The organism is Polaromonas sp. CG_9.5 (assembly GCF_035984465.1).
Taxonomy (GTDB): domain Bacteria; phylum Pseudomonadota; class Gammaproteobacteria; order Burkholderiales; family Burkholderiaceae_C; genus Polaromonas.
On sequence record NZ_JAXCHR010000005.1, the window covers coordinates 115,344 to 171,924 of the forward strand.

50 protein-coding genes and 1 tRNA gene (2 of these 51 only partly in view) are annotated in these 56,581 nt (G+C 59.9%); 23 read left to right on the top strand and 28 right to left on the bottom strand.

Annotated elements, in window-relative coordinates:
- From RCH06_RS05555 to ppsA, 3 genes are all read right to left on the bottom strand, one after another.
- On the bottom strand, positions 1-491 hold the 5' portion of the coding sequence (locus RCH06_RS05555; protein WP_442799601.1) for a tetratricopeptide repeat protein. The gene continues 181 nt to the left of window position 1, outside the view; the window shows 491 of its 672 coding nt (coding positions 1-491); the start codon lies at positions 489-491; the stop codon falls past the left edge of the window.
- On the bottom strand, positions 482-778 hold the full coding sequence (locus RCH06_RS05560; protein ID WP_327080445.1) for a hypothetical protein: 297 nt from the start codon (positions 776-778) through the stop codon (positions 482-484). The genes RCH06_RS05555 and RCH06_RS05560 overlap by 10 nt, the downstream gene beginning before the upstream one ends.
- A gap of 115 nt (positions 779-893) precedes the next feature.
- Positions 894-3,293, bottom strand: a complete 2,400-nt coding sequence (ppsA, locus tag RCH06_RS05565; protein ID WP_327080446.1) for a phosphoenolpyruvate synthase — start codon at positions 3,291-3,293, stop codon at positions 894-896.
- Between the two features lie 180 nt (positions 3,294-3,473).
- Here ppsA and ppsR point away from each other — a divergent pair, with 180 nt between their 5' ends.
- From ppsR to ahpF, 3 genes are all read left to right on the top strand, one after another.
- Entirely contained in the window at positions 3,474-4,295 is an 822-nt protein-coding gene (gene ppsR, locus RCH06_RS05570; protein WP_327080447.1) for a posphoenolpyruvate synthetase regulatory kinase/phosphorylase PpsR, read from the top strand.
- Between the two features lie 247 nt (positions 4,296-4,542).
- Positions 4,543-5,106, top strand: coding sequence for an alkyl hydroperoxide reductase subunit C (ahpC, locus tag RCH06_RS05575; RefSeq protein ID WP_327080448.1), 564 nt, complete (start codon positions 4,543-4,545; stop codon positions 5,104-5,106).
- A gap of 82 nt (positions 5,107-5,188) precedes the next feature.
- Positions 5,189-6,808, top strand: coding sequence for an alkyl hydroperoxide reductase subunit F (ahpF, locus tag RCH06_RS05580; protein WP_327080449.1), 1,620 nt, complete (start codon positions 5,189-5,191; stop codon positions 6,806-6,808).
- 402 nt (positions 6,809-7,210) lie between these two features.
- Here the strand turns inward: ahpF and RCH06_RS05585 are convergent, their stop codons facing one another.
- Positions 7,211-7,924 (bottom strand): GntR family transcriptional regulator, encoded by a 714-nt coding sequence (locus tag RCH06_RS05585; RefSeq protein ID WP_327080450.1) that lies wholly within the window; start codon positions 7,922-7,924, stop codon positions 7,211-7,213.
- A gap of 107 nt (positions 7,925-8,031) precedes the next feature.
- Between RCH06_RS05585 and araD the strand changes: the two genes are divergently transcribed.
- From araD to RCH06_RS05600, 3 genes are all read left to right on the top strand, one after another.
- Positions 8,032-9,771 carry an L-arabinonate dehydratase gene (araD, locus tag RCH06_RS05590; protein WP_327080451.1) on the top strand — a complete coding sequence of 580 codons (1,740 nt, stop codon included), beginning with the start codon at positions 8,032-8,034 and terminating at the stop codon, positions 9,769-9,771.
- Between the two features lie 99 nt (positions 9,772-9,870).
- A complete protein-coding gene (locus RCH06_RS05595; RefSeq protein ID WP_327080452.1) occupies positions 9,871-10,587 on the top strand; it encodes a ribonuclease activity regulator RraA in 717 nt (238 codons plus the stop codon).
- A gap of 74 nt (positions 10,588-10,661) precedes the next feature.
- On the top strand, positions 10,662-11,642 hold the full coding sequence (locus RCH06_RS05600) for a Bug family tripartite tricarboxylate transporter substrate binding protein (protein ID WP_327080453.1): 981 nt from the start codon (positions 10,662-10,664) through the stop codon (positions 11,640-11,642).
- A 73-nt stretch (positions 11,643-11,715) separates the two neighbouring features.
- On the opposite strand, the gene glmM is transcribed toward RCH06_RS05600, so the two are convergent.
- The 4 genes from glmM to RCH06_RS05620 all read right to left on the bottom strand — a co-directional run bounded on the left by glmM (position 11,716) and on the right by RCH06_RS05620 (position 16,939).
- Positions 11,716-13,050, bottom strand: coding sequence for a phosphoglucosamine mutase (glmM, locus tag RCH06_RS05605; RefSeq protein ID WP_327080454.1), 1,335 nt, complete (start codon positions 13,048-13,050; stop codon positions 11,716-11,718).
- 116 nt (positions 13,051-13,166) lie between these two features.
- Positions 13,167-14,024, bottom strand: coding sequence for a dihydropteroate synthase (gene folP, locus RCH06_RS05610; protein WP_327080455.1), 858 nt, complete (start codon positions 14,022-14,024; stop codon positions 13,167-13,169).
- 103 nt (positions 14,025-14,127) lie between these two features.
- Positions 14,128-16,053 carry an ATP-dependent zinc metalloprotease FtsH gene (gene ftsH / locus RCH06_RS05615; protein ID WP_327080456.1) on the bottom strand — a complete coding sequence of 642 codons (1,926 nt, stop codon included), beginning with the start codon at positions 16,051-16,053 and terminating at the stop codon, positions 14,128-14,130.
- Between the two features lie 148 nt (positions 16,054-16,201).
- The gene (locus tag RCH06_RS05620; protein WP_327080457.1) at positions 16,202-16,939 is read right to left on the bottom strand and encodes an RlmE family RNA methyltransferase; all 738 of its coding nucleotides are present in this window, start codon (positions 16,937-16,939) and stop codon (positions 16,202-16,204) included.
- A gap of 41 nt (positions 16,940-16,980) precedes the next feature.
- On the opposite strand from RCH06_RS05620, the gene RCH06_RS05625 reads away from it, so the two are divergent.
- The 3 genes from RCH06_RS05625 (at position 16,981) to RCH06_RS05635 (ending at position 20,320) form a co-directional block, all read left to right on the top strand.
- Entirely contained in the window at positions 16,981-17,454 is a 474-nt protein-coding gene (locus RCH06_RS05625) for a YhbY family RNA-binding protein (RefSeq protein WP_327080458.1), read from the top strand.
- A gap of 101 nt (positions 17,455-17,555) precedes the next feature.
- Entirely contained in the window at positions 17,556-19,610 is a 2,055-nt protein-coding gene (locus RCH06_RS05630; RefSeq protein ID WP_327080459.1) for a M3 family metallopeptidase, read from the top strand.
- A 38-nt stretch (positions 19,611-19,648) separates the two neighbouring features.
- Entirely contained in the window at positions 19,649-20,320 is a 672-nt protein-coding gene (locus tag RCH06_RS05635) for a DUF4124 domain-containing protein (protein WP_327080460.1), read from the top strand.
- A gap of 25 nt (positions 20,321-20,345) precedes the next feature.
- Here the strand turns inward: RCH06_RS05635 and rpiA are convergent, their stop codons facing one another.
- A complete protein-coding gene (rpiA, locus tag RCH06_RS05640; protein ID WP_327080461.1) occupies positions 20,346-21,017 on the bottom strand; it encodes a ribose-5-phosphate isomerase RpiA in 672 nt (223 codons plus the stop codon).
- A gap of 136 nt (positions 21,018-21,153) precedes the next feature.
- On the opposite strand from rpiA, the gene RCH06_RS05645 reads away from it, so the two are divergent.
- Positions 21,154-22,206, top strand: a complete 1,053-nt coding sequence (locus RCH06_RS05645; RefSeq protein WP_327080462.1) for a quinone-dependent dihydroorotate dehydrogenase — start codon at positions 21,154-21,156, stop codon at positions 22,204-22,206.
- A 174-nt stretch (positions 22,207-22,380) separates the two neighbouring features.
- Here RCH06_RS05645 and RCH06_RS05650 read toward each other — a convergent pair whose 3' ends face one another.
- On the bottom strand, positions 22,381-22,638 hold the full coding sequence (locus tag RCH06_RS05650; protein WP_327080463.1) for a hypothetical protein: 258 nt from the start codon (positions 22,636-22,638) through the stop codon (positions 22,381-22,383).
- Positions 22,639-22,694: 56 nt separating this feature from the next.
- On the opposite strand from RCH06_RS05650, the gene RCH06_RS05655 reads away from it, so the two are divergent.
- The gene (locus RCH06_RS05655) at positions 22,695-23,297 is read left to right on the top strand and encodes a 3'-5' exonuclease (RefSeq protein ID WP_327080464.1); all 603 of its coding nucleotides are present in this window, start codon (positions 22,695-22,697) and stop codon (positions 23,295-23,297) included.
- A 56-nt stretch (positions 23,298-23,353) separates the two neighbouring features.
- Here the strand turns inward: RCH06_RS05655 and RCH06_RS05660 are convergent, their stop codons facing one another.
- Entirely contained in the window at positions 23,354-23,992 is a 639-nt protein-coding gene (locus tag RCH06_RS05660; protein ID WP_327080465.1) for a DUF6806 family protein, read from the bottom strand.
- Between the two features lie 336 nt (positions 23,993-24,328).
- Between RCH06_RS05660 and egtD the strand changes: the two genes are divergently transcribed.
- Positions 24,329-25,360, top strand: a complete 1,032-nt coding sequence (egtD, locus tag RCH06_RS05665) for an L-histidine N(alpha)-methyltransferase (RefSeq protein ID WP_442799602.1) — start codon at positions 24,329-24,331, stop codon at positions 25,358-25,360.
- Positions 25,361-25,462: 102 nt separating this feature from the next.
- Here egtD and alaS read toward each other — a convergent pair whose 3' ends face one another.
- Positions 25,463-28,087, bottom strand: a complete 2,625-nt coding sequence (alaS, locus tag RCH06_RS05670) for an alanine--tRNA ligase (protein ID WP_327080466.1) — start codon at positions 28,085-28,087, stop codon at positions 25,463-25,465.
- Between the two features lie 72 nt (positions 28,088-28,159).
- A complete protein-coding gene (locus RCH06_RS05675) occupies positions 28,160-29,551 on the bottom strand; it encodes an aminotransferase-like domain-containing protein (protein ID WP_327080467.1) in 1,392 nt (463 codons plus the stop codon).
- A gap of 180 nt (positions 29,552-29,731) precedes the next feature.
- Between RCH06_RS05675 and gabT the strand changes: the two genes are divergently transcribed.
- From gabT to RCH06_RS05710, 7 genes are all read left to right on the top strand, one after another.
- Complete coding sequence (gabT, locus tag RCH06_RS05680) at positions 29,732-31,024, top strand: 4-aminobutyrate--2-oxoglutarate transaminase (protein ID WP_327080468.1); 1,293 nt, start codon at positions 29,732-29,734, stop codon at positions 31,022-31,024.
- A 113-nt stretch (positions 31,025-31,137) separates the two neighbouring features.
- Positions 31,138-32,214 (top strand): ABC transporter ATP-binding protein, encoded by a 1,077-nt coding sequence (locus RCH06_RS05685; protein ID WP_327080469.1) that lies wholly within the window; start codon positions 31,138-31,140, stop codon positions 32,212-32,214.
- Positions 32,215-32,284: 70 nt separating this feature from the next.
- Positions 32,285-33,316 (top strand): ABC transporter substrate-binding protein, encoded by a 1,032-nt coding sequence (locus RCH06_RS05690; protein WP_327080470.1) that lies wholly within the window; start codon positions 32,285-32,287, stop codon positions 33,314-33,316.
- A gap of 24 nt (positions 33,317-33,340) precedes the next feature.
- The gene (locus RCH06_RS05695) at positions 33,341-34,612 is read left to right on the top strand and encodes an ABC transporter permease (protein WP_442799603.1); all 1,272 of its coding nucleotides are present in this window, start codon (positions 33,341-33,343) and stop codon (positions 34,610-34,612) included.
- A 6-nt stretch (positions 34,613-34,618) separates the two neighbouring features.
- A complete protein-coding gene (locus RCH06_RS05700) occupies positions 34,619-35,443 on the top strand; it encodes an ABC transporter permease (protein WP_327080471.1) in 825 nt (274 codons plus the stop codon).
- A 115-nt stretch (positions 35,444-35,558) separates the two neighbouring features.
- A complete protein-coding gene (locus RCH06_RS05705; protein ID WP_327080472.1) occupies positions 35,559-37,031 on the top strand; it encodes an NAD-dependent succinate-semialdehyde dehydrogenase in 1,473 nt (490 codons plus the stop codon).
- Positions 37,032-37,171: 140 nt separating this feature from the next.
- Entirely contained in the window at positions 37,172-38,692 is a 1,521-nt protein-coding gene (locus RCH06_RS05710) for a bifunctional aminoglycoside phosphotransferase/ATP-binding protein (protein ID WP_327080473.1), read from the top strand.
- A gap of 146 nt (positions 38,693-38,838) precedes the next feature.
- On the opposite strand, the gene RCH06_RS05715 is transcribed toward RCH06_RS05710, so the two are convergent.
- Positions 38,839-39,489 (bottom strand): SOS response-associated peptidase, encoded by a 651-nt coding sequence (locus RCH06_RS05715; RefSeq protein ID WP_327080474.1) that lies wholly within the window; start codon positions 39,487-39,489, stop codon positions 38,839-38,841.
- A gap of 105 nt (positions 39,490-39,594) precedes the next feature.
- Here RCH06_RS05715 and RCH06_RS05720 point away from each other — a divergent pair.
- Positions 39,595-39,668: transfer RNA gene (locus RCH06_RS05720), tRNA-Gly, on the top strand.
- 62 nt (positions 39,669-39,730) lie between these two features.
- On the opposite strand, the gene RCH06_RS05725 is transcribed toward RCH06_RS05720, so the two are convergent.
- Positions 39,731-40,369 carry a CoA transferase subunit B gene (locus RCH06_RS05725; RefSeq protein ID WP_327080475.1) on the bottom strand — a complete coding sequence of 213 codons (639 nt, stop codon included), beginning with the start codon at positions 40,367-40,369 and terminating at the stop codon, positions 39,731-39,733.
- 3 nt (positions 40,370-40,372) lie between these two features.
- Positions 40,373-41,188, bottom strand: coding sequence for a CoA transferase subunit A (locus RCH06_RS05730; protein ID WP_327080476.1), 816 nt, complete (start codon positions 41,186-41,188; stop codon positions 40,373-40,375).
- A 109-nt stretch (positions 41,189-41,297) separates the two neighbouring features.
- Here RCH06_RS05730 and RCH06_RS05735 point away from each other — a divergent pair, with 109 nt between their 5' ends.
- A complete protein-coding gene (locus RCH06_RS05735) occupies positions 41,298-41,852 on the top strand; it encodes a PAS and helix-turn-helix domain-containing protein (protein WP_327080477.1) in 555 nt (184 codons plus the stop codon).
- Positions 41,853-41,918: 66 nt separating this feature from the next.
- Here RCH06_RS05735 and RCH06_RS05740 read toward each other — a convergent pair whose 3' ends face one another.
- From RCH06_RS05740 to katG, 3 genes are all read right to left on the bottom strand, one after another.
- Positions 41,919-42,278, bottom strand: coding sequence for an HPF/RaiA family ribosome-associated protein (locus RCH06_RS05740; protein ID WP_327080478.1), 360 nt, complete (start codon positions 42,276-42,278; stop codon positions 41,919-41,921).
- Positions 42,279-42,570: 292 nt separating this feature from the next.
- Positions 42,571-42,903, bottom strand: a complete 333-nt coding sequence (locus RCH06_RS05745) for a carboxymuconolactone decarboxylase family protein (protein ID WP_327080550.1) — start codon at positions 42,901-42,903, stop codon at positions 42,571-42,573.
- 183 nt (positions 42,904-43,086) lie between these two features.
- On the bottom strand, positions 43,087-45,282 hold the full coding sequence (katG, locus tag RCH06_RS05750; RefSeq protein ID WP_327080551.1) for a catalase/peroxidase HPI: 2,196 nt from the start codon (positions 45,280-45,282) through the stop codon (positions 43,087-43,089).
- Positions 45,283-45,629: 347 nt separating this feature from the next.
- On the opposite strand from katG, the gene RCH06_RS05755 reads away from it, so the two are divergent.
- Positions 45,630-46,253 carry a peroxidase-related enzyme gene (locus RCH06_RS05755; RefSeq protein WP_327080479.1) on the top strand — a complete coding sequence of 208 codons (624 nt, stop codon included), beginning with the start codon at positions 45,630-45,632 and terminating at the stop codon, positions 46,251-46,253.
- A gap of 153 nt (positions 46,254-46,406) precedes the next feature.
- Here RCH06_RS05755 and RCH06_RS05760 read toward each other — a convergent pair whose 3' ends face one another.
- The 8 genes from RCH06_RS05760 to RCH06_RS05795 form a co-directional block, all read right to left on the bottom strand.
- Positions 46,407-47,756 carry an esterase/lipase family protein gene (locus tag RCH06_RS05760; RefSeq protein ID WP_327080480.1) on the bottom strand — a complete coding sequence of 450 codons (1,350 nt, stop codon included), beginning with the start codon at positions 47,754-47,756 and terminating at the stop codon, positions 46,407-46,409.
- Positions 47,757-47,921: 165 nt separating this feature from the next.
- On the bottom strand, positions 47,922-49,157 hold the full coding sequence (locus RCH06_RS05765; RefSeq protein ID WP_327080481.1) for a beta-ketoacyl-[acyl-carrier-protein] synthase family protein: 1,236 nt from the start codon (positions 49,155-49,157) through the stop codon (positions 47,922-47,924).
- Positions 49,154-49,474 (bottom strand): acyl carrier protein, encoded by a 321-nt coding sequence (locus RCH06_RS05770; RefSeq protein ID WP_327080482.1) that lies wholly within the window; start codon positions 49,472-49,474, stop codon positions 49,154-49,156. Before RCH06_RS05770 ends, RCH06_RS05765 begins: the two co-directional genes overlap by 4 nt.
- Before the next feature lie 22 nt (positions 49,475-49,496).
- A complete protein-coding gene (locus RCH06_RS05775) occupies positions 49,497-50,810 on the bottom strand; it encodes an NAD(P)/FAD-dependent oxidoreductase (protein ID WP_327080483.1) in 1,314 nt (437 codons plus the stop codon).
- Positions 50,807-51,574 carry a hypothetical protein gene (locus RCH06_RS05780; protein ID WP_327080484.1) on the bottom strand — a complete coding sequence of 256 codons (768 nt, stop codon included), beginning with the start codon at positions 51,572-51,574 and terminating at the stop codon, positions 50,807-50,809. Before RCH06_RS05780 ends, RCH06_RS05775 begins: the two co-directional genes overlap by 4 nt.
- A 31-nt stretch (positions 51,575-51,605) precedes the next feature.
- A complete protein-coding gene (locus RCH06_RS05785; RefSeq protein ID WP_327080485.1) occupies positions 51,606-52,667 on the bottom strand; it encodes a type III polyketide synthase in 1,062 nt (353 codons plus the stop codon).
- Positions 52,668-52,887: 220 nt separating this feature from the next.
- Positions 52,888-53,307 (bottom strand): acyl-CoA thioesterase, encoded by a 420-nt coding sequence (locus tag RCH06_RS05790; protein WP_327080486.1) that lies wholly within the window; start codon positions 53,305-53,307, stop codon positions 52,888-52,890.
- Positions 53,308-53,329: 22 nt separating this feature from the next.
- Positions 53,330-54,232: a DMT family transporter gene (locus RCH06_RS05795; RefSeq protein WP_327080487.1), complete on the bottom strand. Its 903-nt coding sequence runs from the start codon at positions 54,230-54,232 to the stop codon at positions 53,330-53,332.
- Between the two features lie 156 nt (positions 54,233-54,388).
- Between RCH06_RS05795 and RCH06_RS05800 the strand changes: the two genes are divergently transcribed.
- Entirely contained in the window at positions 54,389-56,074 is a 1,686-nt protein-coding gene (locus RCH06_RS05800; protein ID WP_327080488.1) for an electron transfer flavoprotein-ubiquinone oxidoreductase, read from the top strand.
- 38 nt (positions 56,075-56,112) lie between these two features.
- On the opposite strand, the gene otnI is transcribed toward RCH06_RS05800, so the two are convergent.
- On the bottom strand, positions 56,113-56,581 hold the 3' portion of the coding sequence (otnI, locus tag RCH06_RS05805) for a 2-oxo-tetronate isomerase (protein ID WP_327080489.1). Its footprint extends 332 nt past the window's final position; only the last 469 of its 801 coding nucleotides appear in the window; the start codon falls outside the window, past its right edge; its stop codon occupies positions 56,113-56,115.

Consider the following 56,581-nt stretch of genomic DNA (forward strand, 5'->3'; position numbering starts at 1 on the left):
GCCAGATTGACTTGCGCCAGCCGATACCAGCCGTGTGGACTCATCGGTTGCAGTGCCGTATTTTTTTTCAGCGCCTGCCGGGCTTCGTCAAATTGTTGTTGATGCATCAGCACCAAGGCCAGGCCATACCAGGCCCGATCCATGGCGGGATTAAATTCGGTAGCTTTTTCAAATGAAGGCCGGGCTTCATCGTAGCGGCCGGCCTGCTGCTGCAAATAACCCAGATTGAACCAGTCCACCGCCATCTGCGCCTCAGAGCCCGGAAGGCCGACGACCCGCTGCTGGCTGATGATGGACGCCTCAAGCCGGTTGAGCCCGGCCAGCACATGGGCACGGCTGGCCAACGTATAGCGGTCCAGCGGCCAGCTAGATACCATCCGGTCAAACCTGGCAAGCGCGGCCGCCGGGCGACCGAATGCCAGCAGGAGCATCGCTTGCACTTTCAGGAAAAAATATCGAAAACTGTCCCTGAACGAGCGGGTCATTTGCATAAATCCACACCCATCTGCAGACAGAGCATGACTTTGGCAAAACTTGCGGCCGCCCACATCAGCAGCAACAGAAAAAATGCCACCAGCGGCACGTGGCGATCCAGCACGACACGAGGCGAAAGCCACCGCGCCGCGCGAATCCACGGCCTGCCCAAAAGCTGCAGCAAGGTATAAAACGGATTGCCGTTGCGCGCGGAACCCGACATCAAGCCGGTCAGCCATTGACCCGCCAGCGCCAGCAACGCAATTTCGGCAATCAGTTTGAGGGTGGTAAAAAAGATCAGCATGGCGAGTGACAAGCATGGAAGCCGGAACCTCCGATTGTCATCGGAGGACTTTCCCATTGCTGACACTCACCGCGCAAGCTGCCGGGGGTTTTCCCTCGGTGAGGCACTGGAAAAATCAGTTGGCCAAGCGTTTCCAGGTCTCGATCACGGTATCGGGATTCAGGGAAATTGAACCAATGCCCTGCTCCTTGAGCCATAGCGCAAAGTCTGCGTGGTCGCTGGGGCCCTGACCGCAAATGCCGACATATTTACCCTGACGTTTGCAGGCCGAAATAGCCAGGCTGAGCAGCGCCTTGACCGCCGGATCACGTTCGTCAAAGTCTTTCGCCAGAATTTCCAGCCCCGAGTCGCGGTCCAGGCCCAGCGTCAGCTGCGTCAGGTCGTTGGAGCCGATAGAAAAACCGTCGAAGTACTCCAGGAACTGATCGGCCAATATGGCATTGCTGGGCACTTCGCACATCATGATGAGGCGCAAACCCTGCTCGCCGCGCTTGAGCCCATGCTCGGCCAGCAACTCCGTCACGGCCTTGGCCTGACTGAGTGTGCGCACAAACGGCACCATGACCTCCACGTTGGTCAAGCCCATGTCGTTGCGCACGCGCTTGAGCGCTTCGCATTCCATGGCAAAAGCTTCACGGAATTCGGCGCTGATGTAGCGTGCTGCACCGCGAAAGCCCAGCATTGGATTTTCTTCTTCAGGCTCATAGCGCGAGCCGCCAATCAGCTTGCGGTATTCGTTCGACTTGAAGTCCGAAAGCCGAACGATGACAGGCTTCGGCCAGAATGCAGCGCCAATGGTGGCAATGCCTTCAGCCACTTTATCGACATAAAAAGCACGTGGCGACGCATGGCCGCGCGCCACGCTTTCCACTGCCTTTTTCAGATCGGCAGCAACATTCGGGTAGTCCAGAATCGCCTTCGGATGGACGCCGATGTTGTTGTTGATAATGAACTCCAGCCGCGCCAAGCCGACACCCTGGTTGGGAATCTGGCAGAAATCAAAAGCCAGCTGCGGGTTGCCGACATTCATCATGATCTTGATGTCGATAGGCGGCATCTCGCCACGCAGCACTTCAGTCACTTCGGTTTCCAGCAAACCGTCATAAATATTACCCGTGTCCCCCTCGGCGCAGCTCACGGTCACCAGCATTCCGTCTTTCAACTGGTCGGTCGCGTCACCACAACCCACCACTGCCGGAATTCCCAGTTCACGCGCGATGATGGCGGCATGGCAGGTACGGCCGCCGCGGTTTGTCACGATGGCGCTGGCGCGCTTCATCACCGGCTCCCAGTTCGGGTCGGTCATGTCGGTCACCAGCACATCGCCGGGCTGGACCTGGTCCATCTCGCTGATGTCATGCACGATACGCACCGGCCCGGTGCCAATTTTCTGGCCAATCGCGCGGCCAGCCGTCAGCACCGTGCCGACACCTTTGAGCTTGTAGCGCTGCTCGGCCTTGCCTTTGGCCTGGCTTTTGACAGTTTCAGGGCGTGCCTGCAGGATGTACATTTCGCCGTCGATACCGTCCTTGCCCCATTCGATGTCCATCGGACGGCCGTAATGGTCTTCAATAATGACGGCATAACGTGCCAGCTGCTCGACATCCGCGTCGGTCAGTGAATAGCGGTTGCGCAACTCAATCGGCACATCGGTGGTTTTGACCAGCTTGCCGCCGACTTTTTTCTCTTCTGCGGTCGTGAACTCCATCTGCAGCAGCTTGGAGCCTAAATTGCGGCGGATCACCGCGCGGTTGCCGGCCTTGAGCATTGGCTTGTGCACATAGAACTCGTCCGGGTTCACAGCGCCCTGCACTACTGTTTCGCCCAAGCCATAGCTGGAAGTCACAAACACCACGTCTTCAAAACCACTTTCGGTGTCGATGGTGAACATGACGCCAGCTGCGCCCAGATCACTGCGCACCATGCGCTGCACGCCGGCCGACAAGGCGACGCCCGCATGGGCAAACCCCTTGTGAACGCGGTAGCTGATGGCGCGGTCGTTGTAGAGCGAAGCAAACACTTCTTTCATCTTGTGCAGCACATCGTCAATACCGACGACGTTCAGAAAGGTTTCCTGCTGGCCGGCAAACGAAGCGTCGGGCAAGTCTTCGGCAGTAGCCGATGAACGCACGGCAAAACTGGCCTGGCTGTTGTTGACGCTCAGGCGGGTAAAACTCTCGCGCACGGCTTGCTCGAACTCTGGCGGAAAAGGCTGGGCTTCCACCATGCTGCGAATTTGCGCGCCGGCTTTGGCCAGCGCGCGCACGTCCTCGGTATCGAGCGCATCGAGCACAGCATTGATCTTGTTGTCGAGCCCGGCATACGCCAGAAAGACGCGAAAAGCGTGGGCCGTGGTGGCAAAGCCGGTCGGTACCCGCACACCTTGCGGGCCGGTGGGCAGCTGCGAAATCATCTCGCCGAGGCTGGCGTTCTTGCCACCGACCGAGTCGACATCGGTCATTCTCAGGTTTTCAAACGGTACGACCAGGTCGGTCGACGCAAACAGGTTGGACATAAAAATACTCCGGAGGTTTAAAAATCGGCACCCAGTGTCCGGTGCGGCGCCCAGCCTTGTTGTTCTTTTTAGTTCGGTTGATGCAGCGCACGGAAACACAAACGGGATAATTGGCATGATTGTAGGGGGCTGCTGCCCGGCCCCGCCATTCCGGCTTTTCCATTGACTGAAGCAAGCACCATGTCCAATCGCACCGTATTTTTCATTTCTGACGGCACCGGTATCACCGCCGAAACCTTTGGCAACGCCATCCTGGCCCAGTTTGAAATCAACCCACGGCATGTCCGGCTGCCGTTTATTGACACCGTGGACAAGGCCTATCAGGCCATCCGTCATATCAACAACACCGGGGAAATCGAAGGCAAGCGGCCTATTGTTTTCACGACGCTGGTGAACATGGACATCCTGGCGGTCATCAAGTCGCAGTGCAACGGCATGCTGCTGGACATGTTTGGCACCTTTGTGGCGCCGCTGGAAAGCGAGCTGGGCATCAAGTCCAATCACCGCGTGGGCCGGTTTTCAGACGCTTCCAAAAGCAAGGCCTATGACGACCGGATCGAGGCGATCAATTTTTCACTGGCGCATGACGACGGCCAGAGCCACCGCGACCTGGCAGGCTCGGACGTGATTCTGGTCGGCGTCAGCCGCAGTGGCAAAACCCCCACCACGCTGTACTTGGCCATGCAGTACGGCCTGAAGGCATCGAATTACCCGCTGATTCCCGAAGACTTCGAGCGCCGGCAACTGCCGCCTGCACTGGTGCCACACCGTAAAAAAATCTTTGGCTTGACGATTGCCGCAGAGCGCCTGAGCGAGATCCGCAATGAGCGCCGACCCAACTCGGTCTATTCAAGCCTGGCCAACTGCCGCAATGAAATTCACGAGGCTGAAGCCATGATGCGGCGCGAAGGCATTCGCTGGTTATCGACCACCACCAAGTCGATCGAGGAAATCGCCACCACCATCCTGCAGGAAATCAAACCGGAACGGCTGGAATATTGATTGCAGGCCATGCGCTCATCAGCTTGCAGCTCGTATACAACTATGATTTTGATAGCTGGCAGCGCCCGTCCAGCCTGCGTAATCGCCTTGTTTGGCCAAATTAATTCAATCACCAGCCGTTTTTTGCGCCTCGCCAGATAGCCAGCAGCAATTCCATTAATAGCAAATGTCTATTTGATCAAACGCATCATGAGACATAAACTATCACCTTGTTCAGATTTTCAACCACCCCGTAAAGGAACCCACCATGTCCGTTATCAATACCGCGATCAAGCCTTTCCAGGCCAGCGCCTACAAAGCCGGCAAGTTCATTGAATTGTCTGAAAAAGACGTGCTGGGCAAGTGGGCCGTGTTCTTTTTCTACCCTGCCGATTTCACATTCGTCTGCCCGACCGAACTGGGCGACGTGGCTGACCATTACGCTGAATTCCAGAAAATGGGCGTAGAAATCTACTCGGTGTCGACCGACACGCACTTCACGCACAAAGCCTGGCACGACAGCTCGGACACCATCGGCAAGATCCAGTACGCCATGATTGGCGACCCGTCGGGCACCGTGACGCGCAACTTCGACACCATGCGCGAAGGCCAGGGCCTGGCTGACCGTGGCACGTTCATCGTTGACCCGCAAGGCATCATCCAGTCGGTAGAAGTGACCGCCGAAGGCATTGGCCGTAACGCCGCCGAATTGCTGCGCAAGGTCAAGGCCGCCCAGTACGTGGCCGCCCACCCCGGTGAAGTCTGCCCGGCCAAATGGGAAGAAGGCTCGGCGACCCTGAAGCCATCGTTCGACCTGGTCGGCAAGATCTAAGACGCTTTCACCGCGCCACAGCCCGGGCGCGCCTGCACCCGGGCTTTTTTATTCCTCCACGCATTTTGAAAGTGAGTCCGCCATGCTCGACGCCGCCACCCAGACCCAATTGAAAAGCTACCTCGACCGCGCCACGCAGCCGATCGAAATCGTTGCTTCGCTCGACGACAGCAAGGCGTCGGGCGAGTTGCAGTCGCTGCTGAAGGACGTTGCCAGCGCCTCAGCGCTGATCACTGTCAGCGAAAGCCGGGACGACGTTCACCGCAAGCCGTCGTTCTCCATCAACCGCCCCGGCGAAAACCACGGCCCGCGTTTTGCCGGTTTGCCAATGGGCCATGAATTCACCTCGCTGATTTTGGCGCTGCTGCAAATTGGCGGCTACCCGCCCAAGGTCGAAGAAGACGTGCTGCAGCAAATCCGCGCACTCGACGGCGATTTTGACTTTGAAGTCTATGTCTCGCTGTCGTGCCACACCTGCCCCGACGTGGTGCAGGCGCTCAACCTGATGGCAGTGCAAAACCCGCGCATCAAGACCACGATGATTGACGGCTCGCTGTTCCAGGAGGAGATCAAGGAACGCCAGGTCATGGCCGTGCCGACGGTCTACCTGAACGGCACCGAGTTCGCCCAGGGCCGCATGAGCCTGGAAGAAATCCTGGCCAAGATTGACACCAGCGGGGTTGAGCGCGAGGCCAAAAAAATCGCCTCCAAGGAAGCCTTTGACGTATTGATCGTCGGCGGTGGCCCGGCCGGTGCAGCGGCGGCGGTTTACGCTGCCCGCAAAGGCATTCGCACCGGCATTGCCTGCGAGCGCTTTGGCGGCCAGGTGCTGGACACGATGGGCATTGAAAACTTCATCTCGGTGAAGGAAACCACGGGCCCACAGTTTGCGCTGGCGCTGGAGCAGCATGTGCGCGCCTACGAGGTGGACATCATGAACCTGCAACGCGCCAAGGCCTTGATTCCGGCGTCTGCATCGGGTCAGGGCCTGATCGAAATCCAGCTTGAAAGCGGTGCCACGCTGAAAAGCAAGACCGTCATCTTGTCGACCGGCGCGCGCTGGCGCAACATCAACGTGCCCGGCGAGCACGAGTACAAGAACAAGGGCGTGGCGTACTGCCCGCACTGCGACGGCCCGCTGTTCAAGGGCAAGCGCGTGGCGGTGATTGGCGGCGGCAACTCGGGCGTTGAGGCCGCCATTGACCTGGCAGGCCTGGTCGGCCATGTCACGCTGATTGAGTTCGACACCGCGCTGCGGGCCGATGCCGTGCTGCAGCGCAAACTGCACAGCCTGGCCAACGTGACGGTGTTTACCAACGCGCAGACGACCGAGATCACCGGCGACGGCCAGAAGGTCAACGGCCTGGTTTACAAAGACCGGGCAACGAATGCGCTGCACAGCGTGGCGCTCGAAGGCGTGTTCATCCAGATTGGCCTGGTGCCCAACACCGACTGGCTCAAGGGCACGGTCGAGTTGTCCAAGCACGGCGAAATCGTGATTGACGCCAAAGGCCAGACCTCGGTGCCGGGCGTGTTTGCAGCGGGCGACGCCACCACGGTGCCGTTCAAGCAGATCGTGATTGCCGCTGGCGATGGCGCGAAGGCAGCACTGAGCGCTTTTGACCATTTGATCCGCACGCCAGTGCCTGCCCCGGTGGCGGCTACTGTGCCTGAACTGGAAACCGAGTTGACGGTCGCCTGAGGCCGGGGTCGGCATTGTCGGCATGGCGTATTGAGGTGAAGGTTTTCCGCCGCCACAAACCGCCATCCGGCTGAAAATCAAAAATCCCGCTGTTTTCTGGCAGCGGGATTTTTTTATGGGCGTGCGTCTTGTGCGGCTCTGCAACCGGCACGGATCGCCGCCCGCAGGCCTTTCTTTGAAACGGTGACGGAGAACCACGCCGTTTGAATACCGAAAAAAGCCGGGCTAGAAAGAAGCCCCTTCCACTTGCCACCAAAAAATGCGAAACATCCAGCATTTTGCTATGCTATTAATAGCTTGCAGCGCCCATTCAGCATGCGCAACAGGCCTTTTTATCTTAAAAACTCGTTTCCAGGCCGGAATAAACCAGCGCCAGTTCAACACCCGGCTTTTCAGAGCGGCTTACCCGTTCGCAACGATCCAGTCCGGAAAACGCTGCCTGATGTCATCGACAAAGGACAGCGTTCCAGCCAAGTGCTGACGCAGCGCGTTTTGCGCCGCCTGCGCGTCCTTGCGCGCAATGGCTTCTACGATGGCGCGGTGGTCGCGCACGATGGCCTGCGGCTTGCCTTCAACGGGCAGGTTCAGCCGGCGCAGCCGGTCGACATGCCCGCTTTGCTTGCGCACCAGCGCCCACAGCGGCCCCACGTTGGCGGCTGCGTACAGTTGTTCATGAAACGCTTGGTCAGCCAAGGCCAGCTTTGCAATATCCAGCGGATTGAGCGCGGCTTCCTGCTCGGCCATGCCCCCGTTCAACCGTCGCATCAGGGCACCGTGTTTCGCCTCCGGCAATACACACAAGGCCGTCAGAATTTCCAGCTCAATCGCCAGTCGCAGGAAATGCGCCTGCAAGGCCGCCGTCAAATCAATCCGGCTGACCACGGTGGCATGTTGCGGAAAAATATCGACCAGTTGCTCTTCACCCAGCCGCAGCAACGCATCACGAATCGGCGTCTGGCTGATGCCGAAGTGCTCCACCAATTCGGCGCGCTGCAACACCGTTCCGGGTTCCAGCTGGACGGAGACGATCAGCTCCCGCAAAACTTCAAACACTTGAGGGGCCGACTGGCGGGTGCGGTCCAGTTTGGGCGGCGCAATATTGGCGAGAACTGTCATGCGGTCTTTAGGGTTATCAATGTGGCCATCAGGGTAAATCATAGCATTGACACACTAATATATTAGTGCTTTAATTTTGTGAATATTTTGAACCCGAAGCCCTTTTCATGACAAAAAAGACTTACGAAGAATTGCGCAGCGCGCGCTGGTTCGCCCCCGACGACGTGCGCTCCTTCGGCCACCGCTCACGCGTGATGCAGCTGGGCTACGGCCCCGAAGACTGGGAAGGCAAGCCGGTCATCGCCATTTTGAACACCTGGAGCGACATCGGCACCTGCCACGGCCACTTCAAGCAGCGCGTCGAGGATGTCAAGCGCGGCGTGCTGCAGGCCGGCGGCTTTCCGCTGGAACTGCCGGCGCTGTCGCTGTCCGAAGCACTGGTCAAGCCGACCACCATGCTGTACCGCAACATGCTGGCCATGGACGTGGAGGAATTGCTGCGCAGCCACCCGATTGACGGCGCGGTGCTGATGGGCGGCTGCGACAAGACCACACCCGGCTTGGTGCTCGGGGCGCTCAGTGCCGGTGTGCCCTTCATCTACATGCCCGCCGGCCCGATGCTGCGCGGCAACGTCAAGGGCAAGATCCTCGGTTCAGGCTCGGACACCTGGAAATACTGGGACGAGCGGCGCGCCGGCAAGATCAACAAGGCGCAGTGGCTGGAAGTCGAAGGCGGCATTGCGCGCAGCCACGGCCACTGCATGACCATGGGCACGGCCAGCACCATGACCGGCATTGCCGAGGCGATGGGCTTGACGCTGCCCGGCGCGTCGTCGATTCCGGCAGTCGATTCCAACCACATCCGCATGGCGACCAAATGCGGCCGGCGCATCGTCGGCATGGTCTGGGAAGGCTTGAGCCCAGCCAAACTGCTGTCGCGCGCCTCGTTCGAGAACGCCATCACCGTCGCCATGGCGATGGGCTGCTCGACCAACGCCATCATTCACCTCGTCGCCATGTCGCGCCGCGCTGGTGAGCATTGCGCCGTTGGCCTGGACGACTTCGACGCGGCCAGCCGCAAGGTGCCGGTGATTGCCAACATCCGCCCCAGTGGCGACACGTATTTGATGGAAGACTTCTACTACGCCGGCGGCATGCTGGGCATGATGAGCGTGCTGAAAGACCACCTCCAACTCGATGCGCTGACCGTCACCGGCAAGCCGCTCGGCGACAACCTGGTCGGTGCCGAGGTCTACAACCACGACGTGATTCGGCCGCTCGACAACCCGATTTATGCCGAAGGCGCGCTGGCCGTGCTGCGCGGCAACCTCGCGCCCGACGGCTGCGTGATCAAGCCCAGCGCTTGCGCGCCGCACTACTTCCAGCACACCGGCCCGGCGCTGGTGTTTGACGACTACCCGTCGATGAAAGCCGCCGTCGAGGACGAAAACCTCGATGTGACGGCCGACCACATCCTGATCCTGCGCAACGCTGGCCCGCAGGGCGGCCCCGGCATGCCCGAATGGGGCATGCTGCCCATCCCGCTCAAGCTGGTCAAGCAGGGCGTGAAAGACATGCTGCGCATTTCGGACGCCCGCATGAGCGGCACCAGCTACGGTGCTTGCATCCTGCACGTCGCGCCAGAGGCCTACATCGGCGGCCCGCTGGCGTTGGTGAGAACTGGCGACTTGATCACTGTCGATGTGCCGGCCCGGCGCATCCACCTCGAAGTCAGCGACGACGAACTGGCCCAGCGCCGCGCCGCCTGGACGCCGCCCCCGAAGCGCTTCGAGCGCGGCTACGGCTGGATGAGCGCGCGCCACATCCAGCAGGCCGACACCGGCTGCGACTTTGATTTTCTTGAAACCTCGTTCGGCGCGCCCATTGGCGAGCCCGACATTTACTGAAGATGTCCAAAGAAACAACTCCCCGTTCGTCATTCCCGCCTTCGCGGGAATGACACGGATAAATCATCTTTGCCCTCACCCCAATAAAGAAAGTTCTTCATGTCCCTCAGTCCCGCCACCCGCGACAAGCTCAAGACCGTCAGCATCGCCACGCTGTGCACCGCCCTGTTCAAACGCGGCCTGCGCAACCAGTTCATCCAGGACGTGCATCCGGTCAACCGCAGCCTGCCGACCATGGTGGGTGAAGCCTTCACCCTGCGCTACATTCCGGCGCGTGAAGACCTGAACCCGATCAGCGTGTTCCAGGACCCCAAGCACCCGCAGCGCGTGGCCGTCGAGCAATGCCCGGAAGGCGCGGTGCTGGTCATCGACAGCCGCAAGGACGCCCGCGCTGCCTCAGCGGGCTCCATATTGATCTCGCGCCTGATGGTGCGCGGCGCTGCCGGCATCGTCACCGACGGCGGCTTTCGCGACTCGCCCGAGCTGGCGGTGCTGCCGTTTCCGACCTATCACCAGCGCCCTTCTGCTCCCACCAACCTCACGCTGCACCAGGCGCTGGACATCAATGTGCCGATTGGCTGCGGCGATGTGGCCGTGTTTCCGGGCGATGTGATCGTCGGCGATCAGGAAGGCGTGTTCGTGATTCCGGCGCACCTGGCCGACGAGATTGCCGACGATGCGGTGGAAATGACCGCATTTGAAGACTTCGTGCTTGAAGAAGTCCTCAAGGGTCGGCCCATCATCGGCCTGTATCCGCCCACGCAGCAGCAGTCGAAAGACGATTTTTCCACTTGGCGCAAGGCCAGGGGACGCTGAATCGTCTTCAATCATCTCGCCACGCCGTACCCCGCCTTCTTGCGCTTCAGAATACTTCAACAGGAGATATATTTATGACAAATAGACGCTATGCGCTTGCCACACTTGCACTTTCAGCTATTGTTTTCATAGCATCTGGAACGGCTATAGCCCAGTCCGATTACCCGAACAAGCCGGTGAAGATCATCGTGCCCTTCCCCGCCGGCGGCACCAGCGACGTGATGGGACGCATGGTGGCGGAAGAACTCAGCAAGATCCTCAAGCAGCCTTTCATCGTCGACAACATCGGCGGTGCCGGCGGCGTGATCGGCACCGATCGCGGTGCCAAGGCCACGCCTGATGGCTACACCCTGATCCAGACTGGCGTGGGCCAAAACGCCGTGGCTCACGGTCTGGAGCCTTTGCCCAAGTACAACTCGAACACCGACTTTATTCATATCGCCCAGGTGCATTCCGGCCCTAACGTGCTGGTAGTCCACCCGAGCACACCGTTCAAAACGCTCAAAGAGTTGGTCGACTACGCCAAGGCCAATCCGGGCAAGCTCGACTACGGCTACACCCCGGCCGCCTCGGGTCACATGGCAATGGAGCAGTTCAAGCAGACCGCCGGCATTTACATGCTGGGCATTCCGTACCGGGGCGGCGGCCCGATGATGACCGACATTCTGGGCGGCACCATCAAGATGATGTTTATCAATCAGGACGTGGCGCTGCAGCATGTCAAGGCTGGCAAGCTGCGCCCGCTGGCGGTGTCGAGCGCGCAGCGCAATCCGCTGTATCCCGACGTGCCGACCGTGGCCGAATCGGGTTACAAAGGCTTTGAAGCGTTGTCATGGTCAGGCATTTCTGCCCCCAAGAGCGTGCCACAGCCGATCATCGACAAGCTCGATGCGGCGATGCTGCAGGTCATGAGTTCGCCAGCGATCAAGCAGCGCCTGGAGTCGCAGGGCTTTGTGGTGCCGCAGCCCGGTGCCAAGCACTACGCCGACTTCATCAAGAGCGAAGAGGCACGCTGGACCAGGGTTATCAAAACCGCCGGAATCAAGACGCCTTGAGCCGGTAAAAGCGCCCGCTTAAACGGCAAAAGGCCTTGCAGCCTTTTGTCATTCCAATCAGCGTATTCAGCACTTATACCGAGCGCACCGTGTCTGCAACCCGCTCGGCACAGGCTCTGGCTTGCTCTGGATCGCGCGCCTCCACCATTACTCGCAGCAAAGGCTCGGTGCCGCTGGCACGAATCAAAATGCGGCCGGTATTGCCCAATTCGATTTCCACGGCGGCGGTTTGACTGGCCAACTCAGGGCTGTTCTTCCAGTCCTGACCGGGCTTGAGCCGAACGTTGACCAGCGTCTGCGGAAACAGCACCACGTCATCCAACAGTTGCGCCAGCGTTTTCTTGCTGCGCACACACGCCTGCAGCACCTGCAACGCGCTGATCAGGCCGTCGCCAGTGGTGTGCTTGTCTAGCGCCAGCAAGTGGCCTGAGCCTTCTCCGCCGAGCAGCCAGCCGCGCTTATCGAGTTCCTCAAGAACGTAGCGGTCGCCCACCTTGGCGCGTACAAACTCCACGCCTTTGGCTTTCAGCGCCACTTCGACGGCCATGTTGGTCATCAAGGTTCCGACGGTTCCGGGAACTTGTTCACCCCGGGCCAGGCGCTCGGTCACCATCAGATAGAGCACTTCATCGCCGTTGTAAAGCCGGCCCTCTGCGTCCACGATTTGCAGACGATCTGCATCGCCATCAAGTGCAATGCCGAAGTCGGCCTGGTGGGTTTTTACCGCGTTGACCAGCGCCTGAGGATGGGTGGCACCAAATCCATCATTGATGTTGAGGCCATCGGGCGTGCAACCAATGGCAATTACCTCGGCGCCAAGTTCATGGAACACCATCGGCGCGATCTGGTAGGCCGCACCATGCGCACCGTCAACCACAATTTTCAAGCCCTTAAGGGTCAGATCGTGGGCAAATGTGCTTTTGCAAAATTCGATATAGCGCCCGGCTGCATCTTCAAGGCGGCGCGTTTTTCCCAGTGAAGCCGAATCGGCCCAGACCGGCGGCTCTTGCAGTGCCGCTTCTACCGCAGATTCCCAGTCATCATTGAGTTTGGTGCCTTGGGCACTGAAAAACTTGATGCCGTTATCGGCAAAAGGATTGTGGCTGGCACTGATGACCACCCCGAGACTGGCGCGCTGTGCGCGTGTCAGGTAGGCCACGCCTGGCGTAGGCAAAGGTCCCAGCAGCACCACATCCACGCCAGCGGAGTTAAAGCCGGACTCCAGCGCACTCTCCAGCATGTAGCCTGAAATACGCGTGTCCTTGCCAATCAGCACAGTCGGCCGGTCTTCGGTCTTGCGAAGCACATGACCCACGGCATGGGCCAGCCGGAGCACAAAGTCAGGGGTGATCGGACTCTGTCCAACAGTGCCCCGAATGCCGTCGGTACCAAAGTATTTTCTTGTCATGCGTGTGGTTCTTTAAAAGCTGCGCTGTTGATCAACCGTTGATTTTAGAGAAAGCTTTAGGGATAGATAGACTGAAAGTGAATTTTATTGTGCGGTGCAACAATCGTAGCAACGCATCAACTGGCTGCCATCCAGACCTTCAAGGCCTGCACGGTTTCCAGCACATCATGCACACGAACGATACGCGCGCCGCGCTCGACCGCCAGTAATGCCGCCGCCACGCTGGGAATCATACGCATCGTTATATCCAGCGGTTCTTGATGTGCATAAGGCGGGCTGCAAACGGCCGCCAAAGATGACTTGCGCGACCAGGCCGCCAGCAGCGGGTAGCCCGCTGCCAAAAATTCGCGCTGCCTGGCCAGCAAAGCAAAATTCTGTGCCACCGTTTTCCCAAAACCGACTCCGGTATCCAGCACAATGCGCGCCTTGTCAACACCTGCCGTCTGCAGACGCTGGGCGGCCTGCTCCAGAAAAAAAAGTATTTGTGGCACGACATCGCCTTGCATCGGCACCGTCTGCATGGTTTGCGGCTCACGGTGCATGTGCATCAGGCAAACACCGCAACTCGGGTGTGCAGCCACTACTTGCAGGGCGCCGGGTTGACGCAACGCCCAGATGTCATTGATGATGTCGGCACCCAAGTCGAGTACGGCGCGCATGACTTCTGGCTTGTACGTATCCACAGAAACCGGCACGCCCAGCTTGACGGCATGGCGAACCACGGGCATTACGCGCGCCAGTTCTTGTTCCAGCGAAACAGGCAATGCACCAGGCCGCGTAGATTCACCGCCAATATCCAGCAAGTCAGCGCCTTCACGGATCAACTGCTCACAGTGCGCAAATACCCCGGAAAAACTGTCGCCAGAAGAATAATATTTACCACCATCCGAAAAAGAGTCAGGCGTGACGTTGACAATGCCCATGACGCGCGGCTGCGACAAGTCCATCTGAAAGCGTGCGGTTTGCCAGATCATGAGGTGCCTTCTCATTCAGGTTGGGTTTCTGCCCAAAGCAGGCAGACAAAGAAAAACCGGGGACTGGCCCCGGTTCATGGATTGTTCAAGCTGTGTGCGTCAGTCAAGCCACAGTGGGTGCCGGCTCAGTATTGACCGCCGGGCTGCCGCCACTGGGGCCGCTGCCACCACCGCCCACCGACGGATTACGCGGCGTCCAGTCTTTCGGAGGACGCGGCTCCCGGCCTGCCATGATGTCGTCCATCTGCTCGACGTCAATGGTTTCCCATTCAAGCAAGGCCTTGGCCATCGCATGCATCTTGTCCTGGTTGTCTTCGATCAGATTTCGTGCCAAAGTATATTGCTGGTCGATGATGCGGCGCACTTCGGTGTCCACCTTTTGCAGCGTCGCTTCACTCATGTTGTTGGTTTTGGTCACCGAGCGACCCAAAAACACTTCGCCTTCGTTTTCTGCATACACCATAGGACCGAGCGCTTCGGTCATGCCATAACGGGTCACCATGTCGCGGGCCAGCGATGTGGCGCGCTCGAAGTCGTTGCTGGCGCCGGTCGTCATCTGGTTCATGAAGACTTCTTCGGCGATGCGACCACCGAAAAGCATGCTGATCTGGCTGAGCATGTATTCACGGTCGTAGCTGTAGCGGTCTTGTGCAGGCAGGCTCATCGTGACACCCAAAGCACGGCCACGCGGAATGATAGTGACTTTATGCACCGGATCGCATTTAGGGAGCATCTTGCCGAGCAGCGCATGACCTGACTCGTGGTAGGCCGTGTTGCGGCGCTCTTCTTCAGGCATGACCATGCTTTTACGCTCTGGGCCCATCAGAATTTTGTCCTTGGCTTTTTCAAAGTCCTGCATCTCAACCGTACGGGCGCTGCGACGCGCAGCCATCAATGCGGCCTCATTGCATAAATTGGCCAGGTCAGCACCCGACATGCCGGGTGTGCCACGCGCAATCACGCTCGCGTTCACGTCCTGGCCAAGCGGCACCTTGCGCATGTGAACATTCAGGATTTGCTCGCGCCCGCGAATGTCAGGCAGCGTGACATAGACCTGACGGTCAAAACGTCCGGGACGCAGCAAGGCGGCATCCAAAATGTCCGGGCGGTTGGTGGCAGCCACTACGATCACGCCGACATTGGTTTCAAAACCATCCATCTCGACCAGCATCTGGTTCAGCGTCTGTTCGCGCTCGTCATTACCACCGCCGACGCCGGCACCGCGCTGGCGACCGACCGCATCAATTTCATCAATAAAGATGATGCAGGGTGCATTTTTCTTGGCGTTGTCAAACATGTCACGAACCCGGGCTGCACCCACGCCGACAAACATTTCAACAAAATCAGAGCCTGAAATTGAAAAGAAAGGAACCTTGGCTTCGCCGGCGATGCCCTTGGCAAGCAGGGTCTTGCCAGTGCCCGGAGGGCCGACCAGCAGCAAACCGCGCGGAATACGGCCACCGAGCTTCTGGAATTTGGCCGGATCTTTCAGAAAATCGACCACTTCCTTGACTTCTTCCTTGGCCTCATCGCAGCCAGCCACGTCGGCAAAGGTCACGGTATTGGTCGACTCGTCAAGCATGCGTGCTTTGGACTTGCCAAAACTGAACGCGCCGCCCTTGCCGCCGCCCTGCATTTGCCGCATGAAATACACCCACACGCCAATCAAGAGCAGCATGGGCCCCCAGCTGACCAGCAGAGTCATGAGCAAGGAGCCTTCTTCGCGGGCCTTGACATCAAACTTCACGTCGTTGGCAATCAGGTCGCCGATCAGGCCGCGATCAAGATAAGTTGCCGTGGTGCGGATTTTTCGATCTTCGGTCGTCGTGGCAACGATTTCAGTGCCGCCCTGACCTTCCGCGATGGTCGCTGCCTTGATGTGCTTTCCGCGAACCTCTTCAAGGAACTCAGAATAGCCCACGTAATTGGAGCCTGCACCACCGCGTGTATCAAATTGCTTGAACACGGTGAAAAGCACCATGGCGATGACCAGCCAGATTGCAATTTTAGAAAACCACTGATTATTCAAGGACTACTCCGATGTAAAAACCCTAAGCCGATGCGATGGCACATGCGCCTGATTTTAGGCGTTTCAAGGGCTAATACAGCACTAACCAAGCTGCATCCCTAGGCATAAAGCGGATTTAACGATTTATTACGGCTCTAAAAACGCCGTTTCACAGCGATGTCAAGTTTTTCAAACCCTTACCGACCAGAAAAGTTTCAGAAGATGTCGGACGCGAGGCTTTAGGCTTCATGCGCTTGACTACTTTAAAGCTGGCCTTAAACAGCTTGACCAGTTCGTCATAGCCGCTGCCATGAAAAAGTTTGACGACCAGTGAACCGTCCGGTTTCATGTGGGTTTGTGCAAATTCCACGGCCAATTCCACCAGATGCGCAATGCGCGCCGCATCGGCTGATTCAATGCCTGACAGATTGGGCGCCATGTCCGAAATGACAAGATCGACCTTCACCAGCCCCTTGTCGGTAGACAAGGCGTGCTCCAGCTTTTCCAGCACTTCGGGCTCTCGAAAGTCCCCCTGAATAAACACAACGCCTTCAATCGGCTCCATCGGCAAAAGATCCAGTCCGATGATGCGTCCATTCAGTGCGCCCACGGCAGCACCGGTCGGGGAGAGCTTGCGCCGCACGTACTGGCTCCACGCGCCTGGCGTACTGCCCAAGTCCACCACGCAGTCGCCAGGCTTGATCAGCCCCAGCGTTTCATCCATTTCCTTGAGTTTGAAAGCAGCCCGCGCCCGGTAACCTTCTTTGCGGGCCTGCTTGACATACGGATCATTGATATGGTCGTGCAACCACGCTTTATTAACTTTTTTACCTTTTGCATCGCCTTTGGCAACGACTTTGATGGTTTTGGGAAGCAGCTTATGGTCTGACTTGGCATTTACTTTCATGGCCCCTATTGTCGTCTTCCCGACTCCACCGATAATTGGGCATGGCTCAAATACAACTTACCCCTGCCCAGCGCAAAGATCACCGCGCTGAAGCGCACCACCTCAACCCCGTCGTGATGATCGGCACTGACGGCCTGACAGAAGGCGTGAAGAAAGAAATCGACGCCGCACTGACCTCCCACGGGCTCATCAAAGTGCGCGTGCAGTCCGACGACCGACCTGGCCGTGAAGAGATGTTCAGGGCGCTGGCCGAAGAACTTGATGCCGCGCCCATCCAGCACATTGGCAAACTGCTGGTGTTCTGGCGTCCGGTTCCTGAAAAAGAGAAAAAAGTCAGCGAAGACCGCATGCCCGGCCCGCGCGATGTCAAGGTTCTCAAAAACAGTTCGCGCTATGGCCAGCGCCCTGAAGTCAAAACCCTGCGCGTGCTCGGCAACCAGCGCCTGACACCGGGCGGCAGCGTCAAGCGGTCCAAACCGAAACAAACCAGCGTCAAAAAGCGCGCCCAGGACTAAAACTACTTTTGACAGGCATTTGCCGACTTTGCAGGTCGGCTTTTTTCTTTCAGGCGCATCAAGCTCTTTAGATTCGCCCCACCCGCCCACAGCTAGACGTGATGACCAATCCACTCCTTGAATTTTCCGACCTCCCGCTGTTTGACCGTATCTTGCCGGCGCATGTTGGCCCGGCGATGGATGATTTGCTGGCAAAAGCCGAAACCGCACTGGCGCAAGTCACGGCGGAAGAATTTCCTGCCACCTGGAGCGGCATTGCCAGCGTGCTTGATGTAGCGACCGAAAACCTGGGCCGCGCCTGGGGCGCCGTCAGCCATTTGAACAGTGTCGCGGACACGCCGGAATTGCGGGCCGCCTACAACGCCGCCCTGCCCCGCGTGACCGAATTCTGGACTCGCCTGGGCGCTGACGAACGTTTGTACGCCAAATACAAGGCCATCGACACGTCCACCCTCAATGCCGAGCAGTGCCAGGCCCACAAAAACGCCATGCGCAATTTTGTGTTGTCGGGTGCAGAGTTGAGCGGCGCAGCCAAGGAGCGGTTTGCACAAATCCAGGAGCGCCAGGCCGAACTGAGCCAGAAATTCAGCGAGAACTCGCTTGACGCCACCGATGCTTTTTCCTACTACGCCAGTGCCGACGAGTTGACCGGCGTTCCTGAAGATGTGCAGCAAACAGCCAAGGCGCAGGCCGAAGCTGAAGGCAAGCCCGGCTACCGCTTGAGTCTGAAAATTCCAAGCTACCTGCCAGTCATGCAGTTTGCCGAAAGCAGCGCATTGCGCGAAAAGCTCTACAAGGCCTACACCACGCGCGCCAGCGACCAGGCGCCAGCCGAATTCAGCCAGTTTGACAACAGCGCTGTCATGCAGGAAATACTGGCCTTGCGGCAAGAAGAATCGCGGCTGCTGGGTTACCAGAATTTCGGCGAAGTGTCGGTAGTGGCAAAAATGGCGAAGTCACCGCAAGAAGTCGTCACCTTTTTGCGCGACCTGGCGCAGCGCTCCCGGCCTTATGCAGAAAAAGACATCGGCGATCTGCGCGCCTTCGCCGCAGAAACCCTGCACCAGACTGATCCGCAACCTTGGGACTACGCCTACATCGGCGAAAAGCTCAAGGAGGCGCGCTACGCTTTCAGCGAACAAGAGGTGAAGCAATACTTCACCGCACCCAAGGTGCTGGCGGGCCTGTTCAGGATTGTGGAAACCCTGTTTGAAGTCACCATTCGCGAAGATTCAGCCCCCGTCTGGAAGCCTGGCGTCGCGTTTTACCGAATTGAGCGTGATGAAAAACTGGTCGGGCAGTTTTACCTCGACATGCCGGCCCGCACTGGCAAGCGCGGCGGTGCCTGGATGGACGATGTACGCACCCGCTGGCTGCGCCCTGACACCGGCAAGCTGCAAACGCCGGTCGCGCATCTGGTTTGCAACTTTGCCGACGGCGTTGGCGGCAAACCAGCGCTGCTGACACACGACGATGTCACCACCCTGTTCCACGAGTTCGGCCACGGCTTGCACCACATGCTGACGCAGGTGAACGAGCACGACGTTTCAGGCATCAGCGGCGTCGAGTGGGATGCGGTCGAGCTGCCCAGCCAGTTCATGGAAAACTTCTGCTGGGAATGGGAAGTGCTCAAGCAGATGACGGCTCATGTCGACACCGGCGAGCCACTGCCACGCGCTTTGTTTGAAAAAATGCTGGCCGCAAAAAACTTCCAGAGCGGCATGCAGACGCTGCGCCAGGTTGAGTTTTCGCTGTTCGACATGCTGCTGCACACCTCGCACAATCCCGACGAAGACCTGATGGGCCTGCTCAATGAAGTGCGCCGCGAAGTGGCAGTAATTTCTGCCCCGGCCTACAGCCGCACGGCGCACACCTTCAGTCATATTTTTTCAGGCGGTTATGCGGCCGGTTACTACAGCTATAAATGGGCCGAAGTGCTGTCTGCCGACGCCTATGCTGCGTTTGAAGAAGCCGCCGCAGCTGCCGGAGAAGGTGAAACGTCCGGCAAATCGACGCTCAGTGTGGAAACCGGCAGAAAATACCGCCATGCCATTCTCGAAGCCGGCGGAAGTCGCCCGGCGATGGAATCTTTCAAAGCCTTCCGGGGCCGCGAACCTTCTTTGGATGCGCTGCTGCGTCATCAGGGCATGGCTTGACGGTCTGCTGAATCAATCCCAAGACCCCACTGGAAATCATGAAATCAAACGCCTTGCATTTTTCGGCGCCCAAAGCCTTGCTGGCCCTGGCGCTAGTGGCGGGAAGTCTTGCATCACCACTGCTGCATGCTCAACAGGTCTACCGCATCGTGGCGCCTGATGGCAAGGTGACTTTTTCCGACCGTCCCCCGCCGGCGTCCGCCAGCGATGCAAAAATCAGCGAAGCCACTACCAGCGGCGCAGGCAGCGCGGTGGCGGCGCGCCTGCCTTACGAGTTGCGGCAAGTCGCGCTCAAATACCCGGTGGTTCTGTACACGGCTGAAAACTGCGCGCCATGCACCGCAGGGCGCGCCATGCTGACCAGTCGCGGGGTTCCTTTCAGCGAAAAAACGGTCACCACCGCCGCAGACACCGAGGCACTGCAGCGCTTGAGTGGCGAAACCTCGCTGCCCTTTCTCACAATCGGCAGCCAGCAGCTCAAAGGTTTTTCGGATGCCGAGTGGACCGAGTTCCTGAACGCTGCGGCCTATCCAAAATCGTCGAAGTTGCCCGCCAGCTATCGGCAACCAGCGCCTGCACCGCTGGTCACGCTGACAGCGGCTCCTGCGGCGGCAGCCGCCAGCGCTGCAGCAGGCAAAAATGCCTCACCAGCTACGCGTCCTGTCGAGCCTGTCCCGTCCCGCAGTAATCCCTCCGGAATTCGTTTCTGATTTTTTGCAGGACGGATAGCCGGCTTTAAAACACCAGTGTTTCAACGCCGGAGTCGGTGCCCAGCAGGCACACATGGGCTTTCTGCAAAGCAAACACACCCACCGTGACCACGCCCGGCCACTGGCTGACTTCAGACTCGAAAGCCAGCGGATCGGCAATCTTCAAGCCGGTGACATCCAGAATGTGCTGCCCGTTATCGGTCACCAGCGGCTGGCCGTCTTTGTGGCGCACTTGGGCAGTACCGCCCATCGCCTCAAACTGGCGCGCAATGCGCCGCGTGGCCATCGGAATGACTTCGACCGGCACCGGAAAATCGCCCAGTGCGGCCACGTATTTGGACTTGTCGGCAATGCAGACAAACTTGCGCGACTGCGCCGCCACGATTTTTTCGCGCGTCAGCGCCGCACCGCCGCCCTTGATCATGTGGCCCGCATGATCGATCTCGTCTGCACCATCGATATACACCGCCAGCTCATCCACCTCGCTGGCATCGAACACCTTGATGCCCAGCGCCTGCAGCCGCTCGGTGGAGGCAAGCGAGCTGGACACCGCACCGGCAATCGGGTCTTTCATCGTTGCCAGCGCATCGATGAATTTGTTGACAGTGGAGCCGGTGCCGACGCCGACAATGCTGCCGGCTTCGACATAGTTCAGTGCGGCCTGGCCGACCAGGGTTTTCAGTTCATCTTGGGTCATGGTGTGCCTTGAGCGTGTTGGGGTGAAAAAAGGTGGGAATGAAAAGGGTTTTTGCGACAATCGGGGCTTATGCCTTGCAGGCCGTGGCGCTTTGCCAGTCCTGCCCCCATCCGCAGCTATCACCCTGAATTATCCAATGTCCCTGTTCCCCTACGCCCTGGCCCGTCCCTTTTTATTCGGGCTCGACCCCGAAACCGCCCACGAGCTGACCATGGCTTCACTGGCGCGTACCCAGGGCACGCCGCTGTCAGCGGCTTACTGCAGCAGCAAGGTCAGCGACCCGATTGAGCTGGCCGGGCTGAAGTTTCCCAACCGCGTGGGCCTGGCAGCCGGACTCGACAAGAACGCCCGCTGCATCGATGGCCTGGCGGCGATGGGATTCGGCTTTGTCGAAGTCGGCACGGTGACGCCCAAAGGCCAGCCCGGCAACCCCAAACCCCGCATGTTCCGCCTGCCCGAAGCCAATGCGCTGATCAACCGGCTGGGCTTCAACAATGACGGGCTGGACGCTTTTCTGGCCAATGTGCAGAAGTCCAGACTGCGCCAGCAAGGCGCAAAAAGCGCCCTGTTGCTGGGCCTTAACATCGGCAAGAACGCCGCCACGCCGATTGAAAACGCAGTGGATGATTACCTGATTTGCCTCGACGGCGTGTATCCGCATGCCGACTACGTCACCGTCAACATCTCCAGCCCCAACACCCAAAACCTGCGCGCGCTGCAAAGCGACGAAGCGCTCGACGCGTTGCTGGGCCGCATTGCCGAACGCCGCGAAACCCTGGCTGCGCAGCACGGCAAACGCGTGCCAATTTTTGTCAAGATTGCGCCCGACCTGGACGACGCACAGATCGACGTGATTGCCGCCACGCTCAAACGCCACGCCATGGACGGCGTCGTTGCCACCAACACCACCCTGAGCCGCGACGCCGTCAAGGGCCTGCGCCATGCCGAAGAAACCGGCGGCCTGAGCGGCGCGCCCGTGCTTGCCGCCAGCAACCGCGTGATCAGCCAGCTGCGCGCCGCGTTGGGCAAAGGCTTTCCCATCATCGGCGTAGGCGGTGTGATGAGCGGGCTGGATGCCGTCTCCAAGATCAAGGCTGGTGCCGATGTGGTCCAAATCTACACCGGCCTGATCTACAAAGGCCCGGCGCTGGTGGCCGAGGCGGCAAATTCGATTAAAAACAGCCGCTAGCGCAATGGGTACGGGCGCAAGCAGCTATTTTTTTAGTAGCGACTTGACTATTCGCACTGCTCTTCAATGCGTGTCCAAAAGCGGGGCAAGGCTTGGCGGATGCGCTTTGAAGCCACTATCAAATAAATAGCTGCTTACGCCCGTCTCTATTGCGCAAGCGGCAGTTTTTATTACTTAATCTGGTACAAACCGATCCATGAACTTGGCTTCATCTTCTGGCAGATCGAGCGTGACCAGTTGGCCCATTTTTTGATCGCTGATGCGGTAAGCGGCAAACAGGCTGTATTTGCCCTTGAAGTGGTAGCTCTCCAGATCAATCAGCATGTAAGGGTAAGGCAAAAACACCTCATGCTGAAAAATCGCCTTGTGCCGATTGCGCGGTGAAGGGAAAAGCTTGTAGTGGTCGGTGGTGATGCTTTGTGCCGTGGCCATGGTGTTTTCTTTGCTGCTGGTTGTAAGCTCTACCCCATTTTCACGCATTGAACGCCATGACCGAGCAACACGCCACCCCCGACAAAGAACAAATCGCGCTGCTTTCCCCTTTTGACCGCCTGAACCTGCACCAGATTCATCTGGTCGCCACTGCCGCGCAGGCGGCCCGCGCCCTGCAAGAGCTGGACGGCGTTACGGCGCTGGGTTTTGATACCGAGTCCAAGCCCACCTTCGCCAAAAACGAAGCGTCTACGGGGCCGCACATCGTGCAGCTTTCAACGCTGGACAGAGCGTATATCTTTCAGCTTGAAGATGCCGAATGCCGGCGTGCGGTTGGGGTGTTGCTGGAGTCAAGTCGGGTCATCAAGCCCGGTTTTGGCTTGGGCGATGACCGCCGGCGCATCATTCACAAACTCGGCGTTGACCCGCAAGGCGTCCTGGACCTGAACACCGTTTTCAGGGAACGCGGCTACCGAAAGGACATGGGCGTGCGCGGTGCAGTGGCGGTGATGTTCAACCAGCGATTCATCAAGTCGCGCAAGGCGACCACCTCGAACTGGGCGAATGCGCACCTGCAGGAATCGCAACTGATTTATGCGGCCAATGACGCCTACGCCGCGCTGCGGGTATTTCAAGCGCTGGGGCTTGGGCTGGATTGACGCGTCGGCAGGCGCTGGGGTGACGGTGCAACGGGTGCCAAGCCAGCCAACCTGATTCAGTGCAGATGCCGGGGTTTGCGGCCGCCGCCATGACCCGTGCCGCCTTGCGAGCCACCGGGGCCGCGCGGGGGCCGGCCCAGCTGCATTGAATTGACCAGGTCGTCAAACCGGCGCTCAAACAGTTTGTCAACTGCTTCGACAACCTCACCGAGTTCGGAGCCGTCAAAATGGCGCTCCATCAGGCCGATCATGTCTTGCACCAGCAAGTCGCGCTGAACTTGCATGATGGCGGCGGGGGTGGGGCCGACAAAGTAAATGACGAAGTCATCGCGCGCTTCGTCGTCTTGGTTGCCGCCTTCCTCTTCCTCGTCAAAGTCGGCGTCGTAGAAAGTGACCTCAATCGGGGCACCGATTTCGGCCAGATCATTCAGACCCATACACATCTCGTCGAGTGCCTGGCGAAAATCGTCGTCGCCCGGCACCGTCCAGCACATCTGCAGCAAATGTTTGGGCGCATCGAACCTGATGCCCGGCTCTTCTTCATAAACACTGGCCGCCCCAGCCGCGAGTGAGCGGGAGCCGGCATATTTCCACAGCGGCTTGAGCGCTTCCTGCAATTGTTCAAAACTGACGTCTGCACGCAAAGGCACTTCGCCGTGAACGTGAATTTCAAATGGTGTGTTGTAACGCGACATGGAATTATCTTACCCAGTTTCAAGCGATCAGTGGGCACAAGCGCACTGACCAATACGGTTCGTGAGCGCAAAAAACGCCCAGATTTTTAAAATTTAATGGTGAAAAGGCAGGATGAATCTGCCCAACAAAGACCAGTGCCTGCAGACCAGGCAACCGAACGCGTCGGGAAAGCATTGTGCCACCCTGAACCTGTGCCCGAAACACAGGCACCGAGGCGGTAAACCCGACGAGTCGCTGCAAGGCAATTGCGGCGACTCAAAACGGTGAAGTCCTACATCTGCATTGAAAAAATCGTTTTCAAATCAGGCCTTAACTGTTTTACCGTCAAGGCCGCATTGAAACTTCCTGACCCCCTTTTCAACATCCGGCCGACCCCGCCGCCCGCTACAACACCCCGTTTCATCGATCTGAGCGATGACGTGCCCAATTCTCCGGCAGCCCGCAGCATGGTCCAGGAACTGGCTGAAGGCCTGTCGGCCAAAGAAGCCAGCATCGCGCCCAAGTTTTTTTACAACGCCCTGGGCTCCCGGCTGTTTGAGGCCATTACCGCGCTGGACGAGTACTACCCGACGCGCACCGAAGCCGGCATTTTTGACGCCAGCCATGCGCAAATCGCGCAAACGCTTGCAGAAGCCGGCTTGACGCACCCCTGCCTGATCGACCTGGGCGCGGGCAACTGCGCCAAGGCCCAGGCCTTGATTCCTCACCTTCAGCCGCGTCAATATGTGCCGGTCGATATTTCGGTGGACTTCCTGAAGGCGGCCGCCGGGCAACTGCAAAACAGTTTTCCAGCGCTGGACATCGTGGGCGTGGGCATGGATTTTTCAGCCAGCCTGGCCTTGCCCGATGAAGTGCAAGAGCATGACCGGGTGTTTTTCTACCCCGGCTCCAGCCTGGGCAATTTTCAGCCGACGCAAGCGCTGGATTTTTTACGGCAAATGACGGATCCGCTCAAAGGCCGCGCACGGGGTCTGCTGCTGGGCATTGATCTGGTCAAGGACAGCGCCACGCTGCAGGCCGCTTACGACGATGCGCTGGGCGTCACGGCGGCCTTCAACAAGAACCTGCTGCGCAATGTCAACACCTTGCTCGGAACGGATTTTGATGTGCGGCAATGGCGGCATGTGGCGCTGTTCAATACCGAAGCGTCGCGCATCGAAATGCACCTGGAAGCGCGGCAAGACCTGACGCTCAGCTGGCCAGGCCGGACGCGCCGCTTTCTAGCCGGCGAACGCATCCACACCGAGAGTTCGTATAAGTACACGCTGGAAAGCATGACGGCCTTGCTCAACCAAGCCGGTTTCAGCACACTGCGGCACTGGAGCGACCCGAAACAGTGGTTTGCCGTGTTCTGGGCGGCTGTTTAAGCGCCAGCCGCAAAAATACTGGCAAAAACAGCCTCTAGCGCAATGCAGATGGGCGCTAGCAGCTATTTATTTAATAGCATTCAACGCCCGTTTTACGGCTATTTAAACCCGTTCAGCAACCCAGGACTGCACCGATTTCAGTGCCGCGTCCAGGTGGGTCGCATCGGTGCCGCCAGCCATCGCCATGTCGGCCTTGCCGCCGCCCTTGCCGCCAACCTGGCTCGCAACAAAGTTAACCAGTTCGCCGGCCTTGACTTTGGCCGTAGCGTCGCTGGTGACGCCCGCAGCAATCTGCACCTTGCTGCCATCGACCGCCGCCAGCACGATGACAGCCGTTTTCAGCTTGTCTTTCAGCTTGTCCATGGTGCCCTTCAGCGTCTTGGCATCCGCGCCTTCGAGTCGGGCAGCCAGCACTTTCAGGCCCTTGACATCGATGGCCTGCAGCATCAGCTCGTCGCCCTGCGAGGAAGCCAGTTTGCCTTTAAGCGCGGCGACGTCCTTTTCCAGCGACTTGACCTGGTCCAGCACCTGTCCAATGCGGTTCTGCAACTCGGACGGGCTGGCCTTGAGCGTTCCCGCAGCGGCCTGCACGGTGGATTCGAGCGACTGCAGGTAAGCCAGCGCGTTTTGACCCGTGACGGCTTCGACGCGGCGCACGCCCGAAGCGACGCCGCTCTCCGCCACGATCTTGAACAGGCCGATGTCGCCGGTGCGGCCCACGTGGGTGCCGCCGCACAGTTCCTTGCTTGAACCGATGCTCAGCACGCGCACAGTTTCGCCGTATTTTTCGCCGAACAGCATCATGGCGCCAGATTTCTGGGCCGACTCCATGTCCATTTCGCTGGCATCGGTGGCGATGTTGGCCAGGATTTCGGCATTCACCAGCACTTCGACTTCGCGGATTTGTGCATCGGTCATCGGCGCGTTGTGCGCAAAGTCAAACCGCGTGCGGTCGGCGTTGACCAGACTGCCCTTTTGCTGCACATGGGTTCCCAGCACTTCACGCAGTGCCTTGTGCATCAGGTGTGTGGCGCTGTGGTTGCGCACGGTGGCGGCACGCACGGCCTTGTTGACCTGCGCGTTCACATGGTCGCCCACATTGAGCGTTCCTTCTGCCAGCGTGCCGTGGTGACCGAACACATCGGCCTTGATCTTGAGCGTGTCGCTGACGGCAAAACGGGCCGAGCCGCTAATGATTTCGCCCTCGTCACCGGCCTGGCCGCCGCTTTCAGCGTAAAACGGCGTCGTGTCGAGCACCACCACGCCGCTTTGACCGGCTTTAAGGGCGGCTGCGCTTGTTCCATCTACATAGATTGCTATGATTTTTGATTTTTCCTCAAGCAGCTCGTAGCCGGTGAAAACGTTGCTGCTGCCGGTGTAATCCAGCGCGCGGTCCATCTTGAACTTGCCGGCGGCTCTGGCCTGGGCTTTTTGCTGGTTCATGGCAACGGCAAAACCGGCTTCGTCCACACTCAGTCCACGTTCGCGGCAAACATCGGCAGACAAGTCGAGCGGAAAGCCGTAGGTGTCGTGCAGCTTGAACGCCACTTCGCCCGGCAGCACCTGTACGCCATCGGCCAGCGCGGCATCCAGAATCTGCATGCCGGTTTCCAGCGTCTCAAAGAAACGTTCTTCTTCCGCTTTCAGAATGGCGGTGATGCTCGCCTCTTGCTCGCGCAGCTTTGGATAAGCATCGCCCATCAGTCGCACCAGATCAGCCACCAGCTTGTGGAAAAACGGCGTTTTCTTGCCCAGCAGATAGCCGTGGCGAATCGCGCGGCGGATGATGCGGCGCTGCACGTAGCCGCGTCCTTCGTTCGACGGGTTCACGCCGTCGCTCACCAGGAAGGACGTGGCGCGGATGTGGTCGGCAATCACGCGCAGACTCTTGTGGCCCAGGTCCTGCTCGCCGGTTTCGCGCGAAGCCGCCTTGATCAGCGCGTCAAAAATATCGATTTCGTAGTTGCTGTGGACATGCTGCAAGATGGCGGCCAGCCGCTCCAGTCCCATGCCGGTATCGACACAAGGCGCGGGCAGCGGCGTGACGGCGCCGGTTTCATCCATGTTGAACTGCATGAACACGTTGTTCCAGATCTCGATGAAGCGGTCGCCGTCTTCGTCGGGGCTGCCGGGCGGGCCGCCGGGAATGTGGTCGCCGTGGTCAAAGAAGATTTCCGAGCATGGGCCGCAGGGGCCGGTGTCGGCCATCATCCAGAAATTGTCGGACTTGTAGCGTCCGCCCTTGTTGTCGCCGATGCGGATCACGCGCTCGGGCGGCAAGCCAATTTCTTTGGTCCAGATGTCGTAGGCCTCGTCGTCTTCTTCATAGACCGTGGCCAGCAGGCGGTCGGCGGGCAATTTATACACTTCGGTCAGCAGCTCCCAAGCCCATTTCAGCGACTCGCGCTTGAAGTAGTCGCCAAAGCTCCAGTTGCCGAGCATTTCAAAGAAGGTGTGGTGGCGCGCGGTGTAACCGACGTTTTCCAGGTCGTTGTGCTTGCCGCCGGCGCGCAAGCAAGCCTGCACCGACGTGGCGCGCACATAGGGGCGCTTGTCGGTGCCAAGGAACACGTCCTTGAACTGGACCATGCCGGAGTTGGTGAACATCAGCGTCGGGTCGTTGCCCGGCACCAGCGAACTGGAAGGCACGACGGTATGGCCCTTGGAGGCGAAGAAGTCAAGAAACGACTTGCGGATGTCGGCAACGGTGAAGTCGGGGGTAGGCATGGGTGTGTGAACTCTCAGGAAATGGCATGAAACGGGTGTAAAGCAGCTGCGCGTGCAGGCAAGCCCTCGATTTTAGGCGGCTTTGAGCATGGCCAGGAAATACAGCACGGCCTCGTCGTCAGCCCAGGCCACATTGAAACGCAGCCACGGACTGGGCTCCAGATCGACCGAAAAAAGATGGCCGGGGCCGAGCAAAATATCGCGCTCGGCGGCCTTGTAAGCCAGTTCGCCGGCGTTCTGCACAGCCGGGTGGCGCGCCCACAAAAACATGCCGGCCTTGGGCTCGCAAAACAATTCAAAGTCCAGCGCCAGCAAGCGGCTGGCCAGGAGTTGCTGACCCGCCGAAAGCCGGTCGCGCAGGGTCTTGATGTGTTTGCGCCAGCGGCCATCGATCAGCGCGCCGTAGGCCAGGCGTTCGGTGAACTCTGACGAGGTCAGGCCCGAAATCATCTTCAGCCGCGCCAGGTCTTCCAGCAGCTCCGGGTTGGCGGCCAGGTAGCCGACGCGGATGTTGGGCGAAATGGTTTTTGAAAAACTGCTGATGTAGATCACCCGCTTCAACTGGTCCAGACTGGCCAGCGACGGCCGGGACTCCGGGTCCAGGTCGGCATAAATGTCGTTTTCGACGACGATGAAATCGTACTTTTCGGCCAGTTGCAGCACCCGATGCAGATGCGACAGCACAGCGGTGGAACCCGTGGGGCTTTGCAGGCGCGGCTGGGTAAAAAACACCTTGGGCCGGTGCTCGATGATGCGGGCTTCCAGCGTTTCCAGGTTGTAGCCCATCGGGGTGCGCGGCGCGCCCACCAGCCGTGCGCCCAGAAAGCGCAACGAGAACAGCAAATTGGCATAACCCGGCTCATCGACCAGTACGGCGTCGCCCGGTTGCACCAGCTGGCGCGCAGCCAGGTCCAGGCCCTGGCTGGAACCCTGGGTCAGCAGCACCTGATCGGCATTCACCACCACTTCGCGCGAAGCGAGCAAGTCGCGCACCAGTTGGCGCAGCGGCAAATAGCCCTTGGGCTCGCCGTAGCCGCCCAAATCGACATCCTCGGCGGCCAGGTTGCGAAGACTGCGGCGCATGCCTTCGGTAAACAGCCAGTCGCCGGGCAGCCAGCCGCAGCCCGGCTTGCTGCGCAATGCACGGTTTTCAAAAATGCGGCGCAAGTACCACATTGAGTCAAAGCTGTATTGGCTTGAAACCCCCAGGGCCGACGCGCATTCGCTGGTGCGGCTGCGCACGAAAAACCCGGAATTGGCCTGCGACTGGAAGTAGCCGAGCGCGACCAGCCGGTCGTAGGCATCGACCACGGTGTAGACGCTGACGCCGTGGGCATGGGCGAAATGGCGGATGGACGGCAGCTTGGCACCCGCGCGCAGGGAACCGTCATCGACCATCTGGCGAAATCCCCCGACGATCTGGGTCACCAGTGCAACAGTTGACTGGGGATTGAGTACGAACATAAAAAACAGGCCGGCACAAGGGGCAAGGGTTTGTATGTACAGGGGGTGCTGGCAGCACAGTACACCGCGCAGCAGGGGTGATCTGTATATGTTAACGCTGGGGCGCAGTGCTTAAAGTTCAGGCATCTGCCCGGCAAACCGAAGTCGAGCCCGGCCTGCCACCACCCCAAAGGAAACCCCATGCACCGCGAACCCCACCTGACCAACGCCGCCCTGTTTGCCCGCCGCGAGGCCGCGATTCCACGCGGCGTGGGCCACAGCCACCAGATTTTCATTGCCCGTGGCAAGAATGCCGAAGTCTGGGATGTGGAAGGCCGGCGCTTCGTCGACTTTGCCGGCGGTATTGCGGTGCTCAACACCGGCCATTGCCATCCGGCTGTGATTCAGGCGGTCAAAGACCAGCTTGACCGCTACACCCACACCTGCTTTCAGGTGCTGCCTTATGAGCCTTACGTCGAGCTGGCCGAACGCATCAATGAAAAAGCGCCAGGCGACTTTGCCAAGAAAACCCTGTTCCTGACCACCGGCTCCGAAGCGGTTGAAAACGCCATCAAGATTGCCCGCGTGGCCACCAAGCGTTCCGGCGTGATCTGCTTTTCAGGCGGCTACCACGGCCGTACCTTGCTGACTCTGGCCATGACCGGCAAGGTCGTTCCCTACAAAGCCGGCTTTGGGCCGTTTCCAGCCGAAGTGTTTCACGCCACCTTCCCGAACGCCTTGTATGGCGTGACCGTGGATGATTCCATCGCATCAGTCGAAGCGATTTTCAAGAACGACATCGAAGCCAACCGCGTCGCTGCCCTCATCATTGAGCCGGTGCAAGGCGAAGGCGGTTTCGTGGTGGCGCCGCCCGAATTGCTGCAGCGCCTGCGCACCCTGTGCGACACGCACGGCATCCTGATGATCTGCGACGAAGTGCAAACCGGCGCGGGCCGCACCGGCACCTGGTTTGCGGTCGAGCAAAGCGGCGTAGCGCCCGACCTCATCACCATGGCCAAGTCGATGGCCGGTGGTTTCCCGATTTCAGCCGTGGTGGGCCGTGCCGAAGTGATGGATGCGGCTGCCCCCGGCGGCTTGGGCGGCACGTATGCCGGCAGCCCGGTGGCTTGCGCGGCGGCGCTGGCGGTGATGGAAGTGTTTGAAAAAGAAAACCTGCTGCAACGCAGCCGCGATGTCGGCGAACGCTTGACCGCAGCGCTCAAAGCGATGGCAGCCCGCCATGCCTGCATTGGCGATGTGCGCGGCCTGGGCGCCATGGTGGCCATGGAACTGTTCAAGAATGGCGATGTCAAGCAGCCCGATGCCGATCTGGCCAAGCGCATCACCGCCGAAGCCGCCACACGCGGCCTGATTTTGCTGACGTGTGGCACCTACGGCAACGTCATCCGCATCCTGGTGCCGCTAACCGCCAGCGACGCGCTGCTTGACGAAGGTCTGGCCATCATGGCCGACTGCTTTGACGCCGTGGCCTGATTGATTCATGATGAACAGGCTGTGGCCTCAGCGTGCCCTGTTGCACACGCCTGTTGCGTTGAAGGTTTCAGCACAATGACCGCCCCCATCACTCAAGACCAGGCAAGACACGAATGACCAACGCCCCCACCCTGGTGAGTTTCACCAGCGTCCAGAAAACCTACGACGGCGTCAACCTCGTGGTGCGCGACCTGAACCTGGACATCCGGCAAGGTGAATTCTTGTCCCTGCTCGGTCCGTCGGGCTCGGGCAAGACCACCACGCTGATGATGCTGGCCGGCTTCGAGTCCCCGACGGCGGGCGAGATTTGCCTGAACGGCGTGCCCATCACCCGCACGCCGCCGCACAAACGCAACTTCGGCATGGTGTTTCAGAACTACGCCTTGTTTCCGCACATGACGCTGGCCGAGAACATCGCCTATCCGCTGACTGTGCGCAAGCTGCCCAAGGCTGAACGCGAAGCCAAGGTGACGCGCGCGCTGGACATGGTGCAGCTGGGAAAGATGGGAAGCCGCTACCCCGGCCAACTCTCGGGCGGCCAGCAGCAGCGCGTGGCACTGGCACGGGCGCTGGTGTTTGACCCGCAACTGGTGCTGATGGACGAGCCGCTGGGCGCGCTCGACAAGCAGCTGCGCGAACACATGCAGATCGAACTCAAGGCCCTGCACCGCCGGCTGGGCGTGACGTTTGTCTACGTGACACACGACCAGACCGAAGCGCTGACCATGTCCGACCGCGTGGCGGTGTTCAACGACGGCCTGATCCAGCAGATTGATGTAGTTGACAACCTGTATGAAACCCCGGCAAACCGCTTCGTGGCCGGCTTTGTCGGTGACAGCACGGTGCTGCAGGCCGAAGTGGTGCGGCTCGATGGCGCGCATTGCGAAGTCCGGTTGCCCAACGGCGTGCAACTGCGCGGCCTGAACGTCAATGCGGCCACCGTCGGCGATGCGGTGCAGTGCGGCACCCGGCCCGAGCGGCTGAAGATTACCGGACAAGCCGGTGCCAACACCTTCCAGAGCCAGGTGCTGGATGTGATTTATTTTGGCGATCATTTGCGCCTGCGCTGCGAAATGCCCGACCAGCCCCCCGCCACCATCAAGATGCCGCTGGGCCACGACCAGATGCCCCAGCCCGGCCAGACCATTCATGTGCATGCCCCGGCAGAACATCTGCGCATGTACCGCTGACCGCTACAGCTCCTTTTTCGCCGCCCTTTCCCTTTGCCCTTTCTCCAACGTCAACCCCAAGGAATTCCCGATGAAACTCAAGCCCCTGATGATCGCTATTGCAGCCGGTGTGTGCCTGCCAGTCCTGGCTCAAAGCCAGTTGACCGTGGTGAACTTTGGGGGAGCCAACGGTGCCGCCCAGAAAAAAGCCTACTTCGAACCCTTTGAAAAATCAGGTGCCGGAAAAATCCAGCAGGTCGAATACAACGGCGAGCAAGCCAAGATCAAAGCGATGGTCGAAGCCAAGAAAGTCACCTGGGACGTGGTTGAAGTCGAAGGCCCGGATGTGAACCGGGGCTGCGACGAAGGCTTGTTCGAGAAGATGGACTGGTCCAAGGTGGGCAACAAGGCCGACTTCCAGCCGGCCGCCGTTCACGAGTGCGGCGTGGGCACGTTTGTCTGGTCCACCGTCATGGCCTACGACGCTGACAAGCTCAAGACAACCCCCACCAACTGGGCCGACTTTTGGGACACCAAGAAAATCGCCGGCAAACGCGGCATGCGCAAGGGCGCCCGCTACAACCTGGAATTTGCCCTGATGGCCGATGGTGTCAAAACCGCCGACGTGTACAAGGTGCTGGCCACCAAAGACGGCGCAGACCGCGCCTTCAAGAAAATGACCGCTCTCAAGCCAAACATCCAGTTCTGGGAAGCCGGCGCGCAGCCCCCGCAATTCCTGGTGGCGGGTGACGTGGTCATGACCACGGCGTTCAACGGCCGCATCGATGCCGCCCAGCGTGAAGGCAAAAACCTGCAAATCACCTGGACCGGCGGCATTTACGACCTGGACTACTGGGCAATGCCCAAGGGCACGCCCAACAAAGACCTCGCGCTGAAGTTCATCGCCATGGCCTCCAGCCCCGACGCACAGGCCGAGTACGCCCGCAACATCTCTTATGGCCCGACCAACAACAAGGCGCTGGCCAAGCTCGACGCCAAGGTGCTGGGCCTGCTGCCCACGTCGCCCGCCAACAGCAAGGATTCGCTGAAGTTCAACACCGCCTTCTGGGCCGATCAGGGTGAGGCGCTGGAAAAACGCTTCGCCGCCTGGGCCGCCCAGTAATCCCCGCAAGAAAAGGATGAGCGCATGAACGCAACGGCTTCTCTGCCCATGACGCCACGGGCTCCTGACAGTGCAGCGGGGCCAGCGCTGACCATCCAGCTGCACCGGGTGGAGCGCCGCAAACGCCTGCGTGCCATTGCGCTCACCCTGCCACTGCTGATTTTCTTGGCGGTGACGTTTCTCGTGCCGCTTGGCGCGTTGCTGGTGCGGGCGGTCGAAAACCCGGAAGTCGCTGGCACGCTTCGCACAACCGGCGACGCCTTGGCGAATTGGGACCGCAAGGCCGCGCCGCCCGATGCGGCCTACGCAGCACTGCTGGCCGACCTGACGGCCATTCCCGAGACAGCGCAAGCCGGTGTGCTGGCGCGCCGCCTAAACACCGAAGTCAGCGGTGCGCGCTCCCTCATCATGGGCACCTACCGCGCCCTGCCTTTGGGCACGGGTCTGAGCCCGGCCGAGGCCAAAGAAAAATTGGTGGCACACGATCCGCGCTGGGCCGAGTTGCCGTATTGGTGGGCGATTGCCAAAAACAGCTCGCGCTGGACGCCTGATTACCTGCTGGCCTCGGTCGATCTGAAACGCGATGCGCAAGGCAACGTCGTGCGTGTGGGTGCCCAGGAAGCCGCCTTCAGCAGCATCCTGGTGCGCACCTTCTCCATCAGCGCCATCGTCACGCTGCTGTGTATCGCGCTGGGTTATCCGCTGGCTTACTGGCTTTGTACGCTGAACGAGCGCAAAGCCAACCTGATGATGATTCTGGTGCTGCTACCGTTCTGGACTTCGGTGCTGGTGCGCATCGCCGCCTGGATCGTGCTGCTGCAGAGCAACGGGCTGGTCAACCGGTTTTTGATGTTTGTTGGCCTCACGGGCGAGCCGGTGCCGCTGCTGTTCAACCGGCTGGGCGTCATCATTGCCATGGTGCATATCCTGCTGCCCTTCATGATTCTTCCACTCTACAGCGTGATGAAGTCGGTACCCGGCAACTATGTGCGCGCCGCCGTGTCGCTGGGCAGCACGCCGCTGGCGGCATTTTTCCGGGTCTACGTGCCGCAAACCTATCCCGGCGTGGCGGCGGGCGGCTTGCTGGTGTTCATTACCTCGATTGGTTATTACGTCACGCCCGCCTTGCTGGGTGGCGCGGGCGACCAGATGCTGAGCTATTACGTGGCGCAGTACACCAATGTGGATGTCAACTGGGGCATGGCCTGCGCGCTGGGCTCGGTGTTGCTAGTCACCACTTTGATGCTGTATGCGGTGTACCGACGCTTTGCAAAAGCTGAACTGAGCCTGGGCTGAACCACCATGAAATCCTTCGCCATTCCCACTTTCCCGGCTTACTACACGCTGCTAGACAAGCTCGGCTGGTATGGCCTGCGTGTGTTTTGCGGCGCGGTGCTGGTGTTTTTGCTGCTGCCGATTCTGGTCATCATTCCGCTGTCTTTCAGCAGTTCGTCCTTTTTGGCGTACCCGATTCCGGGCTGGTCGCTGCGCTGGTACCAGGAAATGTTTGCCTCTGAAGACTGGGCGCGCGCCACACGCAACAGCTTTATCGTGGCGCCACTGGCCACCCTGATCGCCACGACGCTGGGCACGCTGGCGGCTGTCGGGCTGGCACGGGTGCAGTTTTTTGGCAAGGGTTTGCTGACCAGCCTGTTGATTGCGCCCATGGTGGTGCCGATTGTGGTGGTCGGTGTCAGTACCTACCTGTTTTTTGCCCGCATAGGCCTGTCTGACTCTTACACCGGGCTGGTGCTGGTGCATGCCGCGCTGGGCGCACCGTTTGTGGTGACGACGGTGATGGCGACGCTGCAGAACTTCAACCAGAACCTGGTCAAGGCCAGTTTGAGCCTGGGCGCCGGGCCGCTGCAAACCTTCTTTCGGGTGACTCTGCCGGTGATTGCGCCGGGCGTGATTTCAGGCGCGCTATTTGCCTTTGCCACTTCTTTTGACGAAGTCGTGGTTACCCTGTTCCTGGCTGGCCCGACACAGGCCACACTGCCGCGCCAGATGTTCACCGGCATCCGCGAAAACATTTCGCCCACCATTGCCGCCGTGGCGACGCTGCTCATCCTCTTCACTGCCTGCCTGATGATGACGCTGGAATGGCTGCGCGGGCGCGTCAAATAAAACATACAAACCACCCTGACGTTAAACCCCACAAGCGGGGCGCGTCTGCCGATTTTCTGGAAAAGCGCTACGCTGGCGCCCTGCATTACTTCCCAACCTGATCTGGAAAAACACCATGGACATGAAAACATCGCCCCTGTCACTGCTCAAAGACCCGAGCCTGCTCAAGACCGATTCGCTGGTCAATGGCGAGTGGCTGACCGGCAGCAGCCGCTTTGACGTGCTGGACCCGTCCAGCGGCAAGAAACTGGCCGATGTCGCCAACCTCAGCGCGCAGGATGCCGAAGCCGCCATTGCCGCTGCCAACGCGGCCTGGCCGGCCTGGCGCAACAAGACCGGCAAGGAACGCCACGCCATTTTGATGAAGTGGTACCAGCTTCTCATGACCAACCAGGAAGACCTGGGCCGCATCATGACCGCCGAGCAAGGCAAGCCTTTTCTAGAGGCCAAGGGCGAAGTCGCCTACGGTGCCAGCTTTGTCGAGTGGTTTGCCGAAGAAGCCAAGCGCGTCAACGGCGAAACGCTGCCGCAGTTTGACAACAACCGCCGCCTGATGGTGCTCAAGCAGCCCATCGGCGTGTGCGTCGCCATCACGCCCTGGAACTTCCCGCTGGCCATGATCACCCGCAAGGTCGCGCCCGCGCTGGCCGCAGGCTGCACCGTCGTCATCAAGCCGGCGGAACTCACGCCGCTGACGGCGCTGGCCGCAGCCGAGCTGGGCGTGCGCGCCGGCATTCCGGCCGGTGTGCTCAATATCCTGACGACCGACGACAGCGCAGCCGTGGGCAAGGTGTTTTGCGCCAGCGATGTGGTGCGCCACATCAGCTTTACCGGCTCCACTGAAGTCGGCCGCATTTTGATGGCGCAAAGCGCACCGTCGATCAAAAAACTCGCGCTGGAGCTTGGCGGCAATGCGCCCTTCATCGTGTTTGACGATGCCGACATCGACTCGGCTGTCGAAGGCGCGATGGCCAGCAAGTACCGCAATGCCGGCCAGACCTGCGTTTGCGCCAACCGCCTGTATGTGCAGGAAGGCGTGTACGACCAGTTTGTGCAGAAGTTTGTCGCCAAAGTCAAACTGCTCAAGGTCGGCAACGGCTTTGAAGAAGGCGTCGTGCAAGGCCCGCTGATTGAAGATTCAGCGGTTGAGAAAGTGCAGCGTCATGTCGAAGACGCGCTGGCCAAAGGCGGCAAACTGCTGGCAGGCGGCCACAAGCTCGAAGGCCAGTTTTTCGAGCCGACGGTCATTTCCGAAGCCACTGCCGACATGCTGTGCGCGCGCGAAGAAACCTTTGGCCCGTTTGCGCCCGTGTTCCGCTTCAAGCACGAGCAAGAAGCCATTGACGCGGCCAACAACACCGAGTTCGGCTTGGCCAGCTACTTCTACAGCCGCGACATTGGCCGCATTTACCGCGTCGCCGAAGCGCTGGAATACGGCATGGTCGGCATCAACGCCGGCGTGATCGCCACAGAGCACGTGCCGTTTGGCGGCGTCAAGCAATCCGGACTGGGCCGCGAAGGCTCCAGCCACGGCATGGAAGAGTATCTGGAGATGAAATACCTTTGCCTGGGCGACATCCAGAAGTAATGCAAGCCCGGCGCAGGCACGCAGTTAATCACTATTATTTTGATAGCTACTTGCGCCCGTTCAGCCTGCGCTAGCGGCCTAAAACGCTTAAAATATGCTGTTATGGAGGCCGCAGCGCGCACTCTGGCATCATGCGGTGCATGGAACCCACCTTGCCGCCGCTCATTCATGCCCTGCTTGACGCCCATCGTTACCCGGATGCACCACAAAAGGCATCCCGGGTTGAGCTGGTGCAAACCCATATCTCATGGGTATTGCTGGTGGGCGAATTCGCCTACAAGATCAAAAAACCGCTGAAGCTGCCATTTCTAGACTTCAGCACCCTGGCGTTGCGCCATGCCGCCTGTCTTGAAGAACTGCGCCTGAACCGCCGCTTTGCGCCGGATATTTACCGGGACGTGGTCGGCATTTTCAACACGCCGCAAGACCCGCGCTTTGAAGGCGATGACGCGCCGATTGAATATGCCGTCAAGATGCGCCGCTTCGAGGAAACCGGGCGGCTCGACAGGGTCTGCGCCCGTGCCGAACTGCTGCCCGAGCACCTGTCCAGCTTGGTGGACACGCTGGCCGATTTTCACAGGACAGCAGCCGTGGCAGCCGCCGGCTCCCGTTTTGGCCTGCTGGACAACATCGCCACGTCGGCCCTGGACAACTTTCATGCGCTGACTGACTTGTTGCCGTCCGCTGATCTACAAGCGCGGCTTGATCGCTTGCAGGCCTGGACTGAAGCACAACTCCGCCAGATCGCGCCCCTGATGCAGGCTAGAAAACAGGCCGGGCAAATTCGTGAATGCCACGGCGACCTGCACCTGGCCAATCTGGTGCTGATTGACCAGCGCGTGCGCATGTTCGACTGCATCGAATTCAACGAAGACTTTCGATGGATTGATGTGGCAAGTGATATCGCTTTCACCTATGTGGACTTGCTCGCCAACCACCAGCCGGGTCTGGCTAACTGGCTGGTGAATGAATTCTGGAGCCGCAATGGCGACTACGAAGCGGCACGCCTGCTGCGGTTTTATGCGGTTTACCGGGCGATGGTACGCGCCAAGGTCGCGGCCATTCAGAGCGCCCAGACGCACGAGGACAACAGCAAAGCGTTGGTCTATATCGCGCTGGCAGAACGCCTGATGACGCCGCCACCCGTTCGGTTGGTAATTACGCACGGCCTGTCGGGCTGCGGCAAGACCGTCGCGTCAAATGCATGGCTGCAAAGTGATGCCCAAGCGCCCACCCTGCGCCTGCGTTCGGATGTGGAACGCAAACGCCTGTTCGGGCTGACTGGCCCTGCGCGCAGCGGCTCGGCGTTCAATGCCGGCATTTACACCCCGCAAGCGCGTGTTCGCACTTATGCCCGGCTGCACGAGTTGGCCGACATGCTGCTGCGCGCCGGCTGGTCGGTGATTGTGGACGCCGCGTTTCTGAAGCGGGCAGAACGCAACGCGTTTCGGGCCCTGGCCCAAAATGCCGGTGCAGCGTTTGGCATTCTGGCGCCGCAGGCCACACCGGCGCAGTTGCGCGAACGCATTGAGGCACGCAACGCACTGGGCCAGGATGCCTCAGAGGCAACGCTGGAGGTGCTGGCGCAGCAAATGCAAACGCTGGAGCCGCTGGATGCGTCGGAAATGGAATTTGTGATCAGCGACTCCTCACGCCACTGAGACGGGGATGGGTCGGTGCGGCGAGCAATAGGTAGCGGTGGCCGCAGTCCTCAACCCCGTGCTTTCAACGTTGCCAAGCGCCGCAGCAATAGCTCAATCGCACAACCTTATCCGCACCCTCGCACCTTGCCGCAATGCCACAACCCCTACACGGCTGACGCCACCATCAAATCCGCCGAAAACTGGCGCATGAAGTCCATGGATTGATCGGGCGGCGCATCAAGCCAGTCGTCGTACTGCGCTGGCGGCAAGATCACCACCATGCGCTTTTCGTCATCAGGCTTGTGGTAGTTGCGCATCAGCGGGTGCGTATCGGCATTGACCGTCAGCATCGTCATGCTGCGAATCACCGTACCATCCGGGCTTTTCCAGCCTGTCCACAAGCCTGCAATCCCCATCGGTTGACCGTCCTGCCGGCTGATACGGGTGGCGACCGCTTTCCCCGTGCGCCAATCCGGCTCATAGATCGCTTCGGCCGGAATGATGCAATGACGCGCGAGTCGCCAGGCGTCACGAAAACTGGGTTTTTCGGCCACGGTTTCACTGCGTGCGTTGTAGGTTCGGCGCGCCGCCTTTTCATCCTTGGCCCAGTGCGGGATCATTCCAAAGACGCCCGCCATCGCCTCATGGCCAGGCACAGCGTCGTCACCCGATTCCCATGCCTTGGGTCGACGAATAAAGAGCGATGTATAGCCTGGCCACACATCAGCCCTGACGCCCGGTGGCATTTCCACGCCAAAAGCTTTTTTCAAGCGCGCAGGCGCTGTGACGGATTCATAGTGGCTGCACATAGCCATCACTTTAATGGATCAAGATGACTGTCTGGCAGCATGAAATGGCAAAATTACAAGACGCTACCTATTTAACGAGTCAAAATCGTCGACACTCAACAAATGAACAACGCGGGTGTAGTTCAATGGCAGAACTTTTGCTTCCCAAGCAAATAGCGTGGGTTCGATTCCCATCACCCGCTCCATCCAGACGCAAAAAAGGCCCTTTCGGGCCTTTTTTGCATTGATACCGCAGACGCGGGGTTTATCAGATCAGCGTCACGCCAGTCTTGGCCTGCAGCGCTTCGCGGGTCACGCCCGGTGCCAGTTCAATCACTTTCAAACCTTCCGGTGTCACGTCCATCACGGCCAAGTCAGTGATGATGCGGTCAACCACGCCCACGCCGGTCAAAGGCAAGGTGCAGCTGGGCAGGATTTTCATGTCTTCGGTGCCGTCACGCTTTTTGGCGACGTGTTCCATCAACACAATCACGCGCTTCACGCCAGCGACCAGATCCATCGCGCCGCCCATGCCCTTGACCATCTTGCCCGGAATCATCCAGTTGGCCAGGTCGCCCTGCTCGCTGACCTGCATGGCGCCCAGAATGGACAGGTTGATCTTGCCGCCGCGAATCATCGCAAAGCTGTCGTGGCTGCCGAAAATCGACGAGCCGGGAATGGTCGTGACGGTCTGCTTGCCGGCATTGATGAGGTCGGCATCGACCTGGTCTTCGGTGGGGAACGCGCCGATGCCGAGCATGCCGTTTTCCGACTGCAGCCAGACTTCCTTGTCACTCGGCACAAAGTTGGCCACCAGCGTTGGAATGCCGATGCCGAGGTTCACATAAAAACCGTCTTCGAGTTCCTGGGCAGCGCGCGCCGCCATTTGGTCTTGGGTCCACGGCATGCTTCAGGCTCCTTGTTGGCCAGCAGCGGCCTTGATGGTAGAGGGGACGGGTTCGTCGACGGTGCTTGCGGCTTGTGCAATGGCGGCTTGCGCCTCGATCTTTGCTGCGGCGGCATCAACTGGTGCGGCCGTCACGGTGCGTTTTTCGATGCGTTTTTCAGGGTTCGGGTTGTGCACAATGCGGTGAACATAAATGCCCGGCAGATGAACCTGATCGGGCTCCATTTCTCCGGTTTCCACGATCTCTTCCACCTCGACTATGCAGACCTTGCCGGCCATCGCGGCAGCCGGGTTGAAGTTGCGTGCCGTCAGGCGGAACTGCAGGTTGCCCGACTTGTCGGCGCGGTGCGCCTTGACCAGCGCCACATCGGGCACCAGTGCGCGTTCCATGACATAGGTTTCGCCGTCAAATTCGCGCAATTCCTTGCCTTCGGCAACCAGCGTGCCGACACCGGTCTTGGTGAAAAAAGCCGGAATGCCTGCGCCGCCAGCACGCAGCTTTTCGGCCAGCGTGCCTTGCGGTGTAAATTCAAGTTCGAGTTCACCGGCCAGGTACTGGCGCTCGAATTCCTTGTTTTCGCCCACGTAGGACGAGATCATTTTCTTGATCTGGCGCGTCTCCAGCAACTTGCCCAGGCCGAAGCCGTCAACGCCCGCATTGTTGGAAATGACGGTCAGATCCTTGACGCCGGAATCGCGCAACGCGTCGATCAGCGCTTCAGGAATACCGCACAAACCAAAGCCGCCCACAGCAAGCTGCTGGCCGTCCTTGACGACGCCCTTGAGGGCTTCTGCGGCGGAGGGAAAAAGTTTCTTCACCAAAATATCTCCTTGTTTCGTTCAGCCTCGGGACGTTGTTTGGACGCCATTTCAGTCTATTACGATACTACCTATTCAACTAGGTAGTTTTTCGTAAAGGTTAGCCCGCATGGGAATGGATTACCAGCTCGCTTTTGACTTGGCACCGGTCGGCCTGGCGCTGTCGCGCAACCGCTCCATCCTGGACTGCAACCAGCATGTGTGCGAGATGTTTGGCGCTACGCGCGAGCAGCTCATCGGAGAATCTTTCATGATTTTGTACCCCAGTGTGGTGGAGTACGAGCGCATCGGTGTCCGCATGCTGCCGATTCTGAACGCCACCGGCCAGTATGCCGACAACCGCATCATGAAGCGTTTCGATGGACGCAACAAGGGAGAAACCTTCTGGTGTCATGTGGTGGGTCGGGCCCTGAACCGTAATGCGCCCCACGAGTCGGGCATCTGGTCATTTGAAGACCTGAGCGCCAGCCGACCGGTAACGGCCGACCTGACAGCCAGAGAGCGGGAAGTTGCCGCCCATTTGATGAGCGGTCTGACATCCAAAGAGATTGGCCGTGCGCTTGCCATCAGCCACCGCACAGTAGAGATTTACCGCGCCCGCCTGATGCGCAAATTCAAGGCGTCCACCACGACTGATCTGGTTCAAAAGCTGATGGCTGGCTGACGTTTGCGCCGCCTGTAGGGGCGCTCAAGCCTTTTGTATGGGCCTGAGCGTCAGGGGGTTTGCCGTTCAGGCGGTGCCTAAATCCGTTTCATGGCGGATCGTTTCACGACTGCGGTGGTCGCGCAGTTTCCCTACGGTGTGTTCGATGAGGCGCTTGAGCTTCTCGCTGGCACCGCGAAAGGCTTCGTCCTGATTCGCCGCTTGGTGATTGACGGCTATCGGCTCACGATTGGCCAGACGCGCTTCCATGACGCAGCGCTTGTGATCAGCGCTGACCTTGTCGCCGTTTTGGTCGCTCATGTGAACTTCAATGCGGGTAATGTCTTCCTTGAAACGACTGAAGGTGTCATTCAATTCCGTAGTGGCCCAGCGCTCAAAAGACTCGCCGATGTCGACGCTGCGATTGGAGTTGACTTGAATTTGCATGTGCTGGTTTCCTTTTTTCAAGAACTGCAGCGTCTGGTCTGCCAGCTGCGCTGCGTGATACCCACTGCCCGTCAAAGCAGTGGACGAAAATTCATTATGACCTCGGTAAAGCGAGTCGCCTGTAGTCCACATTCCCCAGCGGGATGTTCAGCGCCGTGAACACCTGCCGCACAGGTTAACGACTAAAGTGCTACTTTATCCATAGCTGACGGCGCACGTCTGCATTGCGCAAGCAGGCTAATCAGCTGAAATTTTATGTGGCAGACAGACGGGTAGCAACGCACCAGCGCCTTCAGCTCTTTTTTGGCGCGTCCACCACTTCAGCAGCGGTGCGAAAGGCTTCAACCGCCGTCGGTACGCCGCAATAAACCGCTGCATGCAGCAGCACTTCCTGCAACTCAGCCGGCGTCGCGCCGTTGTTGAGCGCGCCGCGCACATGGCCTTTTAGTTCGTGTTGCTTGCCCAGCGCCGTGAGCATCGCCACGGTAATAAGGCTGCGCGTTTTCAAGTCCAGGCCCGGCCGTTGCCAGACATCGCCCCAGGCCTTGGCCGTGATGTGCTCCTGAATCGGCCGAGTGAAGTCGGTTGCGCCCGCCAGGGCGGTGGCAACAAAGTCTTCGCCCATCACCTGCTTGCGCAGGGCCAGGCCCTTGTCGAAATCCTTGTTGTTCTTGTCGGCATTGTCGATTGCAGCGGTCACGGTGTACTCCGAAAAAATCATGAGGATAGTTCAAGTGCTTTTGAAATAAAAAAAGCCCGCCCGGGTCTTCACCGGGGCGGGCTCAGGATCAATCAATCAATCAATCAATCAGGCCAGATCGAAACGATCCAGGTTCATCACCTTGCTCCAGACCGCCACAAAGTCATGTACAAAGGCCGGCTCCGAGTCGCTGCACGCATAGACTTCCGCGATGGCGCGAAGCTGGGAGTTGGAGCCAAAGACCAGATCGACCACGGTACCGGTCCACTTCAATTCACCCGTCGTCCGGTCGCGGCCCTCCAGCACGCCCTCGGAGGCCGTGGACTTCTGCCATTGGGTGCGCATGTCGAGCAGGTTTACAAAGAAGTCGTTGCTGAGGGTTTCAGGGCGCTGGGTGAAAACGCCCTCCTTCACGTCATCCACGTTTGCATTGAGAACGCGCAGGCCACCCACCAGAACCGTCATCTCGGGCGCGGTCAGCGTCATGAGGTTCGCACGGTCGACCAACTGCTCGGCCGCCGACGCATGCTGGCCCTTGCGGGTGTAGTTGCGAAAGCCATCTGCGGTCGGCTCCAGCACGGCAAAGGCGTCCACGTCGGTCTGCTCTTGTGAAGCATCGGTGCGACCCGGGGAAAAGGGAACCTTCACATCGTGGCCAGCCTTTTTGGCCGCCGCCTCGACGGCTGCGCCGCCGCCCAGCACGATCAAGTCGGCCAATGAGACCTTCTTGCCGCCGGACTGCGCACCATTGAAACGCTTCTGGATCGCCTCCAGCCCCTGCAGCACCTTCGCCAGTTCCGCCGGCTGGTTGACTTCCCAGTCCTTTTGCGGTGCCAGGCGAATGCGCGCACCGTTGCCGCCGCCACGCTTGTCACTGCCACGGAAGGTAGACGCCGAGGCCCAGGCCGTACTGACCAGTTGGGTGATGGACAACCCGGATGCGAGAATTTTTTCCTTCAGTGCTGCCACGTCCTGTTCCCCGACCAACTCATGGTCAACGGAGGGAATCGGGTCTTGCCACAGCAGCTCAACTTTCGGAACCAGCGGCCCCAGGTAACGCACGCAAGGACCCATGTCGCGGTGCGTCAGCTTGTACCAGGCCTTGGCGAAGGTATCGGCAAACTCCTGCGGATTAGCCATAAAGCGCCGCGAAATTTTTTCGTAAGCCGGATCCATGCGCATGGCCATATCGGCCGTTGTCATCATCGGGGTATGACGCAAGGACGGATCATGGGCGTCCGGCACGGTGGTCGCAGCCGCTGGATCTATGGGCTTCCATTGATGGGCGCCCGCCGGGCTTTTTGTCAGCTCCCACTCGTAGCCGAAAAGGTTCTCGAAATAGCCGTTATCCCAAACGGTGGGGTTGTTGGTCCAGGCACCCTCAATGCCACTGGTGATGGTGTGCACGCCCTTGCCGCTGCCAAAGGTATTTTTCCAGCCAAGGCCTTGTTCCTCAATGCCCGTACCCTCGGGCTCGGAGCCGACATACTCGCCCGGACCGGCTGCCCCATGGCATTTCCCGAAGGTGTGTCCGCCAGCGGTCAACGCGACGGTTTCTTCGTCGTTCATGGCCATGCGGAGGAAGGTTTCACGGATGTCCCGCGCCGATCCCAGTGGGTCCGGCGTGCCATTCGGGCCTTCGGGGTTCACGTAGATCAGGCCCATCTGGACCGCACCCAGAGGGTTGTCGAGTTCACGATCGCCGGTGTAGCGCGTGTCGCCCATCCACTCGGCCTCAGGGCCCCAGTAAATTTCTACCGGCTCCCAGACGTCAGGACGCCCACCGCCAAAGCCAAACGTCTTCAATCCCATTGAATCCATGGCAACGGTGCCGGCAAGAACAATCAGGTCGGCCCATGAAAGCTTGCGACCGTACTTCTGCTTGATGGACCAGAGCAGGCGGCGCGCCTTGTCGAGGTTTGCGTTGTCCGGCCAGCTGTTGAGCGGCGCAAACCGCTGCGTACCTGAGCCTGAACCACCACGACCATCGGCGATTCGGTAAGTACCGGCGCTGTGCCAGGCCATGCGGATGAAAAACGGACCGTAGTGACCGTAGTCGGCAGGCCACCAGTCTTGCGAATCCGTCATCAGGTCCGTCAGATCCTTGACGACGGCATGCAGGTCAAGGGTCTTGAACTCCTCGGCATAGTTAAACGCCTGGCCCATGGGGTTGGACAGCGGTGAATTCTGGTTAAGTATCTTGAGGTTCAGCTGATTGGGCCACCAGTCCGCGTTCGTTCTGGTGCCAGTGAGTGCCTGTTTCCGGGCGCCGCCCGAGAAAGGGCAGGTGCCTTCGCTTTCCATTTTCTGATCAGCCATGATTGATTCCTTTGTGCTTGTTAAGTGATGCCTTTGACGGCAGCGGAGAGCCTGGCAAGACCGCCCGGATAGAAAACTCCCTGTTCAAGACCGATTCTGAAACCTGCTCGTTGCATTGAAGTTTGCGTAACTTGATCTCAACAGCTGGGTTGGCCTGAGATGAGAGTCTATGGTTGGTGAAAAAATACTCAAAGGCAATTAAGAGTATCTGATTAATAGTTTTTATTAATGCCTCTCGTTTCCTTCCGCTTTTTCAAAGTGCGAAGGATAGGCAAGGTCTTGCAGTTACGCTTGGAGCCGAGACATGTGTAAATATTTTTAAGGAAACCGTAATGACCAGCCCAAAGAGCCCGAGCACCGCACCCCGATACCCTGCCCCGGAACTGAACGCCCTGCCCGACGACCTCAAGGCCAAAATTCTGGAAGTACAGGAAAAAGCCGGCTTCGTGCCCAACGTGTTTCTGGCGCTGGCCCGCCGTCCGGCCGAATGGCGCGCTTTTTTTGCGTACCACGATGCGTTGATGCTCAGGGAAGAAAGCGGCAACCCCCACGGCTCACTGACCAAAGGCGAGCGCGAAATGATTGTCACCACCACCAGCGCGGCCAACGGCTGCCTGTATTGCGTGGTGGCGCACGGCGCGATTTTGCGGATTTATGAAAAGAAACCGCTGGTCGCTGACCAGGTGGCGGTGAACTACCGCAAGGCCGATATCTCGCCTCGCCAGCGCGCCATGCTCGACTTTGCGATGAAGGTTTGCCTGCATTCCGACGAGATCGACGAAGCCGACTTCGAGGCGTTGCAGGCGCACGGTTTTGACGACGAAGACGCCTGGGACATTGCGGCGATCACGGCATTTTTTGGCCTGTCCAACCGCATGGCCAGCTTCAGCGGCATGCAGCCGAACCCCGAGTTCTACCTGATGGGGCGCATGCCCAGGCCGGCCAAAACGGCATGACCGGCTGAATCGCTACTTTTTTCATAGCTGCTTGCGCCCGTGGGTAGTGCGCATGCAGCACTTTTCGCATGTATTTTGGCTTGCGTTGGCTTCAAAGAGACTCGCTGGACACCACTATCCAGCGACACCCCTATTTTCAAGACCCACATCGCCTCAGCCCGAGGTTGACGCGCCCAGCCACCGCACCATCTGGCGCGTCACTTCTTCGCGGCTTAGCAGTTCGAGATGGTTCATGCCGTGCGCAATCCACTGGTTTTGCGGCGCAAAGTCCAGGCAGCGCCGGGCGTCTTCATGCACACCGAGCGCGCTGTCCAGCGGCACCAGGCCGTCGCCCAGCATTTTGCGGCTTACCGTTTCGCGCAGCGGCTGCAATGGCCCGGCGTCGTGCGAAACCGTGGTGGCGGCTACGGCGTAGCAATGGACACCCGCCGGCAAAGGCACCGGCTGCCGGGCATCGGGTGCGCTTTCAAAGCGGTCAACGGGCTGCCAATCGGTCTCCAGCAGGTTGCCATGGCGCAGGTCGGTAATACCGCCACTGCGAATCTGGCTGATTTTGGCGAAAGGCCGGGTCACCACCTGTTTGCCCAGTTGCTTATCGACCCAGTTGCCGACACGCTCCAGCGGCGCGCCATGATGCGGCGTGCCCAGAAACACCAGGTGCTTGAGTTGCGCCAGCCAGCCATGACCGGCACCGGCTGCATGGTGGCAGGCACTGCGCGCCACTAAACCGCCCATGCTGTGTGTCAGCAGTGCCAGTTCTTGCACCGGTTGCGGCCAGGCGCGCAGCAGTTGCTCCAGCAAGTCGGCCAGTTGCTCGCCGTTAGCGGACGTGTGCAGGCCGCTGTTGTAGTGCAGATAAACCGGGGTGTAGCCGAGTTCTTTGGCCAGCGCCAAGCCGTGGTCATGCGCGGGTATTGATGTGCTGGCAGCGCCAGTGGTGCGCCATTGCAGGTCGTTCATGCACAGGCCGTGAACCAGCACCAGCAGCTTGCCGGTGGTGGCGGGCAAGCGATTAGCCAAGGCAGACTTTTCCAGCAGCAGCGCCTGGCCTTCGTGGCGCAACTGCATGCGGATGGCCAGCGGATTGGCAGTCGCTGTCAGTTGGTCGCCAAGCACGCCATTCAGCGCAGACAGCATGGCTTCACGTCGCCGCGAGGAGGGTTTTTTATCCACCAGCGGCACCACGCTAGAGAGCACCGCATTGACCGTGCCGCCCGCCAGCCGCGTCACGCCTTTGACGCTGCCATACACCAGCCCGGTAATTCCCCGCGTGCGAACACCGCTGCCGCCGGGCGCAGCATCAATGAATTTCGCGCCCAGCGGGCCAAAGAACGACGCCACCGCTTTGTACACATTGCCCTGCACGTTTTCGGCCAGCCCGGTCACGCCCAGCGTCGCCTGCGTGGCCAATTGGGCAAGCCCCTGAATATCAGAAAGATGCAGGTAGGCGGGCAGTTGCGCAAGGCGGGGTTGGGCCGGTGGGGCCGGTTTTTTGGTGTGCATGCCCCGATTGTGCGGAGTTTGCAGGGCTTGCGCCAGCACTGCAAAACGGTGTCAAATCACTATCATTTAAATAGCTGACTGCGCACGTCCAGCCTGCGCATTAGCCTTTTTTCATTAAATATTTGTAGATTTCAGGTCAGTTCCGGCGTTGCAGCTGCGTTGAAATCAGCCCGGAGCCGCGCGCAGGGCCAGCACGGCATTGGTGCCGCCAAAGGCAAATGAGCTGGAAAGCATCGTGCGAATCGGCACGCCTTCGCGGGCCACTTGCGGCACGTAATCAAGGTCGCAGGCCGGATCGGCTTGATCCAGATGCAGCGTCGGCAACGCCACCGAATGCTGCATGGCCATGAAGGACATGACGCATTCCAGCGCCGACGTGGCCCCCAGCAAATGGCCGTGCAGCGCCTTGGTCGCGCTGATGGGAATGCGGCTGGCACGTTCGCCAAAAACGGCTTTAATGGCGGCGGTTTCAACACTGTCGTTGGCCTGCGTGCCGGTGCCGTGGGCATTGATGGCATCGACTTCTGCCGCCTCAATGCCCGCCGACTGCAGGGCAGCGCGCATCGCCGCCGCCTGGCCTTCCACGCTGGGCCGGGTGATGTGCCCGCCATCGGTGAACAGGCCATAACCAATCAGTTCGCCATGAATGGTGGCACCGCGCGCCACCGCACGCTCCCAGGGTTCGAGCACCAGCATGGCCGCGCCCTCGCCCAGCACCATGCCGCTGCGGTTTTTGGAAAACGGTTTGCACGATGCGGACGGATTAGCTTGGTCAATCACCGCCAGCGTTCGCAGCGCCTCCCAGGCTTTGAGTGAACCAAAGGCCAGCGGGGCTTCAGCGCCGCCCGCCACCGCCACGTCCAGATCGCCACGCGCCACCCGAAGCCAGGCTTCGCCGATGGCGACGGCGGACGATGAACAGGCGGTCGAATACGTCAGGTTGGGCCCGGTGAATTTGTTCTCGATGCCAATCCATGCAGCCGGCGCGTTGTACATGCCCAAAAGGATCATGAACGGCTTGATGCGATCGGAGTTGTCGGCATACAGCGTTTGGTAGCCCTCGTCGATGCTGTTGATGCCGCCCATGCCGGTGCCGACAAATACGCCGGTTCGGCAGCGCTCGGCGTCTGTCAGCTGCGCTTGCGCATCGTCCAGCGCGCGGCTGGCGGCGACCAGTGCGAACTGGCTGACGCGATCGAGCATGCGCAGTTTGGGCGGATCGAAGTGGTCAGCGCCGTTGAATTGCACCGTTGTCGCCAAAGGCGCTGCCAGCCGATGGGTAAACGGCGCTTCAAGCCGGTGAATGGCCGAGCGGCCTGCGCGTGCCGCGTCAAAGGCTTCTGCCGCGCTGTGGCCGAGCGGCGAAACAAGGCCCATGCCCGTGACGGCAACGCGTCTCACGGCTGCGGCGTGACGGTGGTGTCATGGGCCACTGGCAGTGAACCCGTCGGTGGCAACGAACTGGCAGCGTCTGCAGGCTTATGCTGGGCGGCGACCAGGCCGTCGATAAACCCTGATACGTCGCCAATGGTTACCAACTGCACCGGCTCGGGCGGCAGCGTGACGCGGAACTCGTCTTCGATATTGAACAGCAGGTCAGCCACGCCCAGTGAATCGATGCCCAGCGATTCAAGCGCTGTCTCTGGCGTGAGCTGGTCACGCTCAATTTTGTAGTCTTTGGCCAAAATGGTGCAGAGCCTGTCAAGCGTTGTGGTCATGGAAATTCCGGTTTTTTATGCTTCAAGGCGTTTCAAAATTGGTAGAACAGGCGAAGTACGAAACGGGGCCAGCAAACGAGCGGCCCGTATCGGCACCCGACGCCAGCCAGGCAATCGTGGCCGGTGACGCAGCGCACTTTATTTTCCCACCCCAGCGCGCACCCTGCGTCAAGAGGGCGGGCCAGCGACGCACCACCGCCAAGAGAGGCGACGCCAGGTCTGGCCGCATGGCCACGTGGGCAAAAGCCGCCGCCAGACGCAGCCGGGGAGCAAAGTGCCGCCGCCATTCAGCCGCGTAACGGTGCTGAACACTGCGCTGCCAGCCGGTGTCTGACAAACGGCCCAGCGGCGGGGCCGATTGCAACAGTTGCGCACACAGCAGCCAGGCCGACTGCATCGCCATGCTCATGCCTTCGCCAATGATCGGGTGCGCTTCGCCGGCCGCATTGCCGATGCGAAACAGCGTGTCGTCTTTATTCAAGCGAATGCCCGGATCAATCGGGCCAGAAGCCATCCATGCGCCCACGCGCTGCGCCGAAGCCAGTGCCGCTGCCACGCCGTGGCATTCACGCTTCAGGTACGCCTCGACGGCTTCACCCGCGCTCAGGCCGGGCGATTCACGCCGGCAAATTTCCAGCTGGTCGGCGCGAATGCAGAAGGCCAGCGTGCCCAAGCCCTGGTCGGCCAGCACCATGCCGCCGTAGCCGCCGTTGAACGAAAGCACTGGCAACACGCCTTCTTCCAGGGCCGTGTCCTGAAAGTTGGCCTTGAAGGCAAACAAATCGCTCGGTTTGCGCGCCAGGCGACGGGCGCTGCGGGCCGAAGGCAAGGCTTCCCAAGAGCCATTTGCTGCGATCAGGATGGGGGCATGCAAAGTGCGCTTCTCGTCTGATCCGACGGCGCGAATGTCGCAGCGGTGGTCACCTGCAACGCCGGAAATTTCCTGCACTGACCACGGTTGCAGCACCACCACACCCGTGGCGCGGGCTTGATCAAGCAGCAAGGTGTCCAGCGTCTCGCGGCCCAGCGCTTTGCCCCAGGCGTGTCGGTAATGCGCCGCCGCAGGCAGGGCAGCCTTGATGCTATGTTCGCCCTGCATCAAGGCGAACTGGCGCAGTTCAGACCCGGCACTGGCCGCAAAAGCGGCACCGACGCCCAGCGCATCGAGCAGCGGCAAGTTGCTGGCCGCAATGCATTCACCACACACTTTGCGGCGCGGAAAACTCTGCTTTTCCACCAGCGCGACCAACCAACCCGCCCGCGCCAGCAAAATAGCAGCGGAGGAACCCGCTGGCCCGGCGCCGACAATAATGGCGTCAAAATTTGTAGCTATCACTGCTTCGTACCCTTACCCTTAAAAGTTTCATTTTTTTCTGCCCTAAAGCAATGGCTGAACAGGCCAGCCGAATATTCCTGCAGTGTCCAGCCGGCCTCAAGCGGCGGCCACAGCGTGCTGATCTCCTGGTCACGAAAGCCTGCACGCACGCTCAACACGGCGTCTTCACGCGTCACGGCATTGGCACCTATCGCCCCGATCAGGTGGCTGCCGGCCAGCGCCAGCCGGGCGCGGTGCGGCTCGCAGGCAAAAAAGCGCCCGGTGCGCGAGGCAATGGCCGCCAGCAACTGCGCCAGCGCGGGCCCCTCAAAGTGGTGCAGAAAAAGATTCGTCACGATGACGTCGCAATGGCCTGACTTGCCGGGCTGCAGCAGGCCGTTTGCGGCGGTTGAAGGGCTGGCGGCCCAGTCAAACACATCCACGACCTCCGACCTGGCCACCCAGCCCAGACTCGCGTAGCGGGCGAGGGTTTCGCGGGTCACCAGCCGTTGACGGTCGAGCAAGGTGAGTTCGACCGCTGGCCACTCCCCCTTGAGCGCCTGGGCGACGCCCAGCATCAGGCTGCCATCGCCTGCGCCCAGTTCCAGCACGCGCAGCGGCACACCCTGCGGGCGCGAAGCACTCAGGCCGCGCAAGGCTTTGACCAGGATGCTGCGCGTTCCCATCACCCGGTGAATGCGCTGCAGGTCGCGGCGCGAACGCATCGCCGCCGGATCATCTTCGGCCAGACCATCGAGCGTTTCGTCGGTAACGATGCGCTCCATCATGCGAGCAACCCTGGTTTGAATAAAGCGGTCATGGCGACACTTCCAGCAAAGCGCCGTGGCAACTAAAGCCTGCACCAAACGATGAAAGCCACCACCAGCCGCCCGGCGCGTCATCTTCCAGCGCGGCCTGCAGCACGAAATAAACAAAGGCACTCGACAAATTGCCGTATTCGCGAAGCATGGCGGCGCTGTAGCGCAAGTCGTCGGGCTGCAAGTTCAAACGTCGCTCCAGCGCCAGCAGCACGTCGCGCCCGCCGGCATGCATGATCCAGGCGCTGATGTCGGAGCAGCCCAGGCCCGCGCGTTGCAGCACGGTATTGAGCACTTGCTCTGCATAGTTGGCCGCCAGTGCCGGCACTTCCCGCGTCAAAATATTACGCAGCATGCCGGCGCGCTGCTCGAACTTCAAGGCGTCACGCTGCGCCGGCTCAATCAGCGAGGTGCTGTCTTTCCACTCCATGCGCCGGCCTGAACTGCCGGGCGTGCGCGACAACACCGCTGCGCCCGCACCGTCGCCAAAAAGGCAGGCGCTGATCAACACGCCCGGGTCGTTGTCAAGGTACATGGCGGCGCTGCTGACTTCAACGCAAATAGAAAGCACATGCGCGTAGTTGCCCGATTTCAGCAAGGCCGAGCCGAGCTGCAAATTGGGCAGCGCAGCGGCGCAACCTTGCCCGACCAGATCAAAAGCCTGCACATCGGGGCGCAAACCTAGCCGCTCGACCACATAACCCGACAAGCCGGGGCAAACATAACCGGTGCAGGTGCTGACGACCACGGCGTCAATCTGCCGCGCCGCCAGCCCGGATTGGGCCAGGGCGCGCTCACCTGCCTGGGCGGCAAGCACGGGCGCGTTGGCAAGAAACCGCCTGGACAGCGTGTCGGGATCGATGCAGAACACCTCGGCCAGTGAATCAACCGCAAGGCGACGCGCCTCTATGCCGTTATTGCGCTGCAATACGGTGCGTGCCACCAGGTGCGCGCGCGCATCGAGTCGCCCATACCATGCAGAACTCTGGAACGCCGCCAGGCATTCAGCCTTGGTGTAGCGTGCAGCGGGAGTAGCGGTTCCGATTCCGATAAAAAACATGGGTTGGCATACCTGGTTGACGACAGCATTGCAGAATACGGCTTTATGCAATTTGCCGGGCAGGCGTGCGCAGTTTTACCCAGTAGGACAGCACCGCAAACCGATTGAAAACTGACTGATGGCAGTTGCTGTATGGACAAGCTACTGGCCAGCCAAAAGTCAACCGCAATGGCTGCGGTAACGGGTATCTGGAAATCCCGCAACTTCCCCCGGCCTGCGTTCAGCTAACCAGTTGCCGTAGCCAGTCGGGCAGCGCTTTGGCCTTTTGCGCCGGAAAGTCAACCCAGATGGTGGTGGCACCGCCAGCGGCGCAAATCACGTCCGGCTGGTCGGCGCGCGCCATAGTGGCCCAGCTTTCAAACGTGGTGCGGCCGGGGTCGCTGACATACATCCGGACCAGCACATCGCCGGGGTATTCAAGCTGCTTGTAGAAGTTGCAAAAGGCGTTGACGATGACCGGGCCTTCGCCCTGCGGATGGGGCTTGCAGCCAATGGCGTACATCCAGTCGATGCGGATGGTTTCCATGTAACGAAAGTAAGTGCCGTTGTTCAGGTGGCCCATCGCATCCATGTCGCCCCAGCGGATAGCGATAGACATTTCGTGCACCAGTTTTTTATGCTCGGGAATTTCAATTTTCATGATTCAATCATTTTTTCAAGGCTCAGCGATGCGCCCTGATGGAAGCAAGTATTCCCAGCATGAACAGCACACAGGCGTAAAGCTGGACCGACGTTGGCCAGTGGCCATCCCAAGCAAAAGAATACAGCAAGGCAAACAGGGTTTCGCTCACGATGAGCTGCCCGCACAGGCTGGCACTGAGCCGCTGGCTGGCCAGGCTCCACAAAATAGTCGCCAGCCAGGCCGAACCCAAACCGGCCACCAAGCACAGCAGTGCAAAACGCGATGCGTCGTCGCGCGCCGCCAGCACTTGCACACCCGAGCCAGAGGCCAGCCACATCAGCAACGCGCCCAGGCCAGTGGCCACGCCCAGCCAGTTGGTCCAGTCGGTGGCACGGATGTCCGGATGCCGCTTGAGCCAGGCCGAATTTAAGATGGCAAACACCGTCCAACTGACCAGCGCCATCAGCGCAAAACCGATGCCGCGCCAGAAATGCTGGCCAGCGCCTGTGCCAGCGTCATGGGTTGCGCCCATCATCATCAGCAGCCCCGCCAGCGTCAGCGCCAGGCCCGGCAGCAGCGCCGCCCAGCGCAGGTTGGTGGGTTTTCCCAGCAGCATGATCCACAGCGGAATCGTGCCGATGATGAGAGAAGGCATTTCAGTGCCCGCATCGCGTATGGCCAGCACCAGCAGCAGGTAGTAACCGCTAAAACCCAGCAGACTCATGCCCAGCGCCGCCACCGCCTGACGGCCCGTGGGCCAGCGACGCCGACCCAGCCCGAGCAGCATGACCGCCGCCGAAACCAGCCCGTAAACCGCAAACCGCCCCGCTGCCAGGTCGACTGAAGCATAGCCGCCCGCCCCCATCGGAATCATGCGCGGCGCCACAAATACCAGCCCCCAGAGCGCACCAGCGGCCAGGCCGGCCAAAATGCCGCTCAGCATGCACGTCCCAAAAAATTCCCAGGTAACGCCATTAGAGACTTCTCCCGATTCAAACTGCCCAAAATCGAACGACCGTTCGGCCCCTGCATTCACGACATAAAATTGCCGTGAGAGTGACACCCCTTCCCGAAATTCATTATCAGCGAGTGCCCCCCGATGACATCTCAAGAAATCCTTGCCCAGTACGGCCCCCGAGAAGCGATGGAATACGACGTGGTCGTCGTGGGCGGTGGCCCCGGCGGGCTGTCAGCTGCCATTCGCCTGAAGCAGCTCGCCGCTGAAAAAGGCACCGAACTTTCCGTGGTCGTGCTGGAAAAAGGCTCCGAGCCGGGCGCACACATTTTGTCGGGCGCGGTCATGGACCCCAAGGCGCTGACCGAGCTGATTCCTGACTGGAAGGCGCTGGGCGCACCGCTCAACCAGCCCGTTACCGCCGACGAAGTGCTGTTCCTGAGTGAAACCGGCGCCACCAAAACCCCCGACTTTTTCGTGCCTGACTGCTTTCACAACGACGGCAACTACGTCATCAGCCTGGGCAATGTCACGCGCTGGCTGGCAGAGCAGGCCGAAGCGCTGGGCGTGGAAATCTTCCCCGGCTTTGCCGCTGCCGAAGTGCTGTACAACGACGACGGATCGGTCAAGGGCGTAGCTACCGGCAATCTGGGCATCGGCAAAGACGGCCAGCCCTCGGGCCACTTCCAGCTGGGCATGGAGTTGCATGGCAAATACACCATCTTTGCCGAGGGCGCACGCGGCAGCCTGGGCCGCCAGCTCATCGCCAAATTCAAGCTCGACGAAGGCAAGGATCCGCAGGCGTATGCACTGGGCGTGAAAGAGTTGTGGGAGATCGACCCGGCCAAACACCAACCCGGTTTGGTGATTCACACCGCCGGCTGGCCGATGGACAGCCAGACGTATGGCGGTGGATTTTTGTACCACCTTGAAGGCAATCTGGTCACGCTGGGCCTGGTCACGGGACTGGACTACAGCAACCCGTACCTCAGCCCGTTTGAGGAAATGCAGCGCTGGAAAACCCATCCGTCGATTCGCAAGTTCCTTGAAGGCGGCAAGCGCATCGGCTATGGCGCGCGGGCGATTACCGCAGGCGGTGCATTGAGCCTGCCCAAAACGGTGTTTCCGGGTGGCGCGCTGATTGGCTGTGAAGCCGGTTATCTGAACGCCAGCCGCATCAAGGGCAGCCATGCCGCCATCAAAACCGGCATGCTGTCTGCTGAAGCTGCCTACGAAGCCGTGACAGCCGGACGCCAGCACGATGAACTGGCAGCCTACCCCGCCGCGTATGAAAAAAGCTGGCTGGCAGACGAGCTGAACCAAGCGCGCAACTTCAAGGCGTGGTTCAAAAAAGGGCTGTACGTAGGCGCGTTGATGACCGGCGTTGAACACTGGTTGCTGCCGCGCATCGGCGTCAAGAGCCCACCGTGGACGATTCACCGCGACAAGCCTGACTACGCAATGCTCAAACCCGCAGCGCAATGCACGCCCATCGTCTACCCCAAGCCGGACAACAAGCTGACCTTTGACCGCTTGACTTCGGTGTTTATCAGCAACACCAACCACGAAGAAAACCAGCCGCCCCACCTGACCTTGAAAGACGCCAGCGTGCCGGTCAATGTCAACCTGGCGCTGTATGCGGGCCCCGAAAGCCGCTACTGCCCGGCCGGTGTCTATGAGTACGTCAAGAACCCGGACAACTCCGACCGGCTGCAAATCAACGCGCAAAACTGCGTGCATTGCAAAACCTGCGATATCAAGGACCCGACGCAAAACATCGTCTGGGTCACGCCTGAGGGCGGCGGCGGGCCGAACTACAGCGGCATGTAACGCCGCTTGCCGTTAAAGCCCCAACCCCAAAGCTGCCCTCAAAGCCAGCGCTTGAGCCAACCCAGGCCAGCGCTGGTTCCACCGGCTTGCATGCCGGCCTTGGGCCGGTATTCGCAACCAACCCAGCCGGTGTAGCCCAGTTCGTCGAGCACTGAAAACAGATAGGGATAGTTCAGCTCACCCCCATCAGGCTCATGCCGGTCGGGCACGCCTGCAATCTGGATGTGGCTCACATTTCCGGTGGGCAGGTACTGGCGCAGCTTCATCGCCAGGTCGCCTTCCACAATCTGGCAGTGGTACAAGTCCATCTGCACCTTGAGGTTGGATGCGCCTGCGTCGGCAATTACCTGGTGCGCGTGGTCTTGACGGTTCAGGAAAAAGCCGGGAATGTCGCGCTGGTTGATCGGCTCGATCAGCACTTCGACGCTTTGGCGCGCCGCCTCGGTGGCTGCCCAACGCAATTGGCTGACGTAGGTGGAATACAACAAGCCGCTGCGCTCTGCCCCT

Excerpts from the sequence above, each read along its gene's own strand:
- alaS (WP_327080466.1), bottom strand. The coding sequence starts at position 28,087 with ATGCCTACCCCCGACTTCACCGTTGCCGACATCCGCAAGTCGTTTCTT.
- folP (WP_327080455.1), bottom strand. The coding sequence starts at position 14,024 with ATGATCTGGCAAACCGCACGCTTTCAGATGGACTTGTCGCAGCCGCGC.
- RCH06_RS05585 (WP_327080450.1), bottom strand. The coding sequence starts at position 7,924 with ATGACAGTTCTCGCCAATATTGCGCCGCCCAAACTGGACCGCACCCGC.
- RCH06_RS05785 (WP_327080485.1), bottom strand. The coding sequence starts at position 52,667 with ATGTTTTTTATCGGAATCGGAACCGCTACTCCCGCTGCACGCTACACC.
- RCH06_RS05800 (WP_327080488.1), top strand. The coding sequence starts at position 54,389 with ATGACATCTCAAGAAATCCTTGCCCAGTACGGCCCCCGAGAAGCGATG.
- RCH06_RS05760 (WP_327080480.1), bottom strand. The coding sequence starts at position 47,756 with ATGCACACCAAAAAACCGGCCCCACCGGCCCAACCCCGCCTTGCGCAA.
- rpiA (WP_327080461.1), bottom strand. The coding sequence starts at position 21,017 with ATGACCCAAGATGAACTGAAAACCCTGGTCGGCCAGGCCGCACTGAAC.
- RCH06_RS05795 (WP_327080487.1), bottom strand. The coding sequence starts at position 54,232 with ATGCTGAGCGGCATTTTGGCCGGCCTGGCCGCTGGTGCGCTCTGGGGG.
- RCH06_RS05780 (WP_327080484.1), bottom strand. The coding sequence starts at position 51,574 with ATGGAGCGCATCGTTACCGACGAAACGCTCGATGGTCTGGCCGAAGAT.
- araD (WP_327080451.1), top strand. The coding sequence starts at position 8,032 with ATGACAAAAAAGACTTACGAAGAATTGCGCAGCGCGCGCTGGTTCGCC.
- RCH06_RS05645 (WP_327080462.1), top strand. The coding sequence starts at position 21,154 with ATGTCCCTGTTCCCCTACGCCCTGGCCCGTCCCTTTTTATTCGGGCTC.
- glmM (WP_327080454.1), bottom strand. The coding sequence starts at position 13,050 with ATGACAAGAAAATACTTTGGTACCGACGGCATTCGGGGCACTGTTGGA.
- RCH06_RS05655 (WP_327080464.1), top strand. The coding sequence starts at position 22,695 with ATGACCGAGCAACACGCCACCCCCGACAAAGAACAAATCGCGCTGCTT.
- ppsA (WP_327080446.1), bottom strand. The coding sequence starts at position 3,293 with ATGTCCAACCTGTTTGCGTCGACCGACCTGGTCGTACCGTTTGAAAAC.
- RCH06_RS05790 (WP_327080486.1), bottom strand. The coding sequence starts at position 53,307 with ATGAAAATTGAAATTCCCGAGCATAAAAAACTGGTGCACGAAATGTCT.
- RCH06_RS05690 (WP_327080470.1), top strand. The coding sequence starts at position 32,285 with ATGAAACTCAAGCCCCTGATGATCGCTATTGCAGCCGGTGTGTGCCTG.
- RCH06_RS05715 (WP_327080474.1), bottom strand. The coding sequence starts at position 39,489 with ATGGCTATGTGCAGCCACTATGAATCCGTCACAGCGCCTGCGCGCTTG.
- RCH06_RS05560 (WP_327080445.1), bottom strand. The coding sequence starts at position 778 with ATGCTGATCTTTTTTACCACCCTCAAACTGATTGCCGAAATTGCGTTG.
- RCH06_RS05710 (WP_327080473.1), top strand. The coding sequence starts at position 37,172 with ATGGAACCCACCTTGCCGCCGCTCATTCATGCCCTGCTTGACGCCCAT.
- RCH06_RS05725 (WP_327080475.1), bottom strand. The coding sequence starts at position 40,369 with ATGCCGTGGACCCAAGACCAAATGGCGGCGCGCGCTGCCCAGGAACTC.
- RCH06_RS05675 (WP_327080467.1), bottom strand. The coding sequence starts at position 29,551 with ATGTTCGTACTCAATCCCCAGTCAACTGTTGCACTGGTGACCCAGATC.
- RCH06_RS05625 (WP_327080458.1), top strand. The coding sequence starts at position 16,981 with ATGGCTCAAATACAACTTACCCCTGCCCAGCGCAAAGATCACCGCGCT.
- RCH06_RS05755 (WP_327080479.1), top strand. The coding sequence starts at position 45,630 with ATGACCAGCCCAAAGAGCCCGAGCACCGCACCCCGATACCCTGCCCCG.
- RCH06_RS05745 (WP_327080550.1), bottom strand. The coding sequence starts at position 42,903 with ATGGGCGAAGACTTTGTTGCCACCGCCCTGGCGGGCGCAACCGACTTC.
- RCH06_RS05600 (WP_327080453.1), top strand. The coding sequence starts at position 10,662 with ATGACAAATAGACGCTATGCGCTTGCCACACTTGCACTTTCAGCTATT.
- katG (WP_327080551.1), bottom strand. The coding sequence starts at position 45,282 with ATGGAAAGCGAAGGCACCTGCCCTTTCTCGGGCGGCGCCCGGAAACAG.
- RCH06_RS05770 (WP_327080482.1), bottom strand. The coding sequence starts at position 49,474 with ATGACCACAACGCTTGACAGGCTCTGCACCATTTTGGCCAAAGACTAC.
- RCH06_RS05635 (WP_327080460.1), top strand. The coding sequence starts at position 19,649 with ATGAAATCAAACGCCTTGCATTTTTCGGCGCCCAAAGCCTTGCTGGCC.
- RCH06_RS05740 (WP_327080478.1), bottom strand. The coding sequence starts at position 42,278 with ATGCAAATTCAAGTCAACTCCAATCGCAGCGTCGACATCGGCGAGTCT.
- RCH06_RS05700 (WP_327080471.1), top strand. The coding sequence starts at position 34,619 with ATGAAATCCTTCGCCATTCCCACTTTCCCGGCTTACTACACGCTGCTA.
- ppsR (WP_327080447.1), top strand. The coding sequence starts at position 3,474 with ATGTCCAATCGCACCGTATTTTTCATTTCTGACGGCACCGGTATCACC.
- RCH06_RS05735 (WP_327080477.1), top strand. The coding sequence starts at position 41,298 with ATGGGAATGGATTACCAGCTCGCTTTTGACTTGGCACCGGTCGGCCTG.
- RCH06_RS05685 (WP_327080469.1), top strand. The coding sequence starts at position 31,138 with ATGACCAACGCCCCCACCCTGGTGAGTTTCACCAGCGTCCAGAAAACC.
- ahpC (WP_327080448.1), top strand. The coding sequence starts at position 4,543 with ATGTCCGTTATCAATACCGCGATCAAGCCTTTCCAGGCCAGCGCCTAC.
- RCH06_RS05620 (WP_327080457.1), bottom strand. The coding sequence starts at position 16,939 with ATGAAAGTAAATGCCAAGTCAGACCATAAGCTGCTTCCCAAAACCATC.
- RCH06_RS05695 (WP_442799603.1), top strand. The coding sequence starts at position 33,341 with ATGAACGCAACGGCTTCTCTGCCCATGACGCCACGGGCTCCTGACAGT.
- gabT (WP_327080468.1), top strand. The coding sequence starts at position 29,732 with ATGCACCGCGAACCCCACCTGACCAACGCCGCCCTGTTTGCCCGCCGC.
- RCH06_RS05660 (WP_327080465.1), bottom strand. The coding sequence starts at position 23,992 with ATGTCGCGTTACAACACACCATTTGAAATTCACGTTCACGGCGAAGTG.
- RCH06_RS05650 (WP_327080463.1), bottom strand. The coding sequence starts at position 22,638 with ATGGCCACGGCACAAAGCATCACCACCGACCACTACAAGCTTTTCCCT.
- RCH06_RS05595 (WP_327080452.1), top strand. The coding sequence starts at position 9,871 with ATGTCCCTCAGTCCCGCCACCCGCGACAAGCTCAAGACCGTCAGCATC.
- RCH06_RS05705 (WP_327080472.1), top strand. The coding sequence starts at position 35,559 with ATGGACATGAAAACATCGCCCCTGTCACTGCTCAAAGACCCGAGCCTG.
- RCH06_RS05630 (WP_327080459.1), top strand. The coding sequence starts at position 17,556 with ATGACCAATCCACTCCTTGAATTTTCCGACCTCCCGCTGTTTGACCGT.
- ahpF (WP_327080449.1), top strand. The coding sequence starts at position 5,189 with ATGCTCGACGCCGCCACCCAGACCCAATTGAAAAGCTACCTCGACCGC.